The sequence below is a fragment of the Nocardioides sp. genome, from assembly GCF_030149505.1.
Classification (GTDB): domain Bacteria; phylum Actinomycetota; class Actinomycetes; order Propionibacteriales; family Nocardioidaceae; genus Nocardioides.
The window spans coordinates 1-50,472 of sequence record NZ_JASBRN010000039.1 but is presented as its reverse complement, the minus strand read 5'-3'; the positions used below and the strand labels follow the sequence as shown (position 1 = coordinate 50,472).

The following is a 50,472-nucleotide window of genomic DNA, read 5'->3' as shown; positions in this document are numbered from 1 at the left end:
GCTTCGATGACGGTCTTCTCGATACCCAGCAAGGCACGCCATAGGCTGCGTTCACGCACGCCGTTCTCCTGCTCCTGGTGACTGTTCTTCGACAGCTCAGAAACCTAGACAGAGAACGGCGTGCGCTCATTCAGGCGCGATCACAGCACCCACACATGCAGCAGAAGAGCCCGAGTCAGGGTCGAATCCGTGCCGAGTGAGCGGTGGACCAGCGCCCACCGCTCGGTCCCTGGCGACGAGTCACCGGGAAGCTGGCGACGGGTCAGCGGGTCACTGGCGGGTCGTGGGGGTGGCGGGCACGGAGACGTCGTACACCCGGGCGTCCTGGGTGAGCAGGACGGCGAGCACCTCGGCCTTGCGCTCGGAGTCCTCCGCGCTCCCCCACACCACGGTGCGGCCGTCGCGCAGGGCGAGCTCGATCCGGTCGATGCTGGCGACCGAGACGAAGTCCACCCGCGGTGCGAGGTCCTCGGGCAGGGCGGAGACAACTGCGGCGGCCTCGCGCAGCGCCTCGGAGCTGGCGCCCGAGGCGGTCTGCACGCGGGGCAGGTCGGGCGGGGCCGTGGCGTAGTCGCGGAACACCACGCCCTCGGCGTCCAGGCCGCGCAGGGCGGTGCCGATCTGCACGACGGCGACGGCCTGGCGCTCCACGACGCTGATGGCCACGGTGTGGGGCCAGCGGCGCACGACGTCGACCTCGGAGACCATGGCCAGCGAGGAGACCCGGGTCCGGACGGCGTCGAGGTCCACACGGGCCAGCGGCTCCCCGAGAGGTACGCCGGCAGCCTGCTCGACCTCGTCCGGCGCGAGCTGCGAGGCGCCGGCCACGGTGACCTGCTCGGCGGCCAGCCAGGAGGAGAACCACACGGCGTACGCACCGAGGCCGAGGGCGAGCAGCGTCGCGAGCGCCAGCAGCGCCCGCCGCCACGACAGCCACCGCCGGGCCCACCGGCGGCGGGCGAACGCCCGCCGCGCACGGACCTCGCTCGCTCCCCGGGGCACGTCCTGGATCACGCGCGCTCCCCTGCGCGCAGCAGTGCCAGGACCTGGGGGCCGACCTCGGTCACGCTGCCGGCACCGAGGGTGAGCACGACGTCGCCCGGGCGCGCGCGGCGCACCAGCTCGGCGGCGACGTCGGCCTGGTCGGGGACGAAGGCGACCTGCTCGGCGGGCAGCGGGACGGCATCGGCCACGAGCGCGCCGGTCACGGCGGGGTCCGGGTCCTCGCGGGCGAGGTGGACGTCGAGGACGACGACCTCGTCGGCCGCACCGAGGGCCTCCCCCATGGCTGCACCGAAGAGCCACGTGCGGGAGACCAGGTGCGGCTGGTAGGCCACGACGACCCGCCCGCTCCCGGCCAGGGAGCGTGCGGCCTCGAGGTCACCGGCGATCTCGATCGGCTGGTGGGCGTAGGAGTCGTAGACCCGCACGCCGCCGGCCTCGCCCTTGGGCTCCATCCGCCGGCCGGTGCCGGTGAAGGACTCCAGGCCGGCGCGCAAGCCGTCGAAGGGCAGGCCCAGCCGCAGCCCGGCAGCCAGGGCGCAGGCGGCGTCCAGGACGTAGTGCCGCCCGGGGATGCGCAGCGAGACCCGGCCCAGCTCGCGGCCGTCGTGGACGACCGTGAAGGCCGAGGTGCTGCCCTCGAGCACGACGTCGCGTACCTCGAGGTCGGCACCGGGCCGCTCGCCGACCGTGACGATCTCGCGACCGTCGTCGCCCACCTGGGCGGCCAGCGTCTGCGCACCGTCGTCGTCGGTGCACAGCACGAGGAATCCGTCGCGGTCGACGGTGCCGGCGAAGTCGACGAAGGCCTGGCGGTAGGCCTCCTCGGTGCCCCACTGGTCGAGGTGGTCGGCGCCGACGTTGGTGACGATCGCGGCGTGCGGGCGGTAGACCAGGAACGCACCGTCGGACTCGTCGGCCTCGGCGACGAAGAGCGGCCCCGCGCCGGCGTCGGCGTTGCGGCCGGTGGCCGAGAGGAGGCCGCCGACGGCGTACGTCGGGTCGGCGTCGCAGGCGAGCAGGGCGCAGGTCAGCAGGGAGGTCGTCGTGGTCTTGCCGTGCGTGCCGGCGACGGCGACGACCCGGCGCCCGGCCATCGTGGCGGCCAGGCCGGCCGAGCGCGGCAGCAGCCGCAGCCCGCGGCGCCGGGCCTCGAGCACCTCGGGGTTGTCCTCGCGGGCCGCGGTCGTGACGACCACGGAGTCGCCGTGGCCGAGGTCGCCGAGGTGCTCGGCGGCGTAGCCGCGGTGCACGGTCACGCCGAGCTCGCGCAGGCTCGGCAGGAAGGGGGTCTCGGCGTCGTCGGAGCCGGTGACCTCGACCCCGGACATCGCCATGATCCGGGCGATGGCCGAGAGCCCGGCGCCGCCGATGCCGACGAAGTGGACCCGACCGAGACGGTCGGCGGGGAGGATCTCGTCGGGTACGGGCAGCCTCATCGGGCCCCTCCCCCGACCTCGAGGACGATCCGGGCCAGCGCCTCGTCGGCGTCGCGCGGCACCAGCGCCACGGCGGCCGCGCCCATGGCCGCCAGCCGGGCGGGGTCGGTCACGAGCGGCACGGCGTGCTCGACGACCCAGTCGGTGGTGAGGTCGCCGTCCTCGACGAGCAGCGCTCCCCCGGCCTCGACGACGGGGGCGGCGTTGCGGCGCTGCTCCCCGTTGCCGATCGGCAGCGGCACGAAGACCGCCGGCAGCCCGGTCGCGGCCGCCTCGACCACGCTGTTGGCACCGGCGCGGCAGATCGTGAGGTCCGCGGCGGCGAGCGCGAGGTCCATCCGGTCGCAGAAGTCGAGGACGACGTACGGCGGCGCACCGGGAGTCGCCGGGCCCGGCTCGGCCCCGCCGTGCTTGCCCTGCACGTGCAGGACCTGCACGCCCGCGGAGGCGAGCGCTGCGGCCGCACCGGAGACGGACCGGTTGAGGCTCTGCGCGCCCTGCGAGCCGCCCGTGACCATCAGCGTCGGACGGTCGGGGTCGAGGCCGAAGAACGCCCGTGCCTCGGCGCGGACGGCCGCACGGTCGAGGGTGGCGATCATCCGGCGGACCGGGAGGCCGACGTACTCGGCGTGGCGCAGCGGGGTGTCGGGGAAGCTGGTGCAGACCCGGCGGGCGACCCGGGCGCCGAGCTTGTTGCCCAGGCCGGGCAGGGCGTTCTGCTCGTGCACCACGACCGGGACGCCCCGACGGCGGGCAGCGAGGTACGCCGGCACCGAGACGTAGCCGCCGTACCCGACGACGACGTCGGGGCGGACGCGGTCGAGCACGTCGTACGTCGCCCGCACGGCGGCCCGCAGGCGGCCCGGCACCCGCAGCAGGTCGGCTCCGGGGCGCCGGGGCAGCGGCACGGGCGGCACCAGCTCGAGCGGGTAGCCGGCGGCCGGGACGACCGTGGTCTCCAGGCCGCGGGCGGTGCCCAGGCAGGTGATCTCGACCTCCGGGTCCAGCCGGCGCAGGGCGTCGGCGGTCGCGAGCAGGGGCGAGGTGTGGCCGGCGGTGCCGCCGCCGGCGAGCAGGATGCGCATCGGGGCCACCCTAGGTTCGCTGCCCGACGCTCAGGGCAGACGACCCGCCGAGACACCGGTGGAGCGTGACCGACGCCGCGCGGCGAGCGCCTTGGCGGCCTCGGGCTCGCGGCGCGCGAAGCCGATGAGCAGGCCCAGTGCGGTCAGCGACGGGAGCAGGGAGGAGCCGCCGTAGGAGATGAGCGGTAGGGGGACGCCGATGACCGGGAGAAGCGCCAGCACCATGCCGACGTTGATCATCATCTGGCCCAGCAGCCAGACCACGATGCCGAAGGTGGCGTAGCGGACGAACGGGTCCCGGGTGCCGAGGGCGACCCGCAGCGCGGCGTAGGCGATGGTGAGGAAGAGCCCGACGACCAGCAGCGTGCCGACCAGCCCGAGCTCCTCACCGAGCACGGCGAAGATGAAGTCGGTGTGCGCCTCGGGCAGGTCGCCCCACTTCTGCTGGGAGGCGCCGATGCCCTCGCCGAACCAGCCGCCGCTGGAGAGGGCGTAGAGACCGTGGGCGGGCTGCCAGCCGGTGTCGAGGTAGTCCTCGAAGGGGTTCATGAAGGTGGTCAGGCGCGACCAGCGCTCGCCGTCGGTGACCGCGAAGCCCGCGGCGATGGTGCCGACGACGCCGAAGGTCATGACGAAGAAGCGCATCGGGGCGCCGACGACCCACAGCATGCCCATGAGGATGGCGCCGAAGACCAGTGCGGTGCCGAGGTCGCGGCCGGCCACGACCAGGCCGGTGGCCAGGAACATGCCGGGCACCACGGGCACCACCAGTTGGTGCAGGTTGCCCAGCCGGCGCTCCTTGTTGGCGTACACCGTGGCCGCCCACAGGATGAGGGCCAGCTTGGCGATCTCGGCCGGCTGGATCGCCACGGGTCCGACGCCGAGCCAGTTGCGGTTGCCGTTGATCTCCTTGCCCAGGAAGATCGTCAGGAAGAGCAGCACCAGCGAACCGACGTAGGCCCAGACCGAGATCCGCTTGAGGAAGCCCAGCGGCAGCCGCGAGGCCACGAACGCGGCCGGGAGGCCGATGAGCAGCCACATCAGCTGGCGCCGCACCACGGCGTAGGAGTCGCCGTCGTTGAGCCGGAAGGAGTACACGCTGGAGGCGCTCAGCACCATGATCAGGCCGATGGTGAGCAGCAGGGCCGACGCCCCGAGCAGCAGGTAGTACGACGTCAGCGGCTTGTCCAGCGCCTCGCGGGCGGCGGCCAGGCCCGCGAACCGGTGCCCGTCCCGCGCCCGGGCCGGAGCGGGGACGATCCGGGTCTCGTCGGCGGTGGTGCTCACGCCGGGCCCTCCCGTCCTGTCCCTGGTTGTGGCGCTCGTGCTGGGGCTCAGCCGGCGAGGTGCTCCCGCACGGCCCCGGCGAACGCGTCACCGCGGGCGCCGTAGTGGGTGAACTGGTCCATCGAGGCGCATCCCGGGGCCAGCAGGACCGTGTCGCCGGGTCGGGCGAGCTGGGCTGCGGCCGCGACGACGCGTCCCATCGGACCGTGGTCACCACCTGTCACACCAGTCTCATCGTTCCCGACCCGGATGACGGGCACATCCGGGGCGTGTCGTGCGAGCGCCTCGGCGACGACGTCGGCGTCGCGGCCGAGCAGGACGACCCCGCGCAGCCGGTCGCGCACGGCCTGCACCAGCTCGTCGAAGCGGGCGCCCTTGGCCAGGCCGCCGGCGACCCAGACGACCGGGTCGTAGGCGCGCAGGGAGGACAGCGCCGCGTGCGGGTTGGTGGCCTTGGAGTCGTCGACCCAGGTGATGCCGTCGGCCTCGGCCACCACCGCGATGCGGTGACCGTCGAGCCGGAAGCCGCGCAGGCCGTCGCGCACCGCCTGCTGCGAGACGCCGTGGGCCCGGGCCAGGGCCGCGGCGGCGAGGGCGTTGGACACCACGTGCGGAGCGTGGCTGGGCAGGTCGGCGACCGTGCAGAGCTCGGCGGCGCTGGTGCTGCGCTCCTCGATGAAGGCGCGGTCGACCAGGATGTCCTCGACCAGTCCCATCATGCCGACCGAGGGCATGCCGAGGGCGATGCCGATCGCGCGGGCTCCCTCGACCACGTCGGCGTCGCGGACCAGCTGCTCGGTGACGGGGTCGGCCACGTTGTACACGCACGCCCGCTGGACGCGCTCGTAGACGCGGCCCTTGTCGGCGGCGTACGCGTCCATGGAGGGGTACCAGTCGAGGTGGTCCTCGGCGACGTTGAGCACCGCCGCGGACTCCGCGCTCATGGAGTCGGTGTAGTGCAGCTGGAAGCTGGACAGCTCCACGGCCAGCACGTCGTGCGGCACGGGGTCCATCACCGCCTCCACCAGGGGCAGCCCCACGTTGCCGGCGGCGACGCTGCGCAGGCCCGCGGCGCGCAGGATCGCGTCGAGCATCTGCACGGTGGTCGTCTTGCCGTTGGTGCCGGTGACCGCCAGCCACGGGGTGGCGTGGTCGGGGTGGCGCAGCCGCCAGGCCAGCTCGACCTCGCCCCACACCGGGATGCCGCGCTCGCGGGCCTCCACCAGCAGCGGGCTGTCGGGCCGCCAGCCAGGCGAGGTCACGACCACGTCGACGTGGTCGAGGTCGGCGGGCAGCGCAGCGGTGGTGCCGGGCCCCAGGCGTACGTCGGCGCCGAGCACCTCCAACAGCTCGGCCTTCTCCTCCTTGCCCTCGGCCCGCTCGTCGAGCGCGGTCACCGCGGCACCGAGGTGGGTCAGGTTGTCGGCCGCGGCGAAGCCCGAGACGCCGAAGCCGGCGACGACGGCGCGCACGCCGTCCCAGGAGTCGGTCTGGCCGAGGCCGTCGAGGTCGCGGCGGGCCCGGTGGCGGCTCACGTGCCCGCGACCCACTCGGCGTAGAAGATGCCCAGGCCACCGGCGACGCAGAGACCGGTGAGGATCCAGAACCGGATGACCACGGTGATCTCCTCCCACACCATCTCGAAGTGGTGGTGGATGGGGGCGATGCGGAAGAGCCGCTTGCCCGTCCCCGTGATCCTGCGGGTCGCCTTGAACCAGGTCACCTGGAGCATCACCGAGACGGTCTCCATGACGAAGACGCCACCGAGGACGATCAGCAGCAGCTCGGTGCGGGTCAGGATCGCCAGGCCGGCCAGCGCGGCACCCAGCGCAAGCGAGCCGGTGTCGCCCATGAAGATCTGCGCGGGCGCGGCGTTCCACCACAGGAAGCCGAAGCAGGCCCCGGTGATGGCGGCCGCGATGACCGCCAGGTCGAGCGGGTCACGCACCTCGTAGCACTTGCCGTAGGCGATGTCGGCCTGGCCGCACCACTGGTTGTTCTGCCAGATGTTGACGATGGTGTAGGCGCCGAAGACCATCACGCTGCAGCCGGTCAGCAGACCGTCGGCGCCGTCGGTGAGGTTGGTGGCGTTGCTGGTGGCGATGACCATCAGCAGGATCAGCGCGAGCACGACGACCATCGGCAGCACGAAGCTGTCGAGGTCGCGGATGAAGGAGAGCGAGAACGACGCCGGCCGCTGGCCGCGCTCGTCCTCCAGCGCCGGGCTCAGCGCGAGGACGCCGAAGGTCAGGCCGACGACGGTCTGGCCGACGATCTTGGCCTTGCTGCGCAGGCCGAGGCTGCGCTGCTTGTAGATCTTGATGAAGTCGTCGAGGAAGCCGACGAGCCCGGTGCCGACGAAGAGCAGCAGCAGCAGCCAGGCCGAGGCGCTCGGCGGGGTCATCGTGATGAGCTTCGCGGCGAAGTAGCCCACGACGCTGGCGGCGATCAGCACGACCCCGCCCATGGTCGGGGTGCCGCGCTTGACGTGGTGCGTGGTCGGCCCGTCGTCGCGGACCTCCTGGCCGTAGCCGAGGCGGGTGAACTGCCGGATGGCGTAGCGGGTGCCGAGCAGCGAGATGAGCAGCGAGATGCCACCTGCCAGCAGGATCGCCCTCACCGGCCGCCCACCTCCGTCTCTACCTGTGTCGTGCGGCCCGCTCCCGCGGCTCCGCGCCGCGGTCCGCCGTCGGACCGTCGAACATCTTCGCGCATGCCGGGCCCTCCCGGCCCGCGCCCCGCCGCGGGGGTGGCCATCCTCACGTGCGCGCTCACGTGCCCGCGCCCGCGAGCAGGTCGCGCACGACCTCGCGGTCGTCGAAGGGGTGCACGACCCCGTGGACCTCCTGGCCGGTCTCGTGGCCCTTGCCGGCGACCAGCACGATGTCGCCGGGAGCGGCCTGCTCGAGGGCCCAGGCGATGGCCCGGCGGCGGTCGCCCTCCTCGCGCACCTCGGCCCGCTCGCCCTCCGGCACCTGGGCGCAGCCGGCCAGCACCGCAGCCCGGATCGTCGCGGGGTCCTCGGTGCGCGGGTTGTCGTCGGTCACCACCACGACGTCGGCGAGCCGGGCCGCGATCTCGCCCATGAGCGGGCGCTTGCCGGTGTCGCGGTCCCCGCCGGCTCCGATCACCACCAGCACCCTGCCCGAGGTGAGCGGCCGGAGCGCGGAGACCGCGGCCTCGACGGCGTCCGGCTTGTGGGCGTAGTCGACGACGACCTCGAAGTCCTGCCCGGCACGGATGCTCTCGAGCCGGCCGGGTACGCCGGCGAGCCCGGCGATCCCCTGCGCGACCGCTGCGGGGTCGAGCCCGGCCTCGCCCGCCGCGGCGATCGCGGCCAGCGCGTTGGAGACGTTGTAGGCCCCGGCGAGGGGCACGCCGGCGGCGTACCGGCCCCCGGGGGCGAGGACGGTGAAGTCGGTGCGGCTGGGAGCCGGCTCGAGGTCGCTGACCGACCAGGTCGCGCCTGCTTCCCCGCCGGTCGAGAAGGTCGCCAGCGGCAGCGTGGTCTCCCCCGCCAGCCGCCGCCCGTGCTCGTCGTCGACCGAGACGACGGCGCGGCGGGCGCGCTCGGGGGTGAAGAGCGAGGCCTTGGCCTCGTAGTACTCCTCCACCGTGTCGTGGAAGTCGAGGTGGTCGCGCCCGAGGTTGAGGAAGACCGCGACGTCGAAGACGACGCCGTCGACCCGGCCGAGCACCAGGGCGTGGCTGGAGACCTCCATGGCGCACACCTCGACGCCGCGCTCGACCATGAGCGCGAACAGCGCGTGCAGGTCGGGGGCCTCCGGGGTCGTCAGGGCGGTCCTGACGTCGGTGCCGGCGATCCGGGTGCCGACCGTGCCCACGACCGCCGGGACGGTGCCGGCCGCGGCCAGTCCGCCCTCGAGCAGCCGGGTGGTGGTGGTCTTGCCCTGGGTGCCGGTGACGCCGACCATCACCAGCCGCCGGGCCGGGTGGCCGTAGACCTCGGCGCTGACCCGGCCCAGGACCCGGCGCGGGTCGGGCACGACGACCCGGGGCACGTCGGGGTCCAGCCGCTCGGCACCCGCGGGGTCGGTCAGCACCGCGACCGCACCCGCGGCCAGGGCCCGGTCGGCGAAGTCGGCGCCGTGGGCGCGGGCTCCGGGGAGCGCGGCGTAGAGGTCGCCGGGCAGCACCCGCTCGCTGCTCAGCGTGATGCCGGTCAGCGCGGCCTCGCCGGTCGCCTCCGCCACCACCCCGAGCTCGGCCGCGATCCACGCGGCGAGCGCGCGCAGCGAGGTGGTGGGCGGGTGCGCGGGGCGCGTCGCCGCGGTCTGCGCTGCCGTCCGGTCTGCGGTGGTCACGGACCCAGGACCCTACGCCCCGCCAGGGGCAGCGGGTGTCACCACTCGACGGGGAGCGAGGACGGCTTCGTGCTGGTCGGCGGGACGGCGTACCGGCGCAGGGCGTAGCCCATGATCTTCGAGAAGGCCGGGCCGGCGACCGAGCCACCGCCCCCGCCGTTGCGCGGGTTCTGGACCACGACGTAGACGGTGAAGCGGGGGTCGTCGGCCGGCGCGAAGCCGGCGAAGGAGACGGTGAAGGTGCCGTCGTAGCAGCCGCACTCGGCGTTGGCGCGCTGCGCCGTGCCGGTCTTGCCCGCGACGCGGTAGCCCGGGACCTGGGCGCCCGGGGCGACACCGGCCTCGGGGTCGACGACGCGCTCCATCATGAGCATGGTCTTGCGGGCCGCGTCCTCGGAGAGCACCCGGCGCGAGGTGACGGTCTCGGTGCCGACCTCCTCGCCGGAGTCGGCGGTGGCCCGGCCGCGCACGAGGCTGGGGTCGACACGGACACCGCCGTTGGCGACGGTGTTGATCGCGGCGGCCATCTGCAGGGCGTTGACCGAGACCGACTGGCCGAAGGCGACGCGGTCCTGGGTCTGCGAGGTCCACAGCGAGCCGGCGGGCACGATGCCGGGCGACTCGCCGCGGACGCCGACCCCGGTCGGCTCGCCGAGGCCGAAGGCCGTGAGGTAGTCGCGCAGCTCGTCGCCCTCGAACTTGTCGGCGGCCAGCACGGTGCCGATGTTGGAGGACTTCGCCAGCACCCCGGCCAGGGTGAGGTTGATGGTGCCGTGGTCGAACCAGTCGCCGATGGCGCGGTCCTGGCGCTGCAGGCTCGGCGGCACGGTCAGGCGCGTGCGGGGCGTGACGCGTCCGGCGTCGACGAGGGCGCCGAGGGTCAGCACCTTCTGGACCGAGCCGGGCTCGTAGACGTCGCTCATCGCCCGCGAGCCGAGGTCGGCCTCGTCGGCCTCGAGCGGGTCGTTGGCGTCGTACGTCGGGAAGTCGGCGAGGCTGAGGACCTCACCGGTGCGCGAGTCCATGACCACGGCCACGCCGGAGTCGGCATTGGCGCCGTAGACGGTCTGGCGCAGGACCCGCTGGACGTACCACTGCAGCTCGCGGTCCAGCGTGGTGGTCAGGTCGCGGCCGTCGACGGCCTCGACGACCGTCTGCTCGCCGAGGGGGATCTTCTGACCGGCGGCCACGGAGTAGCGCGCCGAGCCGTCGGTGCCGGAGAGCTCGGCGTCGAAGGTGCGCTCGAAGCCGGCCAGCGGCTGGGGGGTGCCGTCGGCCAGCGGGGTGCCGAGGAAGCCGATGACGTTGGCGGCGACGTCGCCCGCGGGGTAGACGCGGATCGGGTCGCGCTGGGTGGTCAGGCCGTCGAAGCCGAGCTCGCGGGCCCGCTCCACCACCGCCCGTGCGTCGGCGGCCGGGACGGCGCGCGCGAGGTACTGGAATCGGGTGTCGGTGCGGCGCAGCCGCTCCAGCGTCGTGACGTAGTCGACGTCGAGCTTGGTGGCCAGCAGCTTGGCCAGCTCCGGGGCCCGGTCGACCTCGTTGCCGGCCTCGTCGGTGTTCACCAGCGCCGGGTCGGCGATCACCATGAGCCCGTCGACCGACTCGGCCAGCGGCTCGCCGTTGCGGTCGAGGATGTCGCCGCGGGTGGCGGGCAGCACGACGTCCTGCATGCTCTCGGCCGCGGCCATCGCGGCGTAGGAGCCGGGGTCGATCCCCTGCAGCTGCACCAGCCGGGCACCGAAGACCGAGAGCACCATGGCGATCAGCACGAAGCCGATCCGCAGCCGCAGGTGCGGAGCGCCGCGGCGGGGGTAGCGACTGGTCCTCACGGGTGTCCTCGGGGTGCTCGGGTGCTGGATGGTGTCTCTGCCGGTGGTCTCTGCCGGTCGGCGGTGGTCCGGAGGGTGGGTCAGCGGTCGCGGCCCGAGCGTCCGCGGTCGTCGCGGCGCTCCCGGTCTCCACCGCGGTCGCGGTCCGAGGACGCCTCCCCATTCCTACCGCCGCGGTCGGACCTCGCAGCGTCGCCACGCCCATCGCCCCGGCCCTCGCGGTCGCCCCGGTCGTCGGCCCGGTCGTCGGCCCGGCCCTCACCGTTGCCGTTGCCGTTGCCCCGGTCACCGCTGAGGGTGCCCTCGGGCGGCTGGACCACCCGCGTCGCGGGGGCGAGCTCCGCGGGCAGCGGCGGGGCCTTGGCCTCCAGCAGGACGGGGGCGAGGACCTGCGCACCGGCGGGGTCGCCGGCCACCGAGCCGTCGGAGAGGTCGAGGAACAGCGGGGCGGCCGGGACGCGCATGCCGAGCTGCTGCGCCCGACGGGCGACCTCCTGGGGGTCGCGCAACTGCTCCAGCTTCATGCCGAGCGACTCCTGGCGCGCCGAGAGCACCGCGGCCCGCTGCTCCAGCGAGGTGGCGGTGAAGGCCGACTGCTGCATCGAGGTGTTGAAGAGCAGCAGCCCCACCACGCCGCCGAGCAGCAGCACGGTGACGAGGGAGACGAAGGGCAGGCGGGCGGCCCGGGTCTCGGCCCGGGGCACCACGGTGAGGCGGGCCCGCTCGACGGCGGCTCCCGCGAGACGGGGAGCGCGCTGGCGCAGGGTGGCGGGGCTGGGCATCAGGCGACTCCCCTGTTCGTGGACCTGTTCGTGGACCTGCTCGTGGACGTGCTGGTGGCCTTGCCGGGCTTGCTGCTGGACCTCGACGTCGGGCGCCCGGTGGGCCGCTCGGCCGGCCGGACCCGCTCGACCGCCCGGAGCCGGACCGAGGCCGCCCGCGGGTTCTCGGCGATCTCGGCAGCATCGGCCTGCTCGCTGCCGCGGGTGACCAGGCGAAGGGCCGGCTCGCTCCCCTCGGGCACGAACGGCAGGTCGGGCGGCACCTCGGACCGCGTGGCGGCGGTGAAGGCCTGCTTCACCAGGCGGTCCTCGAGGGAGTGGTAGGACTCCACCACGACCCGGCCGCCGACCCCGATGGCGTCGATGGCCGCCGGGAGCGCACGTCGCAGCACCGCGAGCTCGTCGTTGACCTCCATCCGCAGCGCCTGGAAGGTGCGCTTGGCCGGGTGACCGCCGGTACGACGGGCGGGGGCCGGGATCTCGGCGTACAGCAGCTCGACGAGCGGGCCCGAGGTGGTGAACGGCTCGCTCTCGCGGCGGCGCACGACGGCCTGGGCGATCTTGCGGGCGAACTTCTCCTCGCCGTAGTCGCGCAGCACCCGCGTCAGCTCGCCCACCGAGTAGGTGTTGAGCACGTCCGCGGCGGTGGGACCGGTCGAGCCGTCCATCCGCATGTCGAGCGGGGCGTCCTCGGCGTACGCGAAGCCGCGCTCGCGGCGGTCCAGCTGCATGGAGGAGACGCCGAGGTCGAAGAGGACCGCGTCGACCTCGGGCAGGCCGAGCTCCTCGAGGACGTCGGGGATCTCGTCGTACACCGCGTGGACGCCGGTGAAGCGGTCGCCGAAGGGGGCCAGCCGCTCGCCGGCCAGGGCGAGGGCCTGCGGGTCGCGGTCGATGCCGACGACCCGGCTGTGCGGGAGGCGGACCAGGACCGCCTCGGAGTGCCCGCCGAGGCCGAGGGTGCAGTCGACGAGCACCCGCTCCCGGCATGCCGTGCGGTCCTCGTCGCGCTCCAGCGCGGGTGCCAGCAGTGCCACGACCCGGTCCAGCAGCACCGGGACGTGCAGGGGGGCCGGCACGTCAGCGGCCCAGGCTCGAGAGCAGCGCCAGCGCGGTGGCGGCTCCCACGGACGTCGCGAGCGAGAAGACCATGAGCGTCGCCGCGTCGCGGGCCTGGTGACGGACCCGCCTCTCGGCGGCCGGCGCCGGCGTGGGCGCGTGCGTGCTGCTCATCGTCTCGACCCGTTCGTGTGGTTGCTGCTGTGGGGGTTGCGGTGCTGCTCTGCGGTGCTGCTCTGCTGCGGGATCCCGCCGGGCCTGGTCCCTGCCCGCTCCGTGTGCTCGTGATCTGGGGCCGGGGAAGGTGTCCCAGAGACGGTCCGTCTGCGGCCGGGGAAGGTGTCGCAGAAGGGGGGTGGAGCGGGCCGAGACCAGGCCCTGCGGTGTCCCGTTGTTCAGTTGGTGCGTCCGTGCTGTGCGGCTCGGGGGTCCTGCTGGTCCTGCTGGTCCTGCTGGTGGAGCGTGGGTGGAGCGCCGGTGGGGACTACTCGCCGCTCGACTCGTCGAGCTCGGCGAACTTGGCCTGCGCCCCGGAGGAGTACTCCTCCCAGCGCTGCGGAGCCCAGATCTCCACGCGGTCCCCGACCCCGACCACGACGACGTCGCGCTCGAGACCGGCGCTGGCGCGCAGGAAGGTCGGGATGCCGATGCGTCCCTGCTTGTCCGGCGTGCCCTGCTCGGCCCCCGCGAAGAGCACGCGGCGGTAGTCGCGGGCGTCCTTGTTGGTCATGGGCGTCGCCTGGGCGCGCGCCGCCTCGGCCATGAACGTCTGCTCGGGCCACACCGTGAGGCAGTTGTCCTGTCCCTGGGTGATCACGAGGCCCTCCGCAAGCGCGTCCCTGAACTTGGCGGGGAGGAAGAGGCGGCCCTTCTCGTCGAGCTTCGGCGTGTACGTGCCCATGAAGAACACGGGGCACCTCCGCTGACGGTCAGGAACCTCCTGGCTCCTCCACTTTCCCCCACTCTACTCCACTTCGCTCCACCGTCAACCACCTTCCACCCCCTTTTGCTCCACGTCGCTCCCCCCTCTGCCACCCCGCTCCCCCGCGGCCGCCAGCCGGGGTCGCCAGCACGGGCCCGGCCTCCTGCACCGCAGCCCTCGGCGCCGGATCGCAACCAACCCGTGACCCCGCGCGTCACAGCCCTGCGCCGGCCGGCGGCTACGTTGCTTCTTGCCGCGACCGCCTACGGTGGAGCGAGGCGTGACGACCCATCGGGAGGACCCAGCTGTGGCAGCACCCAGCACCGACGGTGCCGACCTGGAGACGCTCGCCCGCGTCGCCGACCGGGTCCGCACCAACATCGAGAGGGTCATCGAGGGCAAGCCGGAGGTCGTCTCCGCGACGCTCGTCGTGCTCCTGGCCGAGGGCCACCTGCTGATCGAGGACGTGCCCGGCGTGGGCAAGACGATGCTGTCCAAGGCCCTGGCCCGCAGCATCGACTGCTCGGTACGACGCATCCAGTTCACCCCGGACCTGCTGCCCTCGGACGTGACCGGGGTGTCGGTGTTCAACCAGGACACCCGCAGCTTCGAGTTCCGCCCCGGCGGGGTCTTCGCCAACATCGTGGTGGGCGACGAGATCAACCGCGCCTCGCCCAAGACCCAGTCGGCACTCCTGGAGTGCATGGAGGAGCGGCAGGTCACCGTCGACAACGCGACGTACCAGCTGGACTCCCCCTTCATGGTCATCGCGACGCAGAACCCGATCGAGATGGAGGGCACCTACGCCCTGCCCGAGGCGCAGCGGGACCGCTTCATGGCCCGGGTCTCGATCGGCTACCCCGTCGAGGCGGCCGAGCTCGCGATGCTGCAGAGCCACACCTCGCACACCCCGCTCGACGAGCTGGAGCCGGTGACCGACGCGGCCGAGCTGCGCAAGCTGACCTCGATCGTGGGCGAGGTCTACGTCTCCGAGCCGGTGCAGCGCTACGCGGTCGCGATCAGCGCCGCCACCCGGCGCAGCCCCGAGCTCAGCCTGGGTGCCTCACCGCGCGCGACGCTCCACCTCGTGCGGGCCGCCAAGGCGTACGCCGCACTGTCGGGTCGTGACTACGTCCTGCCCGACGACGTCTCCGGCCTCGCCGAGCGGGTGCTCGCCCACCGGCTGCTGCCCAGCGTGGAGGCCTCCATGGGCGGGCGGACCACCGAGGAGGTGCTCGGCCGGATCCTCGCCGGCGTCGCCGTGCCCGAGGGACAGCGGTCGTAGTGGTCCGGGCGCTCGGGAGCCACTGAGGTGCGCGAGGCTCTGGCCGGCCTGACCGTGCGCGGGCGCGCCTTCGTCGCGGCCGGGGTGACGGCGGTGGTCTGCGCGGTGCTGCTGGGCCAGCCGGCGCTGACCCGCGTCGGGGTCCTGGTCCTGGCCCTCCCCCTGGTCACCGCCCTGCTCCTCGGGCGCAGCCGCTACCGGCTCGCGCTGGTGCGCACCGTGACCCCGGGCCTGGTCGCGGCCGGGCAGGCCGCCCGGGTCACGCTGTCGCTGACGAACGAGGGCCGCACCCCCAGCGGCGTGCTGCTGCTGGAGGACCGGGTGCCGTACGCCCTGGGCAGCCGCCCCCGGTTCGTGCTCGAGGGCGTGCGCAGCGGCTGGCACCGGCAGGTCTCCTACCAGGTGCGCTCGGACCTGCGCGGGCGCCACGAGATCGGGCCGATGCAGGTGCGCGTGACCGACCCGTTCGGCCTGGTCGAGCTCGGCCGCGCGTTCCAGACCACCACCTTCCTGACCGTCACCCCGCGCACCGTCCCGCTCTCCCCGGTGCGGCTCTCCGGCTCCTCGCACGGCTCGGGCGACCAGCGGCCCCGCTCCTTCGCCACCGGCAGCGCGGAGGACGTGACCGTGCGCGAGTACCGCCGCGGCGACGACCTGCGCCGGGTCCACTGGCGCTCCTCGGCACGCATGGGCGAGCTCATGGTCCGGCGCGAGGAGCAACCGTGGCAGGCGCGGGCCACGATCGTGGTCGACAACCGGGCCGAGGCCCACCGCGGCCAGGGGCCGGCCTCCTCCCTCGAGACGGCGGTCAGCGTCGCCGCCTCGGTCGCCACCCACCTGGCCCACCGCGGCTACCAGGTGCGCCTGGTCACCGCCGACGCGGCCGAGCACGCGCTCTGGCACGACCGCGACGCCGACCGCAACACCGCTCCCCTGCTGGAGTCCCTCGCCGTCCTGCAGCCCACCAGCGCGACCCGGTTGGACGCCCGCTGGCTCTCCGAGCCCGGCCACGGCGGCCTCGTGGTCGCCGTCCTCGGGGCGATCGGCGAGGCCGATGCCCCCGTGCTGCGCCGGATGCAGTCCCACACCGCCACGCCGCTGGCCATCGCCCTGGACGTCGACGCCTGGACCGGCCGCCCCACAGGCTCGGCCGCGCCGCTGCTGGCCTCCCAGGGCTGGCGCGCGGTGGCGCTCGGCCCCCAGGACGCGCTGGACCCGGCGTGGCAGGAGCTCGGCAACCGCGTCGGCACCGGGGTCGGGCGATGAGCCGGCCCGCCCCGAGCCCGGGGGCCGCCCTCACCACCGCCGGCTTCGCGGCCGCCACGACGTGGGTGACGCTGCTGTCCTGGCGCGGCTTCACCGACCGGCCCGCCACCTTCCTGGTCCCGCTGGTCGTCCTGGCGGTCGTCGTCGCCGGCGTCGGCGGGCTCGGCCGCGCCGCACGCATCGGCACCGGTGGGGTCCTGCTGCTGCAGACCCTGCTCGGCGGGATGGTCGCCAGCTACGCCGTGAGCGGCTCGCCGGTGCCCATCGGCGGCGCCTGGACCGACCTGCGGGCCGCGGTCGACCTCGCGGTCGAGGGCGCCCAGGCCTTCGCCCCGCCGGTCCCCACGTCGGAGGCCGACGTCGCCCCCCTGCTCATCGGTGGCGGTCTGCTGTGCCTGCTCCTGGTGGACCTCCTCGCCGCCGGCCTGCGACGCACCCCGCTCGCGGGCATCCCCCTGCTGACGATCTACAGCCTGCCCGTCGGCCTGGTCGGCACCGAGCTCACGTGGTGGGTCTTCGCGCTCTCGGCCCTGGGCTTCCTCGTCCTGCTCTTCCGCCAGGAGGCCGCCACGGTCGGCCGGTGGGGCCGGGCCCTCGACGGCGAGGACCGCGCCGCGAGCGCCCCGGCGCTGCAGAGCGCCGGTGTGCGCCTGGGCGCGGCCACGGTCGGCCTGACCGCGACGGCGCTGGCCGTGGTGGTGCCGCTGGCGATCCCGACCCTGGACGTGCAGCTGCTCGACATCGGCCGCGGCACCGGTGGCGGGGACGGCATCGAGATCGAGAACCCCATGGTCGACCTGCGCCGCGACCTCAACCGCGGCCAGGACGTCCCGCTGCTGCGGATGCGCACCGACGACCCCGACCCGTCGTACCTGCGGATCTCGGTGCTCTCGCGCTTCACGGCCAACGAGTGGAGCTCCGGGGACCGGGAGATCCCCACCGAGAACCGGCCCGAGGGACGCGTGCCCGACCTCACCGGGGTCGACCCCGACGTGCCGCGCACCACCTTCGACTACGACGTCGAGGTGCTGGAGGACTTCCGCTCCACCTGGCTGCCGACGATGGCGCCGGTCACCACCGTGCGCGCCGACGGCGACTGGCGCTACGACGTCGAGACGATGGACTTCCTGGCCGCCGACGACGACCTGGACACCTCCGGGCTGCGCTACTCCATGACCGGGGTGCAGCTCGACCTCTCCGCCCAGGAGCTGGCCGACGCCGGCACCTCCGCCGGCCAGGTCTCCGCGGACTTCACCGAGCTGCCCCCGGACATGCCGGCGATCATCCGGCAGCTGGCCAATGACGTGACCGCCTCCGCCCCGACCCGCTTCGAGAAGGCGGTCGCGCTGCAGGACTGGTTCCGCGAGAACTTCACCTACTCCTTGGACCAGGTGCCGCCCGGCAACGGCACCGACGACCTGGTCTCCTTCCTCTCCACCGACGAGGGGGGTCGGGTCGGCTACTGCGAGCAGTTCGCCGCGGCCATGGCCGTGATGGCGCGCCAGCTCGGCATCCCCGCGCGGGTCGCGGTCGGCTTCCTCGTCCCCGACGAGGTCGAGCGCGGAGTCTTCGAGTACTCCGCCTACGACCTGCACGCCTGGCCCGAGCTCTTCATCGCCGGCGCCGGCTGGGTGCGCTTCGAGCCCACGCCTGCCGACCGCGCCAGCGGCGTGCCGACCTACACGCGGCAGAGCGTCGACGGTCCGGTCGAGGAGCCGATCACCCCCGGCGGACGCCCCCAGGACGACACCGCGGCCCCCGGCGGCCCGGCCGACGAGGAGCCGAGCGCGGAGCCCACCGAGACCCCGGAGGCCGGGACCGGGTCCGCCACCGAGACCGGCGGCGTGCCGTCGTGGGTCGGCACCGTGCTGGCCTGGACCGCCGCGCTCCTGCTGCTCGTCGGGCTCGCCGTCAGCCCCCGGGCCTGGCGGGACCGTCGGCGTCGTCAGCGGCTGGCCGGAGGCCCCGAGCACGTGTGGGCCGAGCTGCGCGACAGCGCCCTCGACCTCGGGGTGCCATGGCCCGAGGGCCGCTCGCTGCGGGAGACCGCGGGGGGGCTGCAGCCGCACCTGGCCGGGTCGCAGGAGTCCGTCGCGGCGCTGGACACCTTGGTCGTCGCGCTGGAGCGGTCGCGCTACTCCCGCGCCGGGGACACCGCGACCGCCGGCGACTGGCAGCCCCTGGGTGCTGCGGTGCTGGCCGGCCTGCAGGCCACGGCCGCGGACGGCGTACGACGCAGGGCGGCGTGGGCACCGCGGACGCTGCTGCGTCCGACCCGGGTCTCGGGTCACGCGGCGCCCGCGGTCGAGCGGGAGCTCGTGGACCACGCCCGCTGATCGCAGGCCAGGGCGGCCGGGAACGGCAGGGTCTCGACACGCGGCGCGGCTGTGTCCCGCAGCCGCGTGCTCGCTCGACCCGACAGGGTCGTGGGTGATCTCCGACGTCGATCACCCACGCGCGTCAGAAGCCGCCGTTCTCCTCGCGGCGACGACGCCACCGCTCCTCGACGCGCTCCATGAAGGAACCGCTGGAGCGGGGGCGACCCTTGGCCTTGCCGGCGCGACCGCGGCGGCCACCGTCGATGACGGTGAAGCCGGAGCCGGCGGCACGACCGGCCGGGGCGGCGGGAGCGGACGCGGCCTGGGCCTGGCCGCGCAGGGCGTTGAGGCCGAGGGTGGCGGAGCCGAGCATGACCACGAAGCCGGCGAGGCCGACGGGCCACAGGTTGATGACCGCACCGGTCATCAGGAGCACGATGCCGAGGACGAAGACGACCCCGGCGAGCACCGCGCGACGCCGCGCGGCCTTGCGCAGCGAGGTGCCGCGCAGGGTGGAGACGAACTTGGGATCCTCCTCGGAGAGGGCGCGCTCCATCTGCTCGAGCAGTCGCAGCTCCTCTTCCGAGAGTGGCACGGTTCCTCCAGGTTGCTCGCGTCGCTCCGTGACGGCCCACACAGGCCTGCGGCAAGTCTAGGCAGGCCTCGGCGCGCACGGTAGGGATGCGTCGAATTTGGGCCAGAGGTCCCGACCGCCGCCTCACCCCAGCAGGCTGGCCGGCCGCACCGCGGCACTGCCGAAGCGTCGGGTGGCACGGTCCACGGCGCGGTCGGCCTCGGGCCAGCCGTGCTCCCGCTCCCCCAGCACCTGCTGGTGGTGGACGGTGCTGCGCGGCACCAGACCCTCCACCCGGACCCCGACCAGCCGCAGCCGGGCCCGCTGCAGGCCCAGGGCGTCGTAGAGGCCCACCGCGGTGCGGTAGATCTCCTGGGTGACGTCGGTGGCCTCCTCCCGGGTGCGCGAGCGGGTGAGGGTGGTGAAGTCGGCGAAGCGGACCGTGAGCGTCACCGTGCGCCCCGCGACCCCGGCGACCCGCATCCGGTGGGCGACCTTCGCGGTCAGCGCGAGCAGCTCGCGCAGCACCACCTCGCGGTCGTCGACGTCGCGGCCGAAGGTCTCCTGGGCCCCCATCGACTTGTCGGGGTCGCCCCCGCCGAGCCCGAAGGCCGGCGCCCGGCGGGCGACCACCTCGCGCCGGTCCAGCCCCCAGGCGAGCTCGTGCAGGTGCCGGCCCAGCGCCTGGCCGACCGCGCGCTGCAGCGTGCGCGAGGGGGTGTGGGCGACGTCGCCCACCGTGACCAGGCCCAGGCGGTGCAGCATCGCCCGGGTCTTCTCCCCCACGCCGTACAGCTCCCCCACGTCGAGGGGGTGCAGGAACGTGGTGACCCGCTCCGGCGGCACCACCACCACGCCGTCGGGCTTGGCCCGGCGGCTGGCCAGCTTCGCCACCGAGATCGAGGCCGCGACCCCCACCGAGCAGGTGATGCCCTGCTCGTCGTGGATCGTCGCGCGGAGGTCCTCCGCGATCTGCTCGGGCGGCCCCCAGCGGCGCACGGACCCACGGACGTCGAGGAAGGCCTCGTCCAGGGAGACCACCTCCACCAGCGGGGTCACCCGCCGGAAGGTCTCGACCACGGCGGCCGAGACGGTGCCGAAGACCTCGTGGTCGGGACTGATCGTCACCGCCTGCGGGCACAGCCGCCTGGCGCGCGCCGAGGGCATCCCCGAGCGCACCCCGTGCTCGCGCGCGAGGTAGTTGGCCGAGAGCACCACGCCCCGGTGACCGCCGCCGACGATGACCGGGACCTGCTGCAGGTCCGGACAGTCCCGGGTCGCGACGGAGGCGTAGAAGGCGTCCATGTCGACGTGCAGGATCGGGGTCTCGGTCATCGCCGCCCCCTCAGATGCGGACGTGACGTCTCGAGGGTGCGGAACTGACTGCTCGAGGGTGCAGAACTGACGGCTCGGCGGTCCTCAGGCGCGGGCGAGCAGGTGCAGCTGGGTCGCGAGGGGGAGGTACTCCGGGCGGGTCGCCACGGCGGTCTCGAGCTCGAGCAGGGCCGCGGTGGCACCGGGCTCGAGGTCGAGCAGGGAGCCGGGGACGAGGTCGGCGAAGACCCGCACCCCGTGCACCGAGAGCAGCCCGAGACCGGCGCCGTCGAGCAGCGCGGCGACCTCGTCGTGGGTGAAGCGTCGACCGGCGCGGCCGCCGCTCGCCTCGGGCGAACCGGGTTCGAGCAGGGCGAGTGCCTGGCCGAAGTGGCCGGCCATGGCCCGAGCCAGCACCGCTGCGTGCCGCTGGGCGACCAGGAGCGAGAGGGTGCCGCCGGGGCGCAGCACCTCGCGCAGGGTGCCGAGGGCGGCGGCGGGGTCGACGACGTGCTCCAGCACCCCGTGGCACAGCACCAGGTCTGCGCTGCCGGGAGCGACCGGGCCCTCCGGCGCGAGCAGCGCGGACAGGTCACCCTGGTGCGCGACCACCTCCACGCCCTCCTCGCGGGCACGCCGGCCGAGGGAGGCCAGGGCGTCGGGGCTGGGGTCGACCACGGTGACGCGGTGGCCCAGGCCGGCGACCCGGACCGCGGAGACGCCGGTGCCGCCGCCGATGTCGAGGACGTCGAGCGGGGCGGACCCTCCGTCCCCGCCGAGCACCTCGCGCAGGTCGTCCCACACCACGGCGGTGCGGACGTTGCGACGCTGCTCGCTGCTGGCACCAGACATGGGGCCCACCCTAGGCCGTCGGGAGCGGGGATCACCCGGGGCTCCCGGGGCTGCGGTGCCACAGCTTGCGGGCGACGTCGCGGGTGTCGTCGCCGGCCGGCTTGATGTCGGAGTACGGCGACTGCTTGAACCCGCTGGAGTGCACCAGCACCCGGCGCTGGCCCATGCCGCCTGCGGTGGGGCGCCCGTCGTCGGCGTCGCCGAAGGTCTGCGGGCGCGCCATCACCGGCCGGCTCGCGCGGCTCTCGGCCGCCCCCGGCCCGGCCAGCTCGACACCGACCCCGCCGAAGCCCTCGGGCACCACCGCCATCGCGGCCCGGACCGCCTCGACCCCCTCCTCGCGCCAGGTCCGGTGCAGGAGCGGCAGCTCCCAGCAGCCGGTGGCGCGCAGCGAGACCCCCCGGTGGCCGGTGCGGCGCAGCTCCCCGCGCACCAGCAGCAGCCAGGAGTGGAAGACCGTGGCGGCGTACGGGCCCTGGGCGTCCTCGAAGAAGGTCGCGTCGACCGGGCCGGTGCCGTCGTCGAGGGTCAGGAAGACGACCCGCCTGCCCGAGCGGATCGGCGGGGTCTGGGTCGCGACCTTGACCCCGGCCACCAGCAGCTCGGCCTTGCTGCGCTGCCCCAGCAGGTCGCGGCTGCGGGTCACCCCGAGCGCGTCGAGGAACGGGCCGTAGGTGTCGACCACGTGCCGGCTGGCGTCGAGGCCGAGGATCTCCAGCTCCGCACGCATCCGCTCCTCGGCGCTCATCTCCGGCAGCCCGGAGACCTCGCCCTCCCCCGGCGCGTCGCCCAGGTCGAGGGCGAGCTGCACCGACTCCACCGGCTCGGGCACGGGCGCGGTCCGCGCCTGCGCCAGCGAGCGGCCCCAGATGCCCGTGGGGCCCCCGGCCGGGCCTGCTGCCAGACCAGCTGCACCCACGTCGTCGGGGCGCCGGTCGCCGCGCAGGTCGCGCTCGCCGACCGGCTCGGCCTCCCGCTGCCGGTCCCGTACGTCGGCGTCGGTGCTGTTGCGGGCTGCGGCCGCCTGCGCGACCTGCTGGGCCCGGGTGCGCCCGCTCGCGCGCGGACGGCCCCGGCCCCGGGCCGCGGCCCGCTCGAGGGCGCGGCCGTGCCGGTCGAGCTCGGCGACCTGGAGCAGCAGGTCGCGCCGGGTGACGGTGCCGCGGCGGCGTACCTCTCCCCCGTCGGGGGCGGCCCCCAAGCCGTAGGTCGAGTCGAACGCGCCGGCCAGCACCAGCCGCTCCACCACCGGGCGCGAGACCCGCGCGCGGTGCCAGAAGTCGGTGAGGGAGTGGTAGGGCCGGGCCGCGACGACCCGGTCGACCTCGGCCTCGCTGATGCCCTTGACCTCCGAGAGCGCCAGCCGGATGCCCCAGCGGCGGGACCGTCCCGTGCTGGGCTCGTGGTCCTGCCACCACGGCGTGGTCGGACCGGGCCCGTCCCCCTCCTCGACCACCTCCACGGAGTACTCCTTGCCGCTGGCGGCGACGTCGAGGGGCAGGATCTCGATGCCGCAGTGGCGGGCGTCCTCGAGGATCAGTCGCTTGGGGTACATCCCCGGGTCGTGGGTGAGCACCCCGGCCAGGAAGTGCGCCGGCCAGTGCGCCTTGAGCCAGGCCGACTGGAAGGTCGGCAGCGCGAAGGCCGCGGCGTGGGCCTTGCAGAAGCCGAAGGAGGCGAAGGCCTCCAGCACCGACCACACCTCCTCCACGACGTGGAGCGGGTAGCCGCGGCCCAGGGCGCGCGGGAAGAACCAGACCTTGGTGTCGAGCATGCCCTCGCGGCTGCCCAGCGCCCGGCGCCGCTCGTCGGCCTGCGCGAACGTGACCCCGGCGAAGCAGCCGATGATCTCGATGACCTGCTCGTGGAAGACCACGACACCGTGGGTCGGGCCGAGGATCGGGCGCAGGTCCTCGTGGAGGTAGCGCGCGGGCCGCCAGCCCTGCTTGACCTCGAGGTAGGGGGTGATCATGTCGCTCTTGACCGGCCCTGGCCGGAAGAGCGAGATGTCGGTGATGACGTCCTCGAAGCTCTCGATGCCGGACTTGCCGACCAGCTCGCGCTGGCCCGGGGACTCGATCTGGAAGATGCCGAGGGTGCGGGCGGTCGAGACCATCTCGTAGGTCGCCGGGTCGTCGTGCGGGACCTGCGCCTCGTCGTCGAGGTCGACCTCCACCCCCTCGACCCGGCGGATCTCGGCCACCGCGTGCGCCATCGAGGACTGCATCCGGATGCCGAGCACGTCGAGCTTGAGCAGGCCGAGGTCCTCGACGTCGTCCTTGTCGAACTGGCTCATCGGGAACCCGGCGTAGGACGCCTCGACCGGGGTGCGGTCCAGCAGCGTGGCGTCGGAGAGCAGCACCCCGCACGGGTGGACCGCGACGTGGCGCGGCAGCCCGTCGAGCCGCTCGACCAGGGAGAACATCAGGTCCAGCCGCTCCTCGCCGAGCCCACCGGCGCGCAGCTCGGGCAGCTCGCGCAGGGCGGTGCGGGCGTCGCGGGCGCGGATGTGCGGGAAGGCCTTGGCGATCGCGTCGGTCTCCAGCGGTGGCATCCCGAGGGCGGCACCGACGTCGCGCACGGCGTGCCGGACGCGGTAGGTGTCCATCATCGAGACGCACACGCAGCGCTCGCCGCCGTAGCGGTCGAGGATCGCCTCGTAGACCTCGGTGCGCCGCGCGGACTCCACGTCGACGTCGATGTCGGGCAGCGCCTGGCGCAGCGGGGAGAGGAAGCGCTCCATGAGCAGCTGGTGGCGGATCGGGTCGACGCCGGAGATCCCGAGCAGGTAGTTGACCAGGCTGCCCGCGCCGGAGCCCCGCGCGGCCACCCGGACCCCGAGGTCCTTGATCAGGTCGGTGACGTCGCCGACGGTGAGGAAGTACGACGCGTAGCCCAGCTCGCGGATCGTGGCGAGCTCGTCGTCGAGCCGCTTCCACACCACCTGCAGCCCGCTGCTGCCGTAGCGGCCGCCGATCGCGGCCTCGCAGCGGACCCGCAGGAGTGCGTCCGCGTCAGCGGCCGGGCCTCGAGACGCCTCGCCCGGCCCTCGCGCGAGCTCGAACTCCGGGAAGTGCACCTCCCCCAGGCCGAGGTCGGAGGCCGGGTCGAGGGCGCAGCGCTCGGCCAGGGCACGGGTGCGCGCCAGCAGCCGGGCCGCCTCGGCCGGGCCGCCGCCGGCGGCACGGGCGACCTCCTCGGCGACCAGGCGCATCTCGGGACCGGACTTCAGGTGCCCCTCGGCGTTGGCGCGGTCGACGTGGCGCCGGTCGAGCGCCACCAGCCGGCGGGCGGCGTCGAGGACGTCGACGGTGAGGGCGTCGCGGCGCTCGGCGTAGCGCACCTGGTTGGTCAGGACCGTGGGAAGGCCCACCTCCGCGGCGATCCCGGCAAGGCGGGCGGCGTGCGCCGCACTGCCGGGCGTGCGGTGGGAGACCAGCTCGACCTGCAGGCAGCCCCGGGGCACGCGGCCGCGCCAGCGGGCCAGCTCGGCCCGGACCAGGTCGTCGCGCCGCTCCACCACCGCCGGGCCCAGCAGGGAGCCGGGGCCCAGCAGGACCACCAGGTCGCCGGAGACCAGCAGGCCCGCGACCTCCGGGTCGTCGGGGTCGAGCACCGGCGTGCCGCGCTCACCGGCCAGGTGGGTGGCCGAGAGCAGCCGGCACAGCGCCGCCCAGCCGCCCCGTCCACCGCCGGGCCCGGCGGCGTGCGCCAGGACCGTGACGCGGGGCAGCCGCGGGTCGCGGAAGGCACCGCCGCGCACCGGCGTACGAGGTCGGGGCGAGGGGGACGGGACGCCGGGACCCGGGCCTGCTCCCCCGGGCTGGTGGGCCAGGTCGACGCCGAGGACCGGGGCGATGCCCGCGGAGGCGCAGGCCTTGGCGAACTTGACCGCGCCGTAGACCCCGTCGCGGTCGGTGAGGGCCAAGACGTCCATGCCGTGCTCGACGGCGCGCTCGACCAGCCGCGGCGGCAGGGAGGCGCCGTGGCGCAGGGAGTAGCCGGAGGCCACGTGGAGGTGGGGGAAGGGGTCGGGCACGGCACACCTCTCGCATCGGTCTCGACCCCGGACACGGCACTCCTCGCACCCGGCCGGCACGGACCGATGCCGGTCCAGCACCGGCTCGATTCGTCGAACACGTGTTCGAAGAAGGCGTCACCATAGCCCCCCGTCACGCTCGGCCGTCAAGTGCTTGACGGACTGTCGGAGGTCGGGAGTACCGTCGTCACCATGGTCGAACACGTGTTCGATCCAGCGTTCGACCCGAGGTGCGGAGGAGGTGCGCGGTGCGACGTTACGACGAGCCCGTGGAGGTACGGCGCGGACCGGTCGCGGACTGGCCCGAGGAGGGTCCGGCCCAGTTCCTGTGGCGCGGGCGGCTGTGGAAGGTGCGCGGCGTGCTCGCGCACTGGGTGGAGACCGGCGCGTGGTGGCAGCACGGCGGGGTCCGGGCCGTCCTCGGCTCCGAGGACTCCCCCCAGCAGCCGGGCCAGCAGCCGGGCCAGCAGCCGGGCGGCACGACCCTCGAGGAGCTGCTCGGCGAGCGGCGGCTGTGGCGGGTGGAGGCCGGCCGTGGCCCGGCCGGGGGCGTCGGACCCGGCACCTTCGACCTGTGCCACGACCCCGTCGAGGACCGGTGGCAGCTCGTGGGCTGCACCGACTGAGCCCCCGATCGAGCCCACCAGGTCAGAGCCGACGACCAGCCCCCGACGACCAGCCCCGACGACCAGCCCGCCCGATCCCACCCGAGGAGCCCCGATGACCACGCACCCGACCTACGCGCCGCACGTGCTGCCGGCGACGACCCACTCCTACCTCGCCCGCTCCGCGGAGTCGCTGGCCGAGGCGATGGGCACCCGCGACGTCCCCACCCGCTACGCCTGCGCCCATGTCGCAGCCCTGCGTGCGGCCGCCGCGCTGCTGGCCGCGCGGGCCCGACCCCAGCCGACCCGCGGGAAGCGGCAGAAGAACGCCTGGGTCCTGCTGGCCGAGGTCGCACCCGAGCTGGCGGAGTGGGCCGGGTTCTTCTCCGCCGGCGCGGCCAAGCGCGCCGCGGCCGAGGCCGGGTCGCGCCGCGCCGTCACCGAGCGCGAGGCCGACGACCTGGTCCGCGACGCCGACCGCTTCCTCGCGGTGGTCGAGCAGGCCCTCGGCCTCGTGCCGCACCCCGTCGGCACCGTCGGCTCGGGGCTGCTGCAGCACCGCGCCGGCTAGGCCCTCCCCGGCCTCGCCGGTGGGCTCAGCCCAGATCGGCCCAGATCAGAAGGCGCCGGAGTCCACCCGGGCGCGGGTGGCGCGCAGGTGGTCGGTGGTGCGCGGGTGCCACATGGCCACGAGCAGCGCCACCACCAGCACGATGCCCAGGACGCTCAGCGCCGAGAAGGTCAGCGGCGGCTCGACCCGCAGGCCCGAGCCGGTCGCGATCACGGTCATCACCAGCAGCACGGTCAGGCAGACCCGCGCCCAGTGGTGGCCGTTGGCGTAGAACATCGCGAGCACGGCGACGAGGGAGGCCACGGTCAGGTACAGCACCGCGGAGACGGCGAAGAACTGCGGCACCGCGATCGGTCGCTCGTCCATGAGGTAGTCCAGGCCGCGCTGGGCGACGATCTCCCGCGCCTGCCGGTGGCCCTCGGCCCAGTTGAGCACCATCTGCTCGCGCAGCAGGCCCACTAGGGCGACCGTCAGCAGCCCGAGGGCCAGGACCGCCCCGAGCAACCAGAGGGAGACCCGGTGCGCGGTCGGCGTCCCGGTCGGTGCGTCCTCGACCCTCGCATCCACGTCGCTGCTCACGCCCCGACTCTACGACCTCGGCGGACCGCCTGCCCCCAGGGCCGTGGCTCCTCCTAGGGTCTGACCCATGCCTGCCGAGCCCCCCTCCCCCGAGCCCCCCGACGCGGCGGCCACAGCGGCAGCCGACCACCCCGGGGTGGCGCGGTTCCGTGCCGAGCACCGCCGGCTGGGTGGGACGGGCCGGATCGTGGTGCTGCCCGATGCCGTGCACACGGCCGCGCTGGCCGCCGAGGCACTGGGGTGCGAGGTGGGAGCGATCGCCAACAGCCTGGTCTTCGACACCGGCGAGGGCCCGGTCCTGGTCCTCACCTCGGGCTCCCACCGCGTCGACACAGGTGCCACCGCCGCGCGGATCGGCGTGCCCCGGCTGCGCCGCGCCTCGCCCGACTTCGTCCGCGAGCACACCGGCCAGGTCATCGGCGGTGTGTCCCCCCTTGCCCATCCCTCCCCCGTGCCGACCTACCTCGACCGCGCCCTGGCCGACCACGAGGTCGTCTGGGCGGCGGCCGGCCACCCGGCCGCGGTCTTCTCCACGACGTACGCCGAGCTGCTGGCCCTCACAGGCGCCCGCGAGGTCGAGGTCGGACCCGAGGCGTCGGCGTGAGCCGCGTCGTCGTCCTGGGTGGCGGCTTCGGCGGGATGGCCGTGGCCGCCCGGCTGGCCAAGACCGGGCACCAGGTGGTGCTGGTCGAACGGGCGGCGAGCCTGGGCGGCGCGCTCGGCTCGATCAGCGAGGAGGGCTTCACCTGGGACGCCGGGCCGACCCACACCCTGCTGCCGGCGGTGGTGCGCGACCTGTTCCGCAAGACCGGTCGCCCGTTGGAGCGCGAGCTGGAGCTGGAGCCGCTGGAGCTGCTGCGCGAGCACCGCTTCGAGGACGACACGACCTTGTCGCTGCCCTCGGCACGGGCCGGCCAGCTGCGGGCGTGGGACGCCCTCGAGCCCGGCCTGGGCCAGCGGTGGACCGAGCACGTCTACTCCTTCACCGAGGACTGGGAGGTGCTGCGCCACCACTACTTCGAGCACCCCTGGGACCGCACCGCACTGCCCGCGCAGGTGCGGCAGCGCCTGGACTCCCGCGAGATGCTGCACAAGCGGCTGCGCCGGAGGTTCCGGGACGAGCGGCAGCGCGAGGTGGCGGCCTACCCCTTCCTCGCCGACGGCCACGACCTGCGCAACGTGCCGGCCTGGATGGGCCTGGTGGCGTTCCTGGAGCAGCGTTTCGGGGCCTGGACCGTCCCCGGGGGCATGGCCCGGCTCGGCGAGGTGCTCGGAGCACGCCTGGCCACCCGCAAGGTGGAGGTGCTGCTGGGCACCCGCGCCCTGGACGTGCTGGTCCGCGAGGGGCGTGCGGTCGGGGTGCGCACCTCGGCCGGTGACCTCGAGGCCGACGAGGTGGTCTGCGCCATCGACCCGCGGGCCCTGCCCGCACTGGCCCGGCTGGTGGAGCGGACGATGCCGGCCATCCCGCCGGTCACCTGCCACCTCGGGCTGGAGGGCGAGGTGCCGCAGCTGCCGCACGAGGTGGTCCTGCACGGCGACCCGATGCTGGTCGTGCGGACCGGCGGCACGGCTCCCGAGGGCCGCCACGCCTGGACGGTGCACGGTCGCGGCAAGCTGGCCGAGGACGTGCTGCGCGCGCTGGCACGGGCACGTCTGGACCTCCGCGACCACGTGGTGCACCGGGTCGACCGCTCTCCTCGCGAACAGGTCGAGGCCTGGTCGGGCTCCCCGCTGGGCGTGCTGTGGCAGGGACGCGGCACGGTCCGGGCCCGGCTGGGGCCGGACACCCCGGTCGCCCACCTCCACGCGGTCGGCGCACACGCGACCCCCGGGTCGGGGCTGCCGTTCGTCGGGCTGTCGGCCGCGCTGGTCGCCGAGCGGATCGGCCCCGCCTGACAGCACCCGTCTGAGAGCACCCGCCTGAGAGCACCGACCGAGAGCACCCGACGGCGCCCCGCGGATCAGGGCCTGACGTCGAGCTTCTCGAAGATCTCCAGCGTCGCCTTGGAGCGGTTGAGCGTGTAGAAGTGCAGCCCCGGCGCCCCGGCGTCGAGCAGCTCCTGGCACAGCTCGGCGGCCAGCGCGATGCCCTCGGCGCGCATCGAGACGGCGTCGCCCTCGTGGGCGGCGATCCGCGAGACGACCTCCTCGGGCACGTCGGTGCCGATCAGCTCGCCCTGCCGGCGGATCGCGGCGAGGTTCAGGATCGGCATGATGCCCGGGAGGATCGGCAGGTCGACGCCGCGCGCCCGGACCCGCTCCACCAGGGAGACGTAGTCCTCGGCGCGGAAGAACATCTGGGTGACCGCGAACTCCGCACCCGCGCGCGCCTTGGCCGCGAGCACGTCGGCGTCGTGGTCCAGCGACGGGGAGGAGGGGTGGCGCTCGGGGAAGGCGGCGACGCCGATCCGGAACTCGCCCCGCGCCGCCACCAGCTCGACCAGCTCGGTGGCGTAGGTGAGCCCGCCCTCGGTGGGGGTCCAGTCGGCACGCGGACCGCCCTCGGGGTCCCCGCGCAGCGCCATCACGTGGTGCACCCCGGCGGCGGCGTACTCGTCGAGCACCGACTCCAGCTCGGCACGGGTGTGGCCGACGCACGTGAGGTGCGCCATCGGCAGCATCGAGGTCTCCTGCGCGATCCGGCGCGTGACCCGCACGGTCGTGCCGCGGCTGGAGCCACCGGCGCCGTAGGTGACCGACACGAAGGTCGGGCGGTAGGGCTCCAGGGCACGCACGGCGTCCCACAGCTGGGCCTCGCCGGCCTCGTCCTTGGGCGGGAAGAACTCGAAGGAGAAGGACTTCTCCCCCGCCTCCACGACCTCCCGCAGGGAGCGTCCACGCCCGATGCTCATGACGTCGAGCGTACGCGGGACGATCCCACGAGACCCGCCCCGTCCACCCACCGGCTCGCGCTCGGGCGCGCCGACTAGGGTGCGGACGTGACCTGGGACGCGACGCCCTTCCGGACCCGCGTGCAGCGGGCGCTGGACGACTTCCTCGACACCCAGGCCGAGCGGCTGGAGCCCCTGGGGCCCGACGCCGCGCGGCTGCTGGCCGAGGCCCGCGCCAGCGTGTCGGGCGGCAAGCGGCTGCGCGCCGCGTTCTGCTGGTGGGGCCACCAGGCCGTGTCCCCCGCGCGGGTCGAGGACGAGGACGCCCTCGCCCGGGCGTGCGCGAGCCTGGAGCTGCTGCACGCCAGCGCCCTGGTGCACGACGACCTGATGGACGCCTCCGACACCCGCCGCGGCCGGCCCGCGACCCACCGGGCGTTCGAGGCCGAGCACCGCACCGAGGACGCCGGGCGCGGCTGGCGCGGCGACCCGGAGCAGTACGGCGCCGCCGCGGCCATCCTGCTGGGCGACCTGCTCCTGGCCTGGGCCGACGAGCTGCTGCGCACCTGCGGTCTGCCTGCCGAGCGGGTGCTCTCGGCCCTCGACGTGCTGGACCACACGCGCACCGAGGTGATCGCAGGGCAGTTCCTCGACGTCTCCGTGCAGGCCCGCGGCCGCGCCGACGTCGACGCGGCGATGACCGTGCTGCGCTACAAGTCCGCGAAGTACTCCATCGAGCGGCCGCTGCACACCGGAGCGGCGCTGGCCGGGGCCGACCCTGCCACGACCGCGGCCCTGCGTGCCTTCGGCCTGCCGCTCGGCGAGGCCTTCCAGCTGCGCGACGACCTGCTCGGTGTCTTCGGCGATCCCGCGGTGACCGGGAAGCCGGCGGGCGACGACCTCGTGGAGGGCAAGCGCACCGTCCTGGTCGCGCTCGCCCTCGACGCCGCGCCCGACGACGAGGCCGCACGGCTCGACGCCGCCCTGGGTCGCCCGCTCTCACCGGCCGAGGTCGACGACCTGCGCGGCATCATCGAGCGCTGTGGTGCCCGTGAGCAGGTCGAGGAGGTCATCGCCGCCCTCACCGACCGCGCCCTGGCCGTGCTCGACGGCGCCGACCTGCGCCCCGAGGGCGTCCAGGCCCTGCGCGACCTCGCCGAGGCGGCCACGCAGCGCTCCGTCTAGGCCAGAGGTGCGCGGAGCAGATCAGGGTCCGACGCGCGCGAAGGTCGCGCCGCCGTCCCGGCTCCAGTAGATCTCCCCGGCGCCGCCGACGACCAGCCGGTCCGGCCCGGGCTCCGCGACCGTGGCGGGAGGCACGGGGTAGAGCGTGTAGTAGGCGCCCGGCTGCGGGGGCAGCAGGCCGGCCGGGTCGTCGAAGGGCGAGCCCTCGGGCGGGTCGGTGTCGTCGAGGGCGACCACGACGTCCAGCGCCGCCTCGGGCAGCAGCGCGGGAGCGACGTACGGCAGTCCGCTCTCGGGGTCCTGGGTGGGCGGCATCTCGGTCATCGTCGTCTCCCCGTCGCCGGGCGAGCCACCGGTGCGCGAGCCCGGGTCCCCACCGGCGAACGCCCAGATGCCGACCGCGAAGGCCAACACGAGGAACATCGCGAGCGCTCCGGAGGGTCCACCGCGCGGCGGCCGGACGTTCTCCGGGGAGAGGCGGTAGACCACCGTGGCCGTCCTAGAAGGCCAGGGCCTGGGCCCGGCGCTTGACCTCCGAGCCGCGGTTCTCGTGCAGCGCGTCGATCGGACGTCCGGGCAGGTCGGCGTCGAGGAAGATCCAGGCGATGCACTCCCGGTCGTCGAAGCCGGAGTCGTGGAGCAGGGTCAGCAGGCCGGGCAGCCCCTTGACCGGCTGGGCGCCGTCGAGGAAGAGGGCGGGCACCCGCTGCCCCGCGCGCTCCCACGGGACGGCGGCGGCGAGCTGGTGCTCGCGGATCATCGTGCGGACCTTGCCCACGCTGACCCCGAGCCGCTCGGCGACCTCGGCCCACTCCAACCACTCGTCCACGAGGGCGGAGAGGTCGTGGTCGGCCAGACGGGTCTCACTCATGGCTCCAGTCTGGCACCCCACCCGCAGTCGCCCACCACCCAGAGGCAGGCACGCAGGCACGCACGGAGCCGGGCACGGAGGCAGCCACCCGCCACGCCCGGGCCCGGGGGGCAGCCGGGCCGCGGGCCCGCCCGAACGTAGGATGAGCCCTCCGGAACGCAGGAGGCTCGCTGTGACAGACCGGGAGCCGCAGGGCCAGCTCCTCGACGGGCGCTACCTCGTCGGCCCGCGCGTCGCCCGGGGCGGGATGGCCTCGGTGCACGAGGCCGTCGACCAGCGCCTGCACCGCACTGTCGCGGTGAAGATCATGCACCCCGGGCTCGGGGACGACGGCGACTTCGCCGCCCGCTTCGTGCGCGAGGCCCGGGCGGCCGCACGGCTGAGCCACCCCAACATCGTCGCCGTCTACGACCAGGGCGACGACGACGGCACGCTCTTCCTGGCGATGGAGCTGGTCACCGGCCACACGCTGCGTGACACCGTCACCAAGGAGGCCCCGATGCCGCCGGCCCGGGCGCTGGCGCTGCTCGAGCCGGTCGTCTCCGCCCTGGCCGCCGCGCACCGGGCCGGGATCATCCACCGCGACGTCAAGCCGGAGAACGTGCTGATCGCCGACGACGGACGCGTCAAGGTCGCCGACTTCGGCCTGGCCAAGGCCATCGGCACCGACACCCAGCACACGGCCACGGGTGGGGTGCTCATCGGCACGGTCTCCTACCTCGCGCCCGAACTGGTCTCCGAGGGCACCAGCGACGCGCGCGCCGACGTCTACGCCGTGGGCGTGGTGCTCTACGAGCTGCTGACCGGCTCCAAGCCGCACGAGGGCGACACCCCGATCCAGGTCGCCTACAAGCACGTGCACGAGGACGTCCCGGCGCCGTCGCTGCGGGTCCCCGGCATCCCGGCGTACGTCGACGCGCTGGTGGCCCGCGCCACGGCCCGTGACCGCACCCAGCGACCCGCCGACGCCGGCGTGCTGCTCCGCCACGTGCACCGGGTCTCGAACGCGTTGGCCGCCGGCGTGAGCGAGGACGTCGAGCTCACCCAGGACCTCACCCCGCTGCTGGCCGCCGTCGCCGCCGCGGGGGTCGACACCGACGAGCCGCCCGCGGCCGACCAGCACCGGCTCGGCGACACCTCCCCCGAGGTCTGGGAGCCCGAGGAGCTGGCCGACCTGGCCGCCCTGGGCGTCCTGCCCGGCTCGGCGGGCGACACCGAGGCGACCACGGTCGTCGCACCGGGCGGCAGGAGCGTCGCAGCGCCGGCCCGGCCGGACGCCGCACGCCCCACGAGCCCTCACCCGGGCGGATCCGCTGCTCACCCCGCCCGCCGGCGCCGCTGGCGCGGCCCGGTCGCCCTGCTGCTCGCCCTCCTGCTGGCCGCCGGCGTCGGGCTCGGTGCCTGGTGGTTCGGCTGGGCCCGCTACACCACCGTGCCGACCGTCCTCGGCCAGACCGAGACCTCGGCGGTCGCCGAGCTCGAGGAGGCCGGCTTCGAGGTCGACCTGGCCGACGGTGTCTACAGCGAGTCCGTGGACCGCGGCGACGTGGTCAGCAGCTCGCCCGGCCCCGGCGACCGGGTGCTGCCCGGCGAGACCGTCACCCTGGTGCTGTCGCTGGGCGTGGAGAAGTACCCCGTGCCCGCGCTCGAGGGGCTCACCGAGGGCGAGGCACGCGACGCGCTGGAACAGGTGTCCCTCGAGGTGGGCCGGGTGAAGGAGAAGTTCTCCGAGACCGTCGAGAGCGGACGGGTCATCCGCCACGACCCGGGCGAGGGGCGCCAGCTGCGCCCGGGCAGCGCCGTCGACCTCGTGGTCAGCAAGGGACGCAAGCCGATCAACGTCGGCGACTGGGTCGGCGAGGACGCCGACCGCGCGCAAGCCGTCCTGGAGCGCAAGGGCCTGGTCGTGGACCGCGCCCAGGAGCAGTTCGACGACACCGTCCCCGAGGGCGCGGTCATCGCCCAGACCCCGCAGTCGGGCACCCTCTTCCGCGGCGACACGGTCACGCTCGTGGTCTCCCTCGGCCCGGAGCTGGTCGAGGTGCCCAACGTGCGCGCCCAGGGCGTGGAGTCGGCCCGCCAGGAGCTCGAGGCGCTCGGCTTCGTCGTGCAGACCGTCAACGCCAGCGGCTACCTCGGCCTCGGCTTCGTCTTCAGCCAGGACCCCGGCGGCGGCCAGTCAGTGCCCCGCGGCAGCACCATCACGCTGTCGATCATCTGAGGGCGCTCACTTCCCGGCACCCGAGGACGGCCCCGGTGCCGCCCCGCCGACGTACGACGGCGAAGATGCGCCCATGCCCTTCGACCCCGCCCCCCGCAACCCGATCGGGACCCACCTGCTCGTCGGGAAGGGCCTGGTCGCCGGCGCGCTGGCCGACGCCGAGCGGCTCGGCTGCGAGACGCTGCAGGTCTTCGTGGGCAACCCGCGCGGGTGGGCCCTCAGCGCGGGCAAGCCGGCCGAGGACGAGGCGTTCCGGGCCGCGGCGGCTGAGCGTGGGATCCGGACCTTCATCCACGCGCCGTACCTGGTGAACCTGGGCTCACCCACACCGAGCACCTACGACAACAGCGTGGCCGTGGTCGCGCACAACCTGCGCCGGGCCGCGGAGATCGGCGCCGAGGGCGTGGTGGTCCACACCGGGTCCTACGTCGACCCCACCCCCGGTGACGGGCGCGAGCGGCACGAGGCCGCGATGCGGCAGGTCCGCGAGGGCCTGCTGCCGCTGCTGGAGCTGCTCGGCGACGACCCGTCCGACGGAGGACCATGGCTGCTGCTGGAGCCCACGGCCGGCCAGGGCCGCTCGCTCTGCGCCGGGGTCGAGGACCTCGCGGGCTACCTCGACGCCCTGGACCACCACCCGCGCGCGGGCATCTGCCTGGACACCTGCCACGTCTTCGCCGCCGGCGCCCCGCTCGACGAGCCGGGCGGCGCCACCGCCACCGTCGACCGGGTCGTGGAGATCGGCGGGCCGGGCCGGCTGCGGCTGGTGCACGCCAACGACTCCCAGGACGTGCGCGGGTCGATGAAGGACCGGCACGAGCGGATCGGGCAGGGCCACATCGGCGCCGACGCCTTCGGCGAGCTGTTCGACCACCCCGCCCTCACTGGCGTGCCGTTCGTGCTCGAGACGCCCGGCTCCCGCGACGAGGGCGGCGACCTGGAGGTGCTCAGGACCATCAGGGACCAGCGGTCATGACGTCGCGCCGCACCTCCCTGCTCGCGACCCTGGCGCTGCTCGCGATGACCGCCTCCTGGGGCTCGACGTTCTTCCTCATCCGCGACCTGCTCGACCGGGTGCCGACGCTGGACTTCCTGGCCGTCCGGTTCCTCATCGCCACCGCGGCGATGCTGCTCGTCGCACCGCAGGCCGTGCGGCGGCTCAGCCCGGAGTCGCGCAAGCACGCCGCGGTGCTCGGCGGGGTCTACGGCGTCGCCCAGGTCCTCCAGACCGCCGGCCTGGCCCACACGCCCGCCAGTGTCTCCGGCTTCGTCACCGGGATGTACGTCGTCCTCACCCCGCTCCTGGCCGCGGTGCTGCTCCGCACCCGGATCGGCCTCCTGACGTGGGCGGCCGTGGCGCTCGCGGCCCTGGGCCTGGGCGTGCTGACCCTGCAGGGCTTCTCGGTCGGCTACGGCGAGGCGATCACCCTGGTGGCGGCCGGTCTCTACGCGCTGCACATCGTGGGCCTGGGCGCCTGGTCGGACCCGCGGCAGGCGCTCGGGATGTCGATCGTGCAGATCGGCGTGATCGCGGTGCTGTGCTCGATCGCGACCCTGCCCGACGGCGTGGTGCTGCCCGCGACCGGCGCCGACTGGGCCTCGGTGGTCTACATGGCGCTGGTGGCCGGCGCTGCCGCGATGCTGGCCCAGACCTGGGCGCAGGCGCACCTGCCGCCCACGCGCAGCGCCATCATCATGTCGATGGAGCCGGTCTTCGCGGCCTCCTTCGCCGTGTGGCTCGGCGGGGAGGCCGCCACGACACGCATGCTGCTGGGCGGTGCGATGGTGCTGACCGCGATGCTCCTCGTCGAGCTCGCCCCTAGGCGCAAGGTGGAGGGCGAGGTCCAGCACCTGGTCGTCTGACCGGCTCGCCGCGCCGCGGCGCTAGCGTGCGCCGCATGGTCGTCGTGATGTCCCCCGACGCCACCGACGAGGACGTGGCGGCCGTCGTGGCCCGCGTCGAGGCGGTGGGCGGCGAGGCCAACGTCAGCAAGGGCGTGACTCGCACGATCATCGGCCTGGTCGGCGACATCGAGTCCTTCCACCACCTCAACCTGCGCACCCTGCGCGGCGTCGCGGACGTGCACCGCATCTCCGACCCCTACAAGCTGGTCAGCCGCCAGCACCACCCCGACCGGTCCACGGTGTGGGTCGGCACCGGTCGCCAGGTGCCGATCGGCCCCGACACGTTCACGCTCATCGCCGGCCCGTGCGCCGTGGAGACCCCGAGCCAGACGCTCGACGCCGCCCAGATGGCCGTGGCCGCGGGCGCCACGCTGCTGCGCGGGGGTGCGTTCAAGCCGCGCACCTCGCCGTACGCCTTCCAGGGCCTGGGGGTGCGAGGCCTGGAGATCCTCGCCGACGTGCGGGAGGCGACCGGGCTGCCGGTGGTGACCGAGGTCGTGGACAGCCGCGACGTGGCGGTCGTGGCCGAGCACGCCGACATGCTCCAGGTCGGCACCCGCAACATGGCCAACTTCGGGCTGCTCGAGGCGGTCGGCGCCGCCGGCAAGCCGGTGCTGCTCAAGCGCGGGATGACCGCGACCATCGAGGAGTGGCTGATGGCTGCGGAGTACATCGCACGCCGCGGCAACCTCGACGTCGTCCTGTGCGAGCGCGGCATCCGCACCTTCGAGCCCTCGACCCGCAACACCCTCGACATCTCCGCGATCCCCGTGGTGCAGGCGACCAGCCACCTCCCGGTGATCGTCGACCCCTCGCACGCCGCCGGCCGCAAGGACCTCGTCGTGCCGCTGGCGCGTGCGGCCATGGGCGTCGGCGCCGACGGGGTCATCGTCGACGTCCACCCCGACCCCGAGTCGGCACTGTGCGACGGCCCGCAGGCGCTGCTGGGCAGCGAGCTGCGCGAGCTCGCCTCCGCCGTACGCCGGCTGCCGGCCGCGCTCGGTCGGGTCGACGCCTCGGAACGGGCCCGCGAGGGCTGAGCCGCCAGCGACCAGCGGCCCCTAGAGCCCGGCCAGCACCGACGCGGCCTTCTCGGCGTCCGCACGCGACACGTCCAGGTGCGTGACGAAGCGGACCGTGCGCGGCCCGACCGCCGAGACCAGGACGCCCGCCTCGCGGGCGCGGGCGACGTAGCCGGGGGCGTCGTCGTGGTCGAGCACCACGATGTTGGTGTGCACGCCTGCGGGATCCACGCCGACGGCCTCGGCCAGCAGCCGGGCGCGGTCGTGGTCGTCGGCGAGCCGCTCGACGTGCTGGTCCAGCGCGTGCAGGCCGGCCGCGGCCAGGATGCCGACCTGGCGCATCCCGCCACCGAGCCGCTTGCGCCGCACCCGCGCCTCGGTCATCGCCTCCGCCGAGCCCACCACGAGAGAGCCGACGGGGGCACCGAGCCCCTTGGACAGGCAGACGGCCAGCGAGTCGGCGACCGCGCCGTAGGCCGCCAGCGGGGTGCCGGTGGCCACGTGGGCGTTCCACAGCCGCGCACCGTCGACGTGGACGGCGACCCCGGCCTCGTCGGCGAGCCCGCGCAGGGCCTGCAGGTCCTCGATGCCGACGACGGCGCCGCCCGCGAAGTTGTGGGTGTTCTCCACCGCGATGGCGGCGGTCCGCACGAAGAAGGGGCCCATGTCGGGTGCCACGAGCGAGCGCACGACGTCGAGGTCGAAGCCGCCGGTCGGGTGGATCCAGGTGCGCATCGTGACGCCGCTGACCGCGCCGTGCGCCCCCAGCTCGGCCCGGGCGATGTGCGCCGAGGCTTCGCAGAGGACCTCCTGCCCGGGGACGACCAGGAGGCCGACCGCCAGCACGTTGGCCAGCGAGCCGGTCGGGGTGAAGAGCGCGTCCTCGTGGCCGAACAGCCCTGCGACCCGCTCCTCGAGCGCCCGGACCGTCGGGTCCTCGCCGTACACGTCGTCGCCGACCTCGGCGCGCGCCATCGCGGCGCGCATCGCCTCGGTCGGCTTCGTCAGGGTGTCGGAGCGGAGGTCGATCACCGAGCCAACCTAACGGCCCGCGACCACCGACCGGTCAGGCCGTGCCTGCGCGCAACATCTCCGCGACGTGGAAGGCGAGCTCGAGCGACTGGACCCGGTTGAGGCGCGGGTCGACGACCGACTCGTAGCGGTGCGCCAGGCCGTGCTCGTCGAGCTCCTCGCCGCCGCCGATGCACTCGGTGACGTCGTCACCGGTCATCTCGACCAGGATGCCGCCGGGCCAGGTGCCCAGGGCGTGGTGGACGTCGAAGAAGCCCTGGACCTCGCCGACGACGTCGTCGAAGCGGCGGGTCTTGTAGCCGGTGGAGGAGGTGAAGGTGTTGCCGTGCATCGGGTCGCAGACCCAGGCGACCTGCACGCCCTCGGCGGTGACCTTCTCGACCAGGCCGGGCAGGCCGTCACGGACCTTGTCGGCCCCGAAGCGGGTGATGAAGGTCAGGCGACCGGGGGTGTTCTCGGGGTTGAGGCGGGCAGCCAGCGCGAGCGCGTCGTCAGCGGTCGCGGTGGGCCCGAGCTTGACCCCGATGGGGTTGGAGATGTGGCGGAAGTACTCCACGTGGGCGCCGTCGAGCTGGCGGGTGCGCTCGCCGATCCACACGAAGTGGCCCGAGACGTTGTAGGGCTTGTCAGTGCGCGAGTCGATGCGCGTCATCGCGTGCTCGTACTCCATGAGCAGCGCCTCGTGGCTGCTGTGGAAGTCGACGCGGCGCAGCTCCTCGGGGTCGGCCCCGATCGCCTTCATGAACGACAGCGCCTTGTCGATCTCGCCGGCGAGCTGCTCGTAGCGCTGGCCCGCGGGCGAGCTCTTCACGAAGTCGGTGTTCCAGGTGTGGACCTGGCGCAGGTCGGCGTACCCACCGGTGACGAAGGCGCGCACGAGGTTCAGCGTCGCGGCCGAGGCGTTGTAGACGTCCAGCAGCCGCTGCGGGTCGGGGATGCGCGACTCGGGGGTGAAGTCGAAGCCGTTGACGGCGTCGCCGCGGTACGCCGGGAGCGTGACCTCCTGGCCGTCGACCACGCGGGTCTCCAGGTCCGAGGAGCGGGGCTTGGCGTACTGCCCCGCGAGCCGGCCGAGCTTCACGACCGGCACGGAGCCGGCGTACGTGAGCACGACGGCCATCTGCAGCAGCACGCGCAGCTTGTTGCGCACGTTGTCGGCGGTGACGTCGGCGAAGGTCTCGGCGCAGTCGCCGCCCTGGAGCAGGAACGCCTCGCCGCGGGTGACCGCGGCCAGCTTGTCGGTGAGGTCGTCGCACTCGCCGGCGAAGACCAGCGGCGGCATCGTGCGCAGGCGGGCCACGGCGTCGTCGAGGGCCCCGCGGTCGGGGTACGTCGGCTGCTGGAGGGCGCCGATCGCGTGCAGTTCCTCGAGGCTGGGGATGCTCACTCCTCCAGGGTACGTCCGCTCCCCCGCCTGCTCCGAGTCGGCGAGCAGGCGTGGACCCGGCGCCGGAGCCCGCGGCAGTGGCTACTGCTCCAGGTGGTCGATGTCGCGGAAGCCCGTGCGCTTGGCGCGCACGCCCCGGTTGGTCAGCCAGGTGAGCCCCCACAGGACGACGCCGATCGCGAGCAGGACGCCGGCGATGCGGTACTGGATGTGGTCCTCGGCGGCCCGCGCCCACGGGCCGACCAGGAAGGCCGCCGAGACCGCGCCCAGCCACGGCGTCCACGCCGGCGCCCGGAAGACCTCCCGCTCCGGGGCCTCGCCCGGCCGGCGGTCGCGCCGTCGCAGCACCAGGCAGGCGACGTTGACGACGGTGAAGACGGCGAGCAGGAGGAGACCGGTGGTCCCGGCCAGGGCCGTGACCACGTCGCTCTCCGAGCGGAGCCGCACGAAGGTGATCAGGCCCAGGGCCATCGCGGTCGTGAAGGCGATCGCGGCCCACGGCGTACGACGGCCGGGCAGCACCGCCGCGAGCGAGCGGGGCAGCACGTCCTGCTTGGCCATGCCGTAGACCAGGCGACTCGCCATGAGCATGTTGATGAGCGCGGTGTTGCCGACAGCGCAGATCGTCAGGAACGGGAAGACGTCGTCGATCGGCAGGCCCGGGGCGCCCACGCGGACGACGTCGAGCAGGATGCCCGCGTCGGGGTTGACGGGGTCCAGGATGTCTCCGGGCGGGATCACCACGACGACGGCCAGCGCGACCAGGACGTAGATGCCGGCGCAGATCCCGAGGCCGGTCAGGAGCATCCTCGGGAACGTCCGCGAGGGCTCCTGCACCTCCTCGACCATGTTGACCGAGTCCTCGAAGCCGACCATGGCGAAGAAGGCCACGGTCGTGGCGATGGTGACGGCGATGAACGCCGACTTCTCCCCCGGGGTCTCGAAGACGACGATCCGACCGGGGTCGCCGTCGCCGCTCACTGCCGCCCAGGCCCCGATGAGGATGATGATCGCCAGCGCCACCATGACCACGCTGGTCAGCACGACGTTGAGCTTCACGCTCTCGCCCACTCCGCGCAGGTTCACCGCTGCCAGGACCAGCATGAAGACCAGGGCCACGGCGAGGGTGGCGCCGGCGCCGGTCGGCACCCCGCCGACCAGGTTGTCCACGCCGAGCAGCAGGTTGCTGGCGACCAGCCCCGACGACGTCGACGCGCTGGTGATGCCCGAGCAGACGACCGCGAAGGCCACGATGAAGGTCACGAAGTGCAGGCCGAAGGCCTTGTGCACGAAGAGCGCCGCGCCGGCGGCCTGCGGGTGGCGGGTGACCAGCTCGAGGTAGCTCAGGGCGGTCAGGCCGGCCACGGCGAAGGCGATCAGGAAGGGCAGCCAGGCGACTCCACCGACCTCGGCCGCCACGTCCCCGGTGATGGCGAAGACCCCGGCGCCGATGATGTCGCCGATCACGAAGAACAGCAGGAGCTTGGGGCTGATGACCCGGCGCAGCTCGCCGCTGCCGGTCTCCGACGAGGTCGCGGTGTCGCTGCTCATGGGTGCTCCTGGGATCCGGGCCGGACCGTGCGGCCCGGGTCGCGGCCGGCGACGCCGACCAACGGCGCATCCTGTCCCCGAGTCGGCGGCGGAAAACCACCCCGTCGGCCGAGGTCAGGATGGTCGCGATTCCTCGCCCGCCGGCGCCCGAGCAGCACGACGTACCCGCTGGATCAGTTGATCTCGCTGCGGCGCTCCAGCAGGACCGTGTCGCGCCAGACGCCCTCGAGCTTGGCGATGCGCGTGCGCACGGCGAGGGTGCGGTACCCGGCGGACTGGTGCAGGGCGATGCTGGCGCGGTTCTCGGGGAACATCGAGGTCTGCAACGTCCACAGCCCGGCATGGTCGGCCCCCATGACCTGGGCGTACAGCAGCGTCTTGCCGACGCCCCGACCCCGTGCGGCGGCCGCGACGTAGACCGAGCTCTCCCCGACGCCGGCGTAGCAGTCACGGGCCGAGGCCGGGGCGATGGCGCTCCATCCGACGACTCGGCCGTCCAGCTCCGCGACCCAGGCCAGGTCGGGCAGCCAGCGGCCGCGCAGCTGCCGGGCGGTGGGCAGGGTGGTCTCGAACGTGGCGTTGCGGGTCGCGAGACCCTCCTCGTAGATGGCCAGGACGGTCGGCATGTCGGAGTCGGTCACCGGGCGTGTGGTGACGTCGTCCGGGAGGTCGTCCGGGCAGCAGGGCGGCGGTGCGAGCGTGCCCATGATGACGTCAGCAGCGTGCGGGAGTCCGGTGCAGCAGGCGGCGTTGGCGGAGACCATGCTCGCGGTGCCGACCTTGTCGACTACCACGAAGCCGACCTTCCTGAGGAGCTCCACGTGGTGTGAACAGGTGGACTGGCTCACCCCGAGCGCTGCGGCGAGGTCGCCGATGCGCATCGCGCCGGCCGGTGACGTGGAGACGGTGTGGAGCAACCGCACTCGCGTGGGGTCCGCCAGCACAGCGAACCACTCGGCGTAGCTCTCAGCGTCGGCTCTGCTCAACCCGGCTGCCTCGCGTCTCTCACCGGCGGCGAGCAGCGGCAGCGAGGGCCGGCCCCGCGGAGACCCGGTCGGCCTGGCCGCGGCGGGTCATCATCGGCGCTGGCCCCATCGGGCTGGCCGCGGCCGCCAACGCCGCCGAGCGCGGGATGGACTTCGTCGTCCTCGAGGCCGGGCCTCGCGCGGCCGCAGCTGTCGGCGAGTGGTCTCACGTTCGCCTGTTCTCTTCGTGGTCCGAGCTCCTCGACCCAGCCGCACGTCGCCTGCTGGACGCGTCCGAGACCTGGACGGCTCCCGACGACACCGCTTACCCGACCGGGGGCGAGTGGCGCGACGGTTATCTGCAGCCGCTCGCCGACCTGCTGGCCGGCGCCACCGGCGGACAGGTCCGTTACGACTCGCGGGTCGTCGGGGTCGGTCGGGCCGGCCGGGACCTGATGGTCGACTCCGGACGCGAGAGCGACCCGTTCGCCGTCCACATCGAGACGTCCCAGGGGCGTGAGCGGCTCCTGGCCAGCGCAGTCGTGGACGCTTCCGGCACCTGGACGCGCCCGAACCCGCTCGGCGCCGACGGCTACCCCGCCCTCGGCGAGACCGAGAACGCCGACCGCATCACCTACGGCATCCCCGACTTCGCCGACCAGAGCATCGCCGCACGGTACGCCGGCAAGCACGTCGCCGTCGCCGGCAAGGGAGCCTCCGCCCAGGGCGTCCTCGTCGGCCTCGCCACGCTCTCTGCCACCGACGCCGGGGCTGGCACCCGGGTCTCGTGGCTGCTGCGCCGCCCATCTGTGGGCGACGCCTTCGGCGGCGGCGACAACGACCAGCTCGAGCAGCGGGGCAAGCTAGGCCAGGACGCCGAGGCCGCAGCCACCAGCGGCATCGTCACCACCCTCACCCAGTTCCGCACCGCCGCGGTGGCCGCCCAGGCGGACGGCCGCCTCGGTGTCACTTCGCTCGACGGGCAGAGCCTGTCCGACGTCGACGAGGTGATCGTCGTCACCGGCTTTCGACCAGACTTCGGCTTCCTCTCCGAGGTCCGCCTCGACCTCGACCCCGCCCTCGGGGCCGCACGGGTGCTCGCCGACCAGATCCACCCCGACCACCACAGCTGCGGGGACGTGGCTCCGCACGGGCACCGCGAGCTCACCCAGCCCGAGCAAGGTCTCTTCCTGGTCGGGATGAAGTCCTACGGCCGTGCGCCGTCCTTCCTGGCCATGACCGGCTACGAGCAGGTCCGCTCGGTCGTCGCGGCTCTCGACGGCGATCTGGAGGCCGCCGACCGGGTCGACCTCGTCCTGCCTGACACCGGGGTCTGCAACGGCGCCGGCGCGTTCGACGATCCCGACGCGCTCGCCGAGCTGGGCGCAGCAATTGGCGACAGCTGCTGCGGAGGCGCCGCTGCTGAGCCGCAACTCATCACCCTCGGCGCCAATACCGGAGCCGCCGGCACCGCAAGCGGCTCCTGCGGGTGACCCACCCGCACCCGCGCCGGCGCCGCCCCCCAAGCTCGCAAAGGCGACACCGGGCATGAGCCACCACGGCACATGGCCACGACCACATCGGTACCGCAGACGACCTCGACGGTCAGCGGTTGGGGGACCAGCTCGGACGCGAGCGTGGCAATTGGACGACCGTCCTGTGTGGCGCATCGTATCGACATATGTCAACATTCACGTATGTCGAAGTCTTTGATGAGTGACTGCGCACCGCCCACGGCCGACGGGTTGGCGTGCTGCGTCCCCTTGGCCCGCGAGCCCATCAGCGCCGAGCAGGCGGCCGGCGTGGTCGCGATGCTCAAGGCAATCGCTGACCCTGCCCGACTCAGGCTGCTCTCGCTGGTGCTGTCCCACGAGGGCGGTGAAGCATGCGTGTGTGACCTGCTGCCGCACTTCGACCTGTCCCAGCCGACCATCAGCCACCACCTCAAGGTCCTCCACGAGGCGGGGCTGCTCAACCGCGAGAAGCGCGGCACCTGGGTCTACTACATCGCTCGACCTGAGGCCATGACGGCTCTCGGTGCCCTGTTCGCCACCGGCAGCACCACGACCACTCGCGAACTGACGGGAGCCTCGGCATGAGCGATGCCGTCCGCGAGACGGCTGCGGCCGGCGCCGACGAGCCAGTGCTCCAGCGACTCTCGACCTTGGACCGGTTCCTCCCGGTCTGGATCGGGGTGGCCATGGTCGCCGGGCTGCTGCTGGGCCGGCTCGTCGACGGTCTCGACGACGCCCTCGCCGCCGTCGAGATCGGCTCGGTCTCACTGCCCATCGCCATCGGCCTGCTGGTGATGATGTACCCGGTCCTCGCAAAGGTCCGCTACGACGAGCTCGGCCACGTCACCAGCGACCGTCGGCTCCTCGCGACCTCGATCGCCCTGAACTGGGTCCTCGGCCCGGCTCTGATGTTCGCGCTGGCCTGGCTGTTGCTGCCCGACCTGCCCGAGTACCGCACCGGGCTCATCATCGTCGGACTCGCCCGGTGCATCGCGATGGTGCTGATCTGGAACGACCTCGCCTGCGGCGACCGGGAGGCAGCCGCGATCCTGGTTGCCGTCAACTCGATCTTCCAGATCCTGGCCTTCGCCGTCCTCGGCTACTTCTACCTGCAGGTCCTGCCCGGCTGGCTTGGACTCGAACAGACCGACCTCGACGTCTCCATGTGGAGCATCGCGAAGTCCGTGCTCGTCTTCCTCGGCATCCCGCTCGTCGCCGGGTTCCTCACCCGCACGCTGGGGGAACGCACCAAGGGCCGCGAGTGGTACGAGGCCACCCTCTTGCCCCGCATCGGACCCTGGGCGCTCTACGGGCTGCTGTTCACCATCGTCCTGCTCTTCGCGCTTCAAGGCGACACCATCACCAACCAGCCCCTGGACGTCGTCCGCATCGCCGTACCGCTGCTGGTCTACTTCGCCCTCATGTGGGGTGGCTCGATGCTGCTGACCAAGGCGCTGGGGTTCGACTACCAACGCGCGACCGCCGTCTCCTTCACTGCTGCCGGCAACAACTTCGAGCTCGCCATCGCCGTGGCCATCGGTGTCTTCGGAGTCGCCTCCGGCCAAGCCCTCGCCGGCGTGGTCGGCCCCCTCATCGAGGTCCCCGTCCTCGTGGGCCTCGTCTACGTCAGCCTCTGGGCCCGCAAGTTCTACCCCGACCGGGACACCGACCCCGCCGCCACCCACGAGACTCCAGGAGCGCGCCGATGACCACTGACACTCCCACCACGCACGGGGCCGACGTGCCCCAGGTGGTGTTCGCCTGCATCCGCAACGGCGGCCGCTCCGTCATCAGCCGCGTCCTGACGGAGCACTACGCGGGCGGCCGAGTCCGCGCACTCTCTGCCGGCACCCAGCCCGGCGAGAACATCCACGCCGAGGTCGCCGACGTGCTCGAGAAGCTCGGCCTCGACACGTCCGGTGAGCAGCCGAAGCTGTTGACCCACGAGACCATCGCGACCAGCACCATGGCCATCACGCTCGGATGCGGCGAGGAGTGCCCGTACGTTCCCGGCGTGAAATACGTCGATTGGCCGGTCTCCGACCCGGGCGGGCAGGACGAGGCCACCGTGCGGACCATCATCGCCGACATCGACGGACGGGTCCGCGACCTCCTCGTCGGACTCGTGCCCGACATCGAGCTCCCGCCGTCGGTTCTCGAGCGAGCCTGACGAGAGGAGCGGCCTCGCTGGACGGAGCGGTCGCGAAGCACTGCACCGGCGGGCGCTCAGCGCAGATCAGCCGGGTCAGCCGAAGAAGACCTCGGCCTCGGCGTACTCCTCGGGGCTGACGACCTTGAGCTCACCGGTGCCCTCGGCGAGCGGGACCCGCTCGATCCGGGTGCCGCGCAGCGCCATCATCGTGCCGAAGTCGCCCTCGGCGACGGCGTCGGCGGCCTGGAGGCCGAAGCGGGTCGCGAGCCAGCGGTCGAAGGCCGTCGGCGTGCCGCCGCGCTGGACGTGGCCGAGCACGACGGCGCGGGCCTCCTTGCCGGTGCGGTGCTCGATCTCCGAGGCGAGCCGGTCTCCGATGCCGCCGAGGCGGACGTGGCCGAAGTCGTCCTTCTCGCCCGAGACCAGGGTCATGTCCCCGCCCTCCCTGGGCACCGCGCCCTCGGAGACGACGATGATCGGGGCGTACTCGGACTCGAAGCGAGCCTCCACGTGACGGCACACCGCCTCGATGTCGAACGGCTGCTCGGGGATGAGCACGGCGCTGGCGCCGCCGGCGATGCCGGCGTGCAGGGCGATCCAGCCGGCGTGTCGCCCCATCACCTCGACGACGAGCACGCGGTGGTGGGACTCGGCGGTCGTGTGCAGCCGGTCGATGGCGTCGGTGGCGATGTTGACCGCGGTGTCGAACCCGAAGGTGAAGTCGGTGCCGGAGAGGTCGTTGTCGATCGTCTTCGGCACGCCGACGACCTTGACGCCGAGGTCCGCGAGCTTGGTGGCCACGCCGAGGGTGTCCTCGCCGCCGATGGCGATGAGCGCGTCCACGCCGTCGCGGGCGAGGTTGTCGGTGATCTGCTGGACGCCGTCCTCGAGCTTGAACGGGTTCGTGCGCGAGGAGCCCAGGATGGTGCCGCCGCGCGGCAGGATGCCGCGGCACTGCTCGATGCCCAGCGGCATCGTGAGGCCCTCGAGCGGCCCCTTCCAGCCGTCGCGGTACCCCAGGAACTCGAACCCGTGCTGCCTCACGCCCTTGCGGACGACGGCGCGGATGACGGCGTTGAGGCCGGGGCAGTCCCCGCCTCCGGTCAGGACTCCCACTCGCATGCACCGACCCTAGCGACACATGACCCGGGTCACACCCCACCCCGGGTGGCCGGATGTCCTAGGGTCCCGCGCATGACCTTCTCGATCGTGGCCAGGTCCGGACACCCCGACCCCGAGGAAGCCGAGTGGGGGGTGGCGGTCGCGTCGAAGTTCCTGGCGGTCGGCAGCGCCGTACCTGCTGCGGTCGCGCAGGTCGGGGCGATCGCCACGCAGGCCGACGCCAACGTCGCCTACAAGGGCCTGGCGCTGGCGCACCTCGACGAGGGCGCGAACGCCTCGATCGCCCTGCAACGGCTGCTCGAGGAGGACCCCGGCCGCGACCACCGGCAGGTGGGCATCGTCGACGTCGAGGGCGGGGCCGCCACCCACACCGGCAGCGCCTGCCTGGAGTGGGCCGGCGGCGTGACCGGCGAGGGCTACGCGATCCAGGGCAACATCCTCACCGGCGAGGACGTCGTGCTCGCCATGGAGGCGGCGTTCCTGGCCACCGACGACTCGATGCCCCTGGCCCACCGGCTGCTCGCGGCGCTGGCGGCCGGCGACGAGGCGGGTGGCGACAGCCGGGGCCGCCAGTCGGCGGCTTTGCTGGTGGTGCGCGAGGGGGCGGGGTACGCCGGCGGTGACGACATCGCCTGCGACCTGCGCGTCGACGACCACGCCGCGCCGGTGCAGGAGCTGGCGCGGCTGCTCGACCTCAACGACCTCTACCTCACCGCCTCCACCGAGGAGGAGAAGGTGCCGGTGACGCCTGAGCTGCGCGAGGAGCTCGAGGCGATGGCCCGTGCGGGCGGCCACCGCGACCTGCACGCCTGGGTCGGCACCGAGAACTACGAGATGCGCGTGGCCGACGACCTGTCGTGGATCGACCGACGGGTGCTCGCCATCGCCCGGGGCGAGGACGGCGGGTCCGCGTCGTGAGCGTCCTGGCGATCGACGCCGGCACGACGGGGGTCACCGCGGTCGTCGTCTCGCCGCAGGGCGACATCGTGGCCAAGGGCTACCAGGAGTTCGCCCAGCACTTCCCCAGGCCGGGCTGGGTCGAGCACGCGCCGGAGGAGATCTGGCAGGCGACGCTCGAGGCCACGAGGGCGGCGCTGGAGCGGTTCGACGTCTCGCAGCTGCGGGCGATCGGCATCACCAACCAGCGCGAGACCGTGCTGCTCTGGGACCGCGAGACGCTCGGCTCGCCACGTCGCGCGATCGTCTGGCAGGACCGGCGCACCGCCGACATCTGCACCCGGCTTCGCGACGAGGGCCACGAGGGCCGGGTCCGCGAGCTCACCGGGCTTCGCCTGGACCCCTATTTCTCCGGCACCAAGCTGCGCTGGCTGGCCGAGGAGGAGCCGCGCACCTGGGCCCTGGTCGAGGAGGGCAGGTACGCCGTCGGCACGGTCGACTCCTACCTCATCGCCCGGATGACCCGCGGGTTGCACCACGTCACCGACGTCTCCAACGCCAGCCGCACGCTGCTCTTCGACCTCGCCGCCGGCGACTGGTCCGAGGAGCTGTGCGGGATCTTCGGCGTACCCCGCGACGCCTTGCCGGACCTCGTGCCCTCCTGGGGCGAGGTCGCGCTCTCGGACCCGAGGTCCTTCCTCGACCTCGAGCTCCCGATCGCGGGCATCGCCGGCGACCAGCAGTCGGCGCTCTTCGGGCAGACCTGCTTCGACGAGGGCGACGCCAAGTGCACCTACGGCACCGGGTCCTTCATCCTCACCAACACCGGCTCGGAGCTGGTGCGCTCGGACGCGGGCCTGCTCACCACCGCCGCCTGGCGCTCTCCCTCCGGCGAGCTGACCTACGCCCTCGAGGGCGCCATCTTCGTGACCGGCGCGGCCGTGCAGTGGCTGCGCGACGGCCTGCAGATCGTGGGGTCCGCCGCCGAGACCGAGGCGATCGCGGCGACCGTCTCGTCCACGGACGGCGTGGTCTTCGTGCCTGCGCTCACCGGTCTCGGCGCCCCGCACTGGGACCCCGACGCCCGAGGCACCATCCTCGGCATCACCCGCGGCACCACCCGCTCCCACCTCGTCCGCGCGACGCTCGAGGCGATCACCTTCGAGGTCCGCGACGTCCTCGAGACGATGCCGGCACGGACGTCGTTGGCCGTCGACGGCGGTGCCTGCGCCAACGACCTGCTGTGCCAGCTGCAGGCCGACCAGCTCGGGCTCACCGTCGAGCGACCGCGCCTGACCGAGACCACTGCGCTCGGCGCGGCCTTCCTCGCCGGCCTCGGCGTCGGCGTCTGGGGCTCGACCGACGAGCTGCGCGAGACCTGGCAGCTGGACCGCTCCTTCACCCCCTCGCCCGACCGCGCCACTGCTGACGCGGCCCACCGGCGCTGGACCGAGGCGGTCGAGCGGTCGAAGGGCTGGGCGCTGCTCTGAGCGGGCCCGACCGACCGGAGATCGTCTGCCTCTGCGGGTCCGCGCGGTTCATGGCGGAGATGCGTGCGGCGGAGCGCGACCTCACCCTGGCCGGCGTCATCGTCCTCGCTCCCTGCGAGGCCGACGTCGCACCGACGCCGGAGCAGAAGGCCGTCCTCGACGAGCTGCACCTGCGCAAGATCGACCTGGCCGACCGCGTCCTCGTCGTGAACCCCGGCGGCTACGTGGGCGCGTCGACGGCGCGGGAGATCGCCTACGCGCGGGCGGCGGGCACGGTCGTCGACTTCACCGACGGCGGGTGAATCCCCGACGGGCCGCCACAGAGGCACGAGCACGAGATCTGCGAGCCGCCGAGCGCCGCGCGGCATTGCCGGATGCTCGTCAAGAGGCGTCCCTCAGTCCTCAGGACCGCCTCGCCGAGCGCTTGGCCAGCCGGGCGGGCGCCGTCCTCTGGAAAACCTCCGTCTGCCTGCTGGCGACGGGCTGGGCGATGACCGCCTCACACTGATCTCGGCACGAGCGCGCCTCGGCGCGGCAGATCCGGTAGTCCAACGAGATCACCGCGTGCCCACAGTGCGGTTCGGGCGGGCCGAAGATGACCTTGTCTTCGAACTGGTGTTCGACTATGATGGCGACATGTCGCCAGCCTCCGAGCCCGCCCCGGAGTCGACGGCGCCTGAGGTCGGCGGCCTGACCGAGACCCAGGTGTTGGACCGGGTCGGCGAGTGCGCGAGCACCTGGCAGCGGATGGGCGCCGAGCTGCTGGCGCTGGCCTACGAATGGGCCGTGGCGCACCCCGCGGAGCGCCTCGACCCCGCCGAGTCGGGCAAGCCCGGGCGGGAGAAGGCCAAGCTCTACGGCGGGGAGGGGACCCCCGAGGTCACCGAGTTCGCCGCCGCCGAGTTCGGCGCCCGGATGGGCCGCGGCACCCACGCCGGACGCCGCTACATCTCCGCCGCACTCGACCTCACGCTCCGACTCCCGAACCTGTGGTCACGGGTCCAGGCACTCGAGGTCCGCGACACCTACGCCATCCACGTCGCCGAGGCCACCCGCAACCTGAGTGCCGCCGAAGCAGCCTGGGTCGACGGCGAGGTCGCCGAGTCCGCCGACGGCCGCATCCCCTGGACCCGCTTCCAGACCCTCGTGGCCGGCAAGGTCACCGCCGCCGCACCCCACCTCGCCCGC

At 73.9% G+C, this 50,472-nt stretch carries 44 protein-coding genes and 1 pseudogene; 20 read left to right on the top strand and 25 right to left on the bottom strand.

Going from position 1 to position 50,472, the window contains the following annotated elements; translation table 11 throughout:
* Positions 1-270: 270 nt before the first annotated feature.
* The 12 genes from Q1V71_RS07420 to mraZ all read right to left on the bottom strand — a co-directional run bounded on the left by Q1V71_RS07420 (position 271) and on the right by mraZ (position 13,712).
* Positions 271-1,014 (bottom strand): FtsQ-type POTRA domain-containing protein, encoded by a 744-nt coding sequence (locus tag Q1V71_RS07420; RefSeq protein WP_300642429.1) that lies wholly within the window; start codon positions 1,012-1,014, stop codon positions 271-273.
* Entirely contained in the window at positions 1,011-2,441 is a 1,431-nt protein-coding gene (gene murC, locus Q1V71_RS07415; protein WP_300642426.1) for a UDP-N-acetylmuramate--L-alanine ligase, read from the bottom strand. The genes Q1V71_RS07420 and murC overlap by 4 nt, the downstream gene beginning before the upstream one ends.
* The gene (gene murG, locus Q1V71_RS07410) at positions 2,438-3,526 is read right to left on the bottom strand and encodes an undecaprenyldiphospho-muramoylpentapeptide beta-N-acetylglucosaminyltransferase (protein ID WP_300642422.1); all 1,089 of its coding nucleotides are present in this window, start codon (positions 3,524-3,526) and stop codon (positions 2,438-2,440) included. The genes murC and murG overlap by 4 nt, the downstream gene beginning before the upstream one ends.
* A gap of 30 nt (positions 3,527-3,556) precedes the next feature.
* A complete protein-coding gene (ftsW, locus tag Q1V71_RS07405) occupies positions 3,557-4,813 on the bottom strand; it encodes a putative lipid II flippase FtsW (protein ID WP_300642419.1) in 1,257 nt (418 codons plus the stop codon).
* A gap of 47 nt (positions 4,814-4,860) precedes the next feature.
* Positions 4,861-6,348, bottom strand: a complete 1,488-nt coding sequence (gene murD / locus Q1V71_RS07400) for a UDP-N-acetylmuramoyl-L-alanine--D-glutamate ligase (RefSeq protein ID WP_300642416.1) — start codon at positions 6,346-6,348, stop codon at positions 4,861-4,863.
* Positions 6,345-7,433 carry a phospho-N-acetylmuramoyl-pentapeptide-transferase gene (gene mraY, locus Q1V71_RS07395; protein ID WP_300642413.1) on the bottom strand — a complete coding sequence of 363 codons (1,089 nt, stop codon included), beginning with the start codon at positions 7,431-7,433 and terminating at the stop codon, positions 6,345-6,347. Before mraY ends, murD begins: the two co-directional genes overlap by 4 nt.
* 151 nt (positions 7,434-7,584) lie before the next feature.
* Positions 7,585-9,138, bottom strand: coding sequence for a UDP-N-acetylmuramoyl-L-alanyl-D-glutamate--2,6-diaminopimelate ligase (locus Q1V71_RS07390; protein WP_300642411.1), 1,554 nt, complete (start codon positions 9,136-9,138; stop codon positions 7,585-7,587).
* Between the two features lie 38 nt (positions 9,139-9,176).
* Positions 9,177-10,970, bottom strand: a complete 1,794-nt coding sequence (locus Q1V71_RS07385; protein WP_300642408.1) for a penicillin-binding protein 2 — start codon at positions 10,968-10,970, stop codon at positions 9,177-9,179.
* 80 nt (positions 10,971-11,050) lie between these two features.
* Positions 11,051-11,752: a hypothetical protein gene (locus Q1V71_RS07380; protein WP_300642405.1), complete on the bottom strand. Its 702-nt coding sequence runs from the start codon at positions 11,750-11,752 to the stop codon at positions 11,051-11,053.
* A complete protein-coding gene (rsmH, locus tag Q1V71_RS07375) occupies positions 11,752-12,831 on the bottom strand; it encodes a 16S rRNA (cytosine(1402)-N(4))-methyltransferase RsmH (protein ID WP_300642402.1) in 1,080 nt (359 codons plus the stop codon). Before rsmH ends, Q1V71_RS07380 begins: the two co-directional genes overlap by 1 nt.
* A gap of 1 nt (position 12,832) precedes the next feature.
* Positions 12,833-12,985, bottom strand: a complete 153-nt coding sequence (locus Q1V71_RS07370; RefSeq protein WP_300642399.1) for a hypothetical protein — start codon at positions 12,983-12,985, stop codon at positions 12,833-12,835.
* 310 nt (positions 12,986-13,295) lie between these two features.
* A complete protein-coding gene (gene mraZ, locus Q1V71_RS07365; protein WP_300642396.1) occupies positions 13,296-13,712 on the bottom strand; it encodes a division/cell wall cluster transcriptional repressor MraZ in 417 nt (138 codons plus the stop codon).
* A gap of 328 nt (positions 13,713-14,040) precedes the next feature.
* Between mraZ and Q1V71_RS07360 the strand changes: the two genes are divergently transcribed.
* Genes Q1V71_RS07360 through Q1V71_RS07350 form a run of 3 tightly spaced genes read left to right on the top strand, consistent with a single transcriptional unit; the run spans position 14,041 to position 18,620 of the window.
* Positions 14,041-15,018, top strand: a complete 978-nt coding sequence (locus tag Q1V71_RS07360) for a MoxR family ATPase (RefSeq protein WP_300642393.1) — start codon at positions 14,041-14,043, stop codon at positions 15,016-15,018.
* A 27-nt stretch (positions 15,019-15,045) separates the two neighbouring features.
* A complete protein-coding gene (locus tag Q1V71_RS07355) occupies positions 15,046-16,284 on the top strand; it encodes a DUF58 domain-containing protein (protein WP_300642391.1) in 1,239 nt (412 codons plus the stop codon).
* Entirely contained in the window at positions 16,281-18,620 is a 2,340-nt protein-coding gene (locus Q1V71_RS07350; RefSeq protein ID WP_300642388.1) for a DUF3488 and transglutaminase-like domain-containing protein, read from the top strand. Before Q1V71_RS07355 ends, Q1V71_RS07350 begins: the two co-directional genes overlap by 4 nt.
* A 124-nt stretch (positions 18,621-18,744) precedes the next feature.
* Here Q1V71_RS07350 and Q1V71_RS07345 read toward each other — a convergent pair whose 3' ends face one another.
* From Q1V71_RS07345 to Q1V71_RS07330, 4 genes are all read right to left on the bottom strand, one after another.
* Positions 18,745-19,197, bottom strand: a complete 453-nt coding sequence (locus tag Q1V71_RS07345) for a DUF3040 domain-containing protein (protein WP_300642385.1) — start codon at positions 19,195-19,197, stop codon at positions 18,745-18,747.
* Positions 19,198-19,320: 123 nt separating this feature from the next.
* A complete protein-coding gene (dinB, locus tag Q1V71_RS07340; RefSeq protein ID WP_300642383.1) occupies positions 19,321-20,511 on the bottom strand; it encodes a DNA polymerase IV in 1,191 nt (396 codons plus the stop codon).
* Positions 20,512-20,595: 84 nt separating this feature from the next.
* Positions 20,596-21,342, bottom strand: a complete 747-nt coding sequence (locus Q1V71_RS07335) for a methyltransferase domain-containing protein (protein ID WP_300642380.1) — start codon at positions 21,340-21,342, stop codon at positions 20,596-20,598.
* Between the two features lie 31 nt (positions 21,343-21,373).
* Positions 21,374-25,381: a DNA polymerase III subunit alpha gene (locus Q1V71_RS07330; protein WP_300642377.1), complete on the bottom strand. Its 4,008-nt coding sequence runs from the start codon at positions 25,379-25,381 to the stop codon at positions 21,374-21,376.
* 248 nt (positions 25,382-25,629) lie between these two features.
* On the opposite strand from Q1V71_RS07330, the gene Q1V71_RS07325 reads away from it, so the two are divergent.
* Complete coding sequence (locus Q1V71_RS07325; protein WP_300642374.1) at positions 25,630-26,007, top strand: DUF6504 family protein; 378 nt, start codon at positions 25,630-25,632, stop codon at positions 26,005-26,007.
* Positions 26,008-26,101: 94 nt separating this feature from the next.
* Positions 26,102-26,557: an SAV_6107 family HEPN domain-containing protein gene (locus Q1V71_RS07320; protein WP_300642371.1), complete on the top strand. Its 456-nt coding sequence runs from the start codon at positions 26,102-26,104 to the stop codon at positions 26,555-26,557.
* A 45-nt stretch (positions 26,558-26,602) separates the two neighbouring features.
* Here Q1V71_RS07320 and Q1V71_RS07315 read toward each other — a convergent pair whose 3' ends face one another.
* A complete protein-coding gene (locus tag Q1V71_RS07315) occupies positions 26,603-27,136 on the bottom strand; it encodes a hypothetical protein (RefSeq protein ID WP_300642368.1) in 534 nt (177 codons plus the stop codon).
* A 67-nt stretch (positions 27,137-27,203) separates the two neighbouring features.
* On the opposite strand from Q1V71_RS07315, the gene Q1V71_RS07310 reads away from it, so the two are divergent.
* Entirely contained in the window at positions 27,204-27,740 is a 537-nt protein-coding gene (locus Q1V71_RS07310; RefSeq protein WP_300642365.1) for a YbaK/EbsC family protein, read from the top strand.
* Positions 27,737-29,035 (top strand): FAD-dependent oxidoreductase, encoded by a 1,299-nt coding sequence (locus Q1V71_RS07305; RefSeq protein WP_300642362.1) that lies wholly within the window; start codon positions 27,737-27,739, stop codon positions 29,033-29,035. The genes Q1V71_RS07310 and Q1V71_RS07305 overlap by 4 nt, the downstream gene beginning before the upstream one ends.
* Positions 29,036-29,100: 65 nt before the next feature.
* On the opposite strand, the gene metF is transcribed toward Q1V71_RS07305, so the two are convergent.
* Entirely contained in the window at positions 29,101-29,991 is an 891-nt protein-coding gene (gene metF, locus Q1V71_RS07300) for a methylenetetrahydrofolate reductase [NAD(P)H] (protein WP_300642359.1), read from the bottom strand.
* An 87-nt stretch (positions 29,992-30,078) separates the two neighbouring features.
* Here metF and Q1V71_RS07295 point away from each other — a divergent pair, with 87 nt between their 5' ends.
* Positions 30,079-31,155, top strand: coding sequence for a polyprenyl synthetase family protein (locus tag Q1V71_RS07295; protein ID WP_300642356.1), 1,077 nt, complete (start codon positions 30,079-30,081; stop codon positions 31,153-31,155).
* A 21-nt stretch (positions 31,156-31,176) separates the two neighbouring features.
* On the opposite strand, the gene Q1V71_RS07290 is transcribed toward Q1V71_RS07295, so the two are convergent.
* Both Q1V71_RS07290 and Q1V71_RS07285 read right to left on the bottom strand, forming a co-directional pair.
* Positions 31,177-31,644, bottom strand: a complete 468-nt coding sequence (locus Q1V71_RS07290) for a ribonuclease domain-containing protein (protein ID WP_300642354.1) — start codon at positions 31,642-31,644, stop codon at positions 31,177-31,179.
* Positions 31,645-31,654: 10 nt separating this feature from the next.
* Positions 31,655-32,026 (bottom strand): Rv2175c family DNA-binding protein, encoded by a 372-nt coding sequence (locus Q1V71_RS07285; RefSeq protein WP_300642351.1) that lies wholly within the window; start codon positions 32,024-32,026, stop codon positions 31,655-31,657.
* Positions 32,027-32,198: 172 nt separating this feature from the next.
* Between Q1V71_RS07285 and pknB the strand changes: the two genes are divergently transcribed.
* From pknB to aroF, 4 genes are all read left to right on the top strand, one after another.
* Positions 32,199-34,247, top strand: a complete 2,049-nt coding sequence (gene pknB, locus Q1V71_RS07280) for a Stk1 family PASTA domain-containing Ser/Thr kinase (RefSeq protein ID WP_300642347.1) — start codon at positions 32,199-32,201, stop codon at positions 34,245-34,247.
* A gap of 73 nt (positions 34,248-34,320) precedes the next feature.
* The gene (locus tag Q1V71_RS07275; RefSeq protein ID WP_300642344.1) at positions 34,321-35,223 is read left to right on the top strand and encodes a deoxyribonuclease IV; all 903 of its coding nucleotides are present in this window, start codon (positions 34,321-34,323) and stop codon (positions 35,221-35,223) included.
* On the top strand, positions 35,220-36,110 hold the full coding sequence (locus tag Q1V71_RS07270; RefSeq protein ID WP_300642341.1) for a DMT family transporter: 891 nt from the start codon (positions 35,220-35,222) through the stop codon (positions 36,108-36,110). Before Q1V71_RS07275 ends, Q1V71_RS07270 begins: the two co-directional genes overlap by 4 nt.
* Positions 36,111-36,145: 35 nt before the next feature.
* Positions 36,146-37,192, top strand: coding sequence for a 3-deoxy-7-phosphoheptulonate synthase (gene aroF, locus Q1V71_RS07265; protein WP_300642338.1), 1,047 nt, complete (start codon positions 36,146-36,148; stop codon positions 37,190-37,192).
* 21 nt (positions 37,193-37,213) lie between these two features.
* Here the strand turns inward: aroF and Q1V71_RS07260 are convergent, their stop codons facing one another.
* From Q1V71_RS07260 to Q1V71_RS07245, 4 genes are all read right to left on the bottom strand, one after another.
* Entirely contained in the window at positions 37,214-38,206 is a 993-nt protein-coding gene (locus Q1V71_RS07260) for a low specificity L-threonine aldolase (RefSeq protein ID WP_300642335.1), read from the bottom strand.
* A 34-nt stretch (positions 38,207-38,240) separates the two neighbouring features.
* Positions 38,241-39,593: a class II 3-deoxy-7-phosphoheptulonate synthase gene (locus tag Q1V71_RS07255; RefSeq protein WP_300642332.1), complete on the bottom strand. Its 1,353-nt coding sequence runs from the start codon at positions 39,591-39,593 to the stop codon at positions 38,241-38,243.
* An 81-nt stretch (positions 39,594-39,674) separates the two neighbouring features.
* Positions 39,675-41,144, bottom strand: coding sequence for an APC family permease (locus Q1V71_RS07250; RefSeq protein WP_300642329.1), 1,470 nt, complete (start codon positions 41,142-41,144; stop codon positions 39,675-39,677).
* A gap of 173 nt (positions 41,145-41,317) precedes the next feature.
* The gene (locus tag Q1V71_RS07245) at positions 41,318-42,130 is read right to left on the bottom strand and encodes a metalloregulator ArsR/SmtB family transcription factor (RefSeq protein WP_300642326.1); all 813 of its coding nucleotides are present in this window, start codon (positions 42,128-42,130) and stop codon (positions 41,318-41,320) included.
* An 89-nt stretch (positions 42,131-42,219) separates the two neighbouring features.
* On the opposite strand from Q1V71_RS07245, the gene Q1V71_RS07240 reads away from it, so the two are divergent.
* The 4 genes from Q1V71_RS07240 to Q1V71_RS07225 all read left to right on the top strand — a co-directional run bounded on the left by Q1V71_RS07240 (position 42,220) and on the right by Q1V71_RS07225 (position 45,793).
* Entirely contained in the window at positions 42,220-43,602 is a 1,383-nt protein-coding gene (locus Q1V71_RS07240) for an NAD(P)-binding protein (RefSeq protein WP_300642432.1), read from the top strand.
* A gap of 219 nt (positions 43,603-43,821) precedes the next feature.
* Entirely contained in the window at positions 43,822-44,208 is a 387-nt protein-coding gene (locus Q1V71_RS07235) for a metalloregulator ArsR/SmtB family transcription factor (protein ID WP_300642324.1), read from the top strand.
* Positions 44,205-45,332 carry an ACR3 family arsenite efflux transporter gene (arsB, locus tag Q1V71_RS07230; protein ID WP_300642321.1) on the top strand — a complete coding sequence of 376 codons (1,128 nt, stop codon included), beginning with the start codon at positions 44,205-44,207 and terminating at the stop codon, positions 45,330-45,332. Before Q1V71_RS07235 ends, arsB begins: the two co-directional genes overlap by 4 nt.
* On the top strand, positions 45,329-45,793 hold the full coding sequence (locus Q1V71_RS07225) for a heat-shock protein HtpX (RefSeq protein WP_300642318.1): 465 nt from the start codon (positions 45,329-45,331) through the stop codon (positions 45,791-45,793). Before arsB ends, Q1V71_RS07225 begins: the two co-directional genes overlap by 4 nt.
* Before the next feature lie 75 nt (positions 45,794-45,868).
* On the opposite strand, the gene Q1V71_RS07220 is transcribed toward Q1V71_RS07225, so the two are convergent.
* Positions 45,869-46,897: a 6-phosphofructokinase gene (locus tag Q1V71_RS07220; RefSeq protein WP_300642315.1), complete on the bottom strand. Its 1,029-nt coding sequence runs from the start codon at positions 46,895-46,897 to the stop codon at positions 45,869-45,871.
* 72 nt (positions 46,898-46,969) lie between these two features.
* Between Q1V71_RS07220 and Q1V71_RS07215 the strand changes: the two genes are divergently transcribed.
* The 4 genes and pseudogenes from Q1V71_RS07215 to Q1V71_RS07200 all read left to right on the top strand — a co-directional run.
* Positions 46,970-47,815, top strand: a complete 846-nt coding sequence (locus Q1V71_RS07215; RefSeq protein WP_300642313.1) for a DUF1028 domain-containing protein — start codon at positions 46,970-46,972, stop codon at positions 47,813-47,815.
* A complete protein-coding gene (gene glpK / locus Q1V71_RS07210) occupies positions 47,812-49,284 on the top strand; it encodes a glycerol kinase GlpK (RefSeq protein ID WP_300642310.1) in 1,473 nt (490 codons plus the stop codon). Before Q1V71_RS07215 ends, glpK begins: the two co-directional genes overlap by 4 nt.
* Positions 49,285-49,334: 50 nt before the next feature.
* The gene (locus Q1V71_RS07205; RefSeq protein ID WP_300642307.1) at positions 49,335-49,586 is read left to right on the top strand and encodes a hypothetical protein; all 252 of its coding nucleotides are present in this window, start codon (positions 49,335-49,337) and stop codon (positions 49,584-49,586) included.
* A 334-nt stretch (positions 49,587-49,920) separates the two neighbouring features.
* Positions 49,921-50,472, top strand: a pseudogene (locus Q1V71_RS07200) (hypothetical protein); the annotation flags it as partial.

Excerpts from the sequence above, each read along its gene's own strand:
- murC (WP_300642426.1), bottom strand. The coding sequence starts at position 2,441 with ATGAGGCTGCCCGTACCCGACGAGATCCTCCCCGCCGACCGTCTCGGT.
- murG (WP_300642422.1), bottom strand. The coding sequence starts at position 3,526 with ATGCGCATCCTGCTCGCCGGCGGCGGCACCGCCGGCCACACCTCGCCC.
- Q1V71_RS07380 (WP_300642405.1), bottom strand. The coding sequence starts at position 11,752 with ATGCCCAGCCCCGCCACCCTGCGCCAGCGCGCTCCCCGTCTCGCGGGA.
- Q1V71_RS07370 (WP_300642399.1), bottom strand. The coding sequence starts at position 12,985 with ATGAGCAGCACGCACGCGCCCACGCCGGCGCCGGCCGCCGAGAGGCGG.
- mraZ (WP_300642396.1), bottom strand. The coding sequence starts at position 13,712 with ATGGGCACGTACACGCCGAAGCTCGACGAGAAGGGCCGCCTCTTCCTC.
- Q1V71_RS07350 (WP_300642388.1), top strand. The coding sequence starts at position 16,281 with ATGAGCCGGCCCGCCCCGAGCCCGGGGGCCGCCCTCACCACCGCCGGC.
- dinB (WP_300642383.1), bottom strand. The coding sequence starts at position 20,511 with ATGACCGAGACCCCGATCCTGCACGTCGACATGGACGCCTTCTACGCC.
- Q1V71_RS07335 (WP_300642380.1), bottom strand. The coding sequence starts at position 21,342 with ATGTCTGGTGCCAGCAGCGAGCAGCGTCGCAACGTCCGCACCGCCGTG.
- Q1V71_RS07320 (WP_300642371.1), top strand. The coding sequence starts at position 26,102 with ATGACCACGCACCCGACCTACGCGCCGCACGTGCTGCCGGCGACGACC.
- Q1V71_RS07310 (WP_300642365.1), top strand. The coding sequence starts at position 27,204 with ATGCCTGCCGAGCCCCCCTCCCCCGAGCCCCCCGACGCGGCGGCCACA.
- metF (WP_300642359.1), bottom strand. The coding sequence starts at position 29,991 with ATGAGCATCGGGCGTGGACGCTCCCTGCGGGAGGTCGTGGAGGCGGGG.
- Q1V71_RS07285 (WP_300642351.1), bottom strand. The coding sequence starts at position 32,026 with ATGAGTGAGACCCGTCTGGCCGACCACGACCTCTCCGCCCTCGTGGAC.
- Q1V71_RS07275 (WP_300642344.1), top strand. The coding sequence starts at position 34,321 with ATGCCCTTCGACCCCGCCCCCCGCAACCCGATCGGGACCCACCTGCTC.
- Q1V71_RS07270 (WP_300642341.1), top strand. The coding sequence starts at position 35,220 with ATGACGTCGCGCCGCACCTCCCTGCTCGCGACCCTGGCGCTGCTCGCG.
- aroF (WP_300642338.1), top strand. The coding sequence starts at position 36,146 with ATGGTCGTCGTGATGTCCCCCGACGCCACCGACGAGGACGTGGCGGCC.
- Q1V71_RS07250 (WP_300642329.1), bottom strand. The coding sequence starts at position 41,144 with ATGAGCAGCGACACCGCGACCTCGTCGGAGACCGGCAGCGGCGAGCTG.
- Q1V71_RS07235 (WP_300642324.1), top strand. The coding sequence starts at position 43,822 with ATGAGTGACTGCGCACCGCCCACGGCCGACGGGTTGGCGTGCTGCGTC.
- arsB (WP_300642321.1), top strand. The coding sequence starts at position 44,205 with ATGAGCGATGCCGTCCGCGAGACGGCTGCGGCCGGCGCCGACGAGCCA.
- Q1V71_RS07225 (WP_300642318.1), top strand. The coding sequence starts at position 45,329 with ATGACCACTGACACTCCCACCACGCACGGGGCCGACGTGCCCCAGGTG.
- Q1V71_RS07220 (WP_300642315.1), bottom strand. The coding sequence starts at position 46,897 with ATGCGAGTGGGAGTCCTGACCGGAGGCGGGGACTGCCCCGGCCTCAAC.
- Q1V71_RS07215 (WP_300642313.1), top strand. The coding sequence starts at position 46,970 with ATGACCTTCTCGATCGTGGCCAGGTCCGGACACCCCGACCCCGAGGAA.
- Q1V71_RS07205 (WP_300642307.1), top strand. The coding sequence starts at position 49,335 with ATGGCGGAGATGCGTGCGGCGGAGCGCGACCTCACCCTGGCCGGCGTC.